General features: G+C 33.6%; 57 protein-coding genes (2 of these 57 cut by a window edge). 12 read left to right on the forward strand and 45 right to left on the reverse strand.

Annotated elements, in window-relative coordinates; genetic code table 11:
* From B0A68_RS15305 to B0A68_RS15330, 6 genes are all read left to right on the forward strand, one after another.
* Window positions 1-244: the 3' portion of a lipopolysaccharide biosynthesis protein gene (locus B0A68_RS15305; protein WP_035686999.1), read on the forward strand. The gene continues 1,220 nt to the left of window position 1, outside the view; the window shows 244 of its 1,464 coding nt (coding positions 1,221-1,464); the start codon falls outside the window, past its left edge; the stop codon is at window positions 242-244.
* Between the two features lie 28 nt (window positions 245-272).
* Window positions 273-707, forward strand: coding sequence for a dUTP diphosphatase (gene dut, locus B0A68_RS15310; RefSeq protein ID WP_035686995.1), 435 nt, complete (start codon window positions 273-275; stop codon window positions 705-707).
* Window positions 708-795: 88 nt separating this feature from the next.
* The gene (locus B0A68_RS15315; protein ID WP_035686992.1) at window positions 796-1,812 is read left to right on the forward strand and encodes a sugar phosphate nucleotidyltransferase; all 1,017 of its coding nucleotides are present in this window, start codon (window positions 796-798) and stop codon (window positions 1,810-1,812) included.
* A 47-nt stretch (window positions 1,813-1,859) separates the two neighbouring features.
* Window positions 1,860-3,212: a tetratricopeptide repeat protein gene (locus B0A68_RS15320; RefSeq protein ID WP_035688372.1), complete on the forward strand. Its 1,353-nt coding sequence runs from the start codon at window positions 1,860-1,862 to the stop codon at window positions 3,210-3,212.
* 12 nt (window positions 3,213-3,224) lie between these two features.
* Window positions 3,225-4,004, forward strand: coding sequence for a DUF4292 domain-containing protein (locus B0A68_RS15325; RefSeq protein ID WP_035686989.1), 780 nt, complete (start codon window positions 3,225-3,227; stop codon window positions 4,002-4,004).
* A 23-nt stretch (window positions 4,005-4,027) separates the two neighbouring features.
* Complete coding sequence (locus B0A68_RS15330) at window positions 4,028-5,281, forward strand: murein hydrolase activator EnvC family protein (RefSeq protein WP_035686986.1); 1,254 nt, start codon at window positions 4,028-4,030, stop codon at window positions 5,279-5,281.
* Window positions 5,282-5,323: 42 nt separating this feature from the next.
* Here B0A68_RS15330 and B0A68_RS15335 read toward each other — a convergent pair whose 3' ends face one another.
* A complete protein-coding gene (locus B0A68_RS15335; RefSeq protein ID WP_035686983.1) occupies window positions 5,324-5,743 on the reverse strand; it encodes a CBS domain-containing protein in 420 nt (139 codons plus the stop codon).
* Between the two features lie 218 nt (window positions 5,744-5,961).
* Here B0A68_RS15335 and rbfA point away from each other — a divergent pair, with 218 nt between their 5' ends.
* The 3 genes from rbfA (at window position 5,962) to B0A68_RS15350 (ending at window position 9,151) form a co-directional block, all read left to right on the forward strand.
* A complete protein-coding gene (rbfA, locus tag B0A68_RS15340) occupies window positions 5,962-6,354 on the forward strand; it encodes a 30S ribosome-binding factor RbfA (protein WP_035686980.1) in 393 nt (130 codons plus the stop codon).
* A 1-nt stretch (window position 6,355) separates the two neighbouring features.
* Window positions 6,356-7,555, forward strand: a complete 1,200-nt coding sequence (locus tag B0A68_RS15345; protein WP_035686976.1) for an ABC transporter permease — start codon at window positions 6,356-6,358, stop codon at window positions 7,553-7,555.
* Window positions 7,556-7,723: 168 nt separating this feature from the next.
* Window positions 7,724-9,151 carry an MATE family efflux transporter gene (locus tag B0A68_RS15350; protein WP_035686974.1) on the forward strand — a complete coding sequence of 476 codons (1,428 nt, stop codon included), beginning with the start codon at window positions 7,724-7,726 and terminating at the stop codon, window positions 9,149-9,151.
* 44 nt (window positions 9,152-9,195) lie between these two features.
* Here the strand turns inward: B0A68_RS15350 and dusB are convergent, their stop codons facing one another.
* The 34 genes from dusB to B0A68_RS15525 form a co-directional block, all read right to left on the reverse strand.
* Window positions 9,196-10,188 (reverse strand): tRNA dihydrouridine synthase DusB, encoded by a 993-nt coding sequence (gene dusB / locus B0A68_RS15355; protein ID WP_035686971.1) that lies wholly within the window; start codon window positions 10,186-10,188, stop codon window positions 9,196-9,198.
* A gap of 160 nt (window positions 10,189-10,348) precedes the next feature.
* A complete protein-coding gene (locus B0A68_RS15360) occupies window positions 10,349-11,641 on the reverse strand; it encodes a phenylacetate--CoA ligase family protein (protein WP_035686969.1) in 1,293 nt (430 codons plus the stop codon).
* Window positions 11,638-13,299 (reverse strand): acyl-CoA--6-aminopenicillanic acid acyl-transferase, encoded by a 1,662-nt coding sequence (locus B0A68_RS15365; protein ID WP_035686966.1) that lies wholly within the window; start codon window positions 13,297-13,299, stop codon window positions 11,638-11,640. Before B0A68_RS15365 ends, B0A68_RS15360 begins: the two co-directional genes overlap by 4 nt.
* Window positions 13,300-13,304: 5 nt before the next feature.
* Window positions 13,305-14,822, reverse strand: a complete 1,518-nt coding sequence (locus B0A68_RS15370) for a phytoene desaturase family protein (RefSeq protein ID WP_035686963.1) — start codon at window positions 14,820-14,822, stop codon at window positions 13,305-13,307.
* Window positions 14,819-18,505 carry a 1-acyl-sn-glycerol-3-phosphate acyltransferase gene (locus B0A68_RS15375; protein ID WP_035686961.1) on the reverse strand — a complete coding sequence of 1,229 codons (3,687 nt, stop codon included), beginning with the start codon at window positions 18,503-18,505 and terminating at the stop codon, window positions 14,819-14,821. Before B0A68_RS15375 ends, B0A68_RS15370 begins: the two co-directional genes overlap by 4 nt.
* An 84-nt stretch (window positions 18,506-18,589) precedes the next feature.
* Complete coding sequence (locus B0A68_RS15380; protein WP_035686959.1) at window positions 18,590-19,783, reverse strand: DUF2062 domain-containing protein; 1,194 nt, start codon at window positions 19,781-19,783, stop codon at window positions 18,590-18,592.
* Between the two features lie 18 nt (window positions 19,784-19,801).
* On the reverse strand, window positions 19,802-20,287 hold the full coding sequence (locus tag B0A68_RS15385) for a hypothetical protein (protein WP_035686957.1): 486 nt from the start codon (window positions 20,285-20,287) through the stop codon (window positions 19,802-19,804).
* A 2-nt stretch (window positions 20,288-20,289) separates the two neighbouring features.
* Entirely contained in the window at window positions 20,290-20,661 is a 372-nt protein-coding gene (locus B0A68_RS15390) for a 3-hydroxyacyl-ACP dehydratase (RefSeq protein ID WP_035686955.1), read from the reverse strand.
* Window positions 20,662-20,774: 113 nt separating this feature from the next.
* Window positions 20,775-21,377, reverse strand: a complete 603-nt coding sequence (locus B0A68_RS15395; RefSeq protein ID WP_035686954.1) for an outer membrane beta-barrel protein — start codon at window positions 21,375-21,377, stop codon at window positions 20,775-20,777.
* A 2-nt stretch (window positions 21,378-21,379) separates the two neighbouring features.
* The gene (locus B0A68_RS15400; protein WP_035686951.1) at window positions 21,380-21,997 is read right to left on the reverse strand and encodes an outer membrane beta-barrel protein; all 618 of its coding nucleotides are present in this window, start codon (window positions 21,995-21,997) and stop codon (window positions 21,380-21,382) included.
* 77 nt (window positions 21,998-22,074) lie between these two features.
* Window positions 22,075-22,710 (reverse strand): hypothetical protein, encoded by a 636-nt coding sequence (locus B0A68_RS15405; RefSeq protein WP_035686947.1) that lies wholly within the window; start codon window positions 22,708-22,710, stop codon window positions 22,075-22,077.
* Window positions 22,676-23,308: an outer membrane lipoprotein carrier protein LolA gene (locus B0A68_RS15410; protein ID WP_035686944.1), complete on the reverse strand. Its 633-nt coding sequence runs from the start codon at window positions 23,306-23,308 to the stop codon at window positions 22,676-22,678. Before B0A68_RS15410 ends, B0A68_RS15405 begins: the two co-directional genes overlap by 35 nt.
* Window positions 23,298-24,074, reverse strand: a complete 777-nt coding sequence (locus B0A68_RS15415) for a polysaccharide deacetylase family protein (protein WP_035686942.1) — start codon at window positions 24,072-24,074, stop codon at window positions 23,298-23,300. The genes B0A68_RS15410 and B0A68_RS15415 overlap by 11 nt, the downstream gene beginning before the upstream one ends.
* Complete coding sequence (locus B0A68_RS15420) at window positions 24,071-25,132, reverse strand: beta-ketoacyl synthase N-terminal-like domain-containing protein (RefSeq protein WP_035686940.1); 1,062 nt, start codon at window positions 25,130-25,132, stop codon at window positions 24,071-24,073. Before B0A68_RS15420 ends, B0A68_RS15415 begins: the two co-directional genes overlap by 4 nt.
* On the reverse strand, window positions 25,132-26,331 hold the full coding sequence (locus B0A68_RS15425) for a beta-ketoacyl-[acyl-carrier-protein] synthase family protein (RefSeq protein WP_035686937.1): 1,200 nt from the start codon (window positions 26,329-26,331) through the stop codon (window positions 25,132-25,134). The genes B0A68_RS15420 and B0A68_RS15425 overlap by 1 nt, the downstream gene beginning before the upstream one ends.
* 109 nt (window positions 26,332-26,440) lie before the next feature.
* Complete coding sequence (locus tag B0A68_RS15430; protein ID WP_035686934.1) at window positions 26,441-26,698, reverse strand: phosphopantetheine-binding protein; 258 nt, start codon at window positions 26,696-26,698, stop codon at window positions 26,441-26,443.
* A gap of 2 nt (window positions 26,699-26,700) precedes the next feature.
* Complete coding sequence (locus B0A68_RS15435) at window positions 26,701-27,318, reverse strand: beta-ketoacyl-[acyl-carrier-protein] synthase family protein (RefSeq protein ID WP_035686928.1); 618 nt, start codon at window positions 27,316-27,318, stop codon at window positions 26,701-26,703.
* Window positions 27,319-27,611: 293 nt separating this feature from the next.
* Entirely contained in the window at window positions 27,612-28,757 is a 1,146-nt protein-coding gene (locus tag B0A68_RS15445) for a beta-ketoacyl-[acyl-carrier-protein] synthase family protein (protein WP_035686922.1), read from the reverse strand.
* Window positions 28,758-28,870: 113 nt separating this feature from the next.
* Entirely contained in the window at window positions 28,871-29,320 is a 450-nt protein-coding gene (locus B0A68_RS15450) for an acyl-CoA thioesterase (RefSeq protein ID WP_035686920.1), read from the reverse strand.
* On the reverse strand, window positions 29,295-30,578 hold the full coding sequence (locus tag B0A68_RS15455) for an ABC transporter permease (protein WP_035686917.1): 1,284 nt from the start codon (window positions 30,576-30,578) through the stop codon (window positions 29,295-29,297). The genes B0A68_RS15450 and B0A68_RS15455 overlap by 26 nt, the downstream gene beginning before the upstream one ends.
* Window positions 30,568-31,266 (reverse strand): ABC transporter ATP-binding protein, encoded by a 699-nt coding sequence (locus tag B0A68_RS15460; RefSeq protein ID WP_035688369.1) that lies wholly within the window; start codon window positions 31,264-31,266, stop codon window positions 30,568-30,570. Before B0A68_RS15460 ends, B0A68_RS15455 begins: the two co-directional genes overlap by 11 nt.
* A gap of 64 nt (window positions 31,267-31,330) precedes the next feature.
* Complete coding sequence (locus tag B0A68_RS15465; protein ID WP_035686914.1) at window positions 31,331-32,329, reverse strand: BtrH N-terminal domain-containing protein; 999 nt, start codon at window positions 32,327-32,329, stop codon at window positions 31,331-31,333.
* The gene (locus tag B0A68_RS15470; RefSeq protein ID WP_035686912.1) at window positions 32,319-32,732 is read right to left on the reverse strand and encodes a hypothetical protein; all 414 of its coding nucleotides are present in this window, start codon (window positions 32,730-32,732) and stop codon (window positions 32,319-32,321) included. Before B0A68_RS15470 ends, B0A68_RS15465 begins: the two co-directional genes overlap by 11 nt.
* 181 nt (window positions 32,733-32,913) lie before the next feature.
* On the reverse strand, window positions 32,914-33,378 hold the full coding sequence (locus B0A68_RS15475; protein ID WP_035686909.1) for an ABC transporter permease: 465 nt from the start codon (window positions 33,376-33,378) through the stop codon (window positions 32,914-32,916).
* Between the two features lie 10 nt (window positions 33,379-33,388).
* Entirely contained in the window at window positions 33,389-33,820 is a 432-nt protein-coding gene (locus tag B0A68_RS15480) for a hypothetical protein (RefSeq protein ID WP_035686907.1), read from the reverse strand.
* Window positions 33,820-34,953 (reverse strand): beta-ketoacyl-ACP synthase III, encoded by a 1,134-nt coding sequence (locus B0A68_RS15485; RefSeq protein ID WP_035686906.1) that lies wholly within the window; start codon window positions 34,951-34,953, stop codon window positions 33,820-33,822. The genes B0A68_RS15480 and B0A68_RS15485 overlap by 1 nt, the downstream gene beginning before the upstream one ends.
* Before the next feature lie 3 nt (window positions 34,954-34,956).
* Entirely contained in the window at window positions 34,957-35,871 is a 915-nt protein-coding gene (locus tag B0A68_RS15490; protein WP_035688365.1) for an NADPH-dependent FMN reductase family protein, read from the reverse strand.
* A 32-nt stretch (window positions 35,872-35,903) separates the two neighbouring features.
* Window positions 35,904-37,553: a phytoene desaturase family protein gene (locus tag B0A68_RS15495; RefSeq protein WP_035686905.1), complete on the reverse strand. Its 1,650-nt coding sequence runs from the start codon at window positions 37,551-37,553 to the stop codon at window positions 35,904-35,906.
* 58 nt (window positions 37,554-37,611) lie between these two features.
* A complete protein-coding gene (locus B0A68_RS15500) occupies window positions 37,612-38,499 on the reverse strand; it encodes an LpxL/LpxP family acyltransferase (RefSeq protein WP_035686904.1) in 888 nt (295 codons plus the stop codon).
* Window positions 38,499-38,753, reverse strand: a complete 255-nt coding sequence (locus B0A68_RS15505; protein WP_035686903.1) for an acyl carrier protein — start codon at window positions 38,751-38,753, stop codon at window positions 38,499-38,501. The genes B0A68_RS15500 and B0A68_RS15505 overlap by 1 nt, the downstream gene beginning before the upstream one ends.
* Window positions 38,746-39,981: a beta-ketoacyl-[acyl-carrier-protein] synthase family protein gene (locus tag B0A68_RS15510; protein ID WP_035686901.1), complete on the reverse strand. Its 1,236-nt coding sequence runs from the start codon at window positions 39,979-39,981 to the stop codon at window positions 38,746-38,748. The genes B0A68_RS15505 and B0A68_RS15510 overlap by 8 nt, the downstream gene beginning before the upstream one ends.
* 19 nt (window positions 39,982-40,000) lie before the next feature.
* Window positions 40,001-40,732 carry a 3-oxoacyl-ACP reductase FabG gene (gene fabG / locus B0A68_RS15515; RefSeq protein WP_035686897.1) on the reverse strand — a complete coding sequence of 244 codons (732 nt, stop codon included), beginning with the start codon at window positions 40,730-40,732 and terminating at the stop codon, window positions 40,001-40,003.
* Window positions 40,733-40,794: 62 nt separating this feature from the next.
* On the reverse strand, window positions 40,795-41,910 hold the full coding sequence (locus tag B0A68_RS15520; RefSeq protein WP_035686894.1) for a WG repeat-containing protein: 1,116 nt from the start codon (window positions 41,908-41,910) through the stop codon (window positions 40,795-40,797).
* A 39-nt stretch (window positions 41,911-41,949) separates the two neighbouring features.
* A complete protein-coding gene (locus B0A68_RS15525; protein ID WP_035686891.1) occupies window positions 41,950-43,470 on the reverse strand; it encodes an HAL/PAL/TAL family ammonia-lyase in 1,521 nt (506 codons plus the stop codon).
* 101 nt (window positions 43,471-43,571) lie between these two features.
* Here B0A68_RS15525 and B0A68_RS15530 point away from each other — a divergent pair, with 101 nt between their 5' ends.
* On the forward strand, window positions 43,572-44,828 hold the full coding sequence (locus tag B0A68_RS15530) for an NAD(P)/FAD-dependent oxidoreductase (protein ID WP_035686888.1): 1,257 nt from the start codon (window positions 43,572-43,574) through the stop codon (window positions 44,826-44,828).
* 23 nt (window positions 44,829-44,851) lie between these two features.
* On the opposite strand, the gene B0A68_RS15535 is transcribed toward B0A68_RS15530, so the two are convergent.
* The 5 genes from B0A68_RS15535 to B0A68_RS15555 form a co-directional block, all read right to left on the reverse strand.
* Window positions 44,852-45,457: a hypothetical protein gene (locus tag B0A68_RS15535; RefSeq protein WP_035686886.1), complete on the reverse strand. Its 606-nt coding sequence runs from the start codon at window positions 45,455-45,457 to the stop codon at window positions 44,852-44,854.
* Window positions 45,458-45,624: 167 nt separating this feature from the next.
* The gene (locus tag B0A68_RS15540) at window positions 45,625-45,960 is read right to left on the reverse strand and encodes an L-rhamnose mutarotase (RefSeq protein WP_035686884.1); all 336 of its coding nucleotides are present in this window, start codon (window positions 45,958-45,960) and stop codon (window positions 45,625-45,627) included.
* A 4-nt stretch (window positions 45,961-45,964) separates the two neighbouring features.
* Window positions 45,965-46,822 (reverse strand): fumarylacetoacetate hydrolase family protein, encoded by an 858-nt coding sequence (locus B0A68_RS15545; RefSeq protein ID WP_035686882.1) that lies wholly within the window; start codon window positions 46,820-46,822, stop codon window positions 45,965-45,967.
* A 245-nt stretch (window positions 46,823-47,067) separates the two neighbouring features.
* Window positions 47,068-47,832, reverse strand: coding sequence for an SDR family NAD(P)-dependent oxidoreductase (locus B0A68_RS15550; protein ID WP_035686880.1), 765 nt, complete (start codon window positions 47,830-47,832; stop codon window positions 47,068-47,070).
* A gap of 40 nt (window positions 47,833-47,872) precedes the next feature.
* Window positions 47,873-49,528, reverse strand: coding sequence for a UxaA family hydrolase (locus B0A68_RS15555; RefSeq protein WP_035686877.1), 1,656 nt, complete (start codon window positions 49,526-49,528; stop codon window positions 47,873-47,875).
* 173 nt (window positions 49,529-49,701) lie between these two features.
* Between B0A68_RS15555 and B0A68_RS15560 the strand changes: the two genes are divergently transcribed.
* Complete coding sequence (locus tag B0A68_RS15560; protein WP_051892721.1) at window positions 49,702-50,571, forward strand: AraC family transcriptional regulator; 870 nt, start codon at window positions 49,702-49,704, stop codon at window positions 50,569-50,571.
* Window positions 50,572-50,839: 268 nt separating this feature from the next.
* On the opposite strand, the gene B0A68_RS15565 is transcribed toward B0A68_RS15560, so the two are convergent.
* The 5 genes from B0A68_RS15565 to B0A68_RS15585 form a co-directional block, all read right to left on the reverse strand.
* Window positions 50,840-51,619, reverse strand: coding sequence for an L-fucose dehydrogenase (locus B0A68_RS15565; RefSeq protein WP_035686874.1), 780 nt, complete (start codon window positions 51,617-51,619; stop codon window positions 50,840-50,842).
* Window positions 51,620-51,885: 266 nt separating this feature from the next.
* A complete protein-coding gene (locus tag B0A68_RS15570; RefSeq protein WP_035686872.1) occupies window positions 51,886-53,571 on the reverse strand; it encodes a sodium/sugar symporter in 1,686 nt (561 codons plus the stop codon).
* 230 nt (window positions 53,572-53,801) lie between these two features.
* The gene (locus tag B0A68_RS15575) at window positions 53,802-54,851 is read right to left on the reverse strand and encodes a UDP-glucose--hexose-1-phosphate uridylyltransferase (protein WP_035686870.1); all 1,050 of its coding nucleotides are present in this window, start codon (window positions 54,849-54,851) and stop codon (window positions 53,802-53,804) included.
* Between the two features lie 15 nt (window positions 54,852-54,866).
* On the reverse strand, window positions 54,867-56,027 hold the full coding sequence (gene galK / locus B0A68_RS15580) for a galactokinase (protein ID WP_035686868.1): 1,161 nt from the start codon (window positions 56,025-56,027) through the stop codon (window positions 54,867-54,869).
* 36 nt (window positions 56,028-56,063) lie between these two features.
* Window positions 56,064-57,116, reverse strand: a complete 1,053-nt coding sequence (locus B0A68_RS15585; RefSeq protein WP_051892719.1) for an aldose epimerase family protein — start codon at window positions 57,114-57,116, stop codon at window positions 56,064-56,066.
* 101 nt (window positions 57,117-57,217) lie between these two features.
* Between B0A68_RS15585 and B0A68_RS15590 the strand changes: the two genes are divergently transcribed.
* A protein-coding gene (locus tag B0A68_RS15590; RefSeq protein ID WP_035686866.1) for a GntR family transcriptional regulator crosses the window boundary here: on the forward strand, window positions 57,218-57,671 show its 5' end (the start). 545 nt of this gene lie beyond the right edge of the window; only the first 454 of its 999 coding nucleotides appear in the window; it begins with the start codon at window positions 57,218-57,220; its stop codon lies off the right edge, out of view.

Genomic DNA, 57,671 nt, shown 5'->3' on the forward strand with positions numbered 1-57,671 from the left:
AATATCCGCTTACGGAAGCATGATGTTGATCTCCTATATTTTAGGAAATAAATATTACCCAATACCTTACGATATGAAAAGAATTGGTGCCTATTTAGGCGTTTCAATTTTATTTTCTATAATCTCATTTTACGGATTTAGAGAAAAATATTATATCGGAATTCCACTGCTTATCGCATTTATGTATTTGGTATATCACTACGAACAAGACACAATAAAAGGAATACTGAAAAGAAAGCAATAGTACTTTTTGATCAATTTTAAATGTAAAAATGAAAATACAAATTATAAATAAATCACAGCACGATTTACCAAATTACGAAACAATTGCTTCTGCAGGAATGGACTTACGTGCAAATTTGACAGAATCAATAACCCTAAAACCATTAGAAAGAACCATTGTAAAAACGGGACTTTTTATAGAATTACCAATTGGTTACGAAGCACAGGTAAGACCTAGAAGTGGTCTTGCAGCAAAAAAAGGAGTGACAGTTCTTAATTCTCCAGGAACAGTAGATGCAGATTATAGAGGAGAAATAGGGGTAATTTTAGTAAATTTATCTAATGAGGATTTTGTAATCGAAAACGGAGAAAGAATTGCACAATTGATTATTGCCAAACACGAAAGAGCAGAATGGATTCAGGTAGAAGAACTTTCTGAAACTTCTAGAGGAGAAGGCGGCTTTGGAAGTACTGGAGTGAAATAATTTGCGTTAATACTTTCAGTAGTCGACTTAAAATAAAATGACCAAACCCAATGAAGGTTTTTTAAATCTTCGATAAAAATTAAAAATAATGAAAATAATTGTTCCAATGGCGGGTCGCGGATCGAGACTTAGACCACATACTTTAACTGTTCCCAAACCATTAATTCCAGTTGCTGGAAAATCAATCGTTCATCGTTTAGTAGAAGATATTGCAAAAATATTAAAAGAACCAATTGAAGAAGTTGCTTTTATTTTGGGAGATCCTGCATTTTTTGGTGATGATCTTGTAGCAAGTTTAGAAGAACTGGCAAAAGGTTTAGGAGCAAAAGCATCTATTTACCGTCAGGATTTACCATTAGGAACAGGTCATGCTATTATGTGTGCCAAAGATTCTTTGTCAGGACCGGCAGTAATTGCTTATGCAGATACTTTGATTAGAGCAGATTTTGAATTAGATCCAGAAGCAGATGCTGTAATTTGGGTAAAACAAGTAGAACAACCTGAAGCTTTTGGTGTTGTAAAATTGAATCAAAATAATGAAATCATAGAATTGGTAGAAAAACCAAAAGAGTTTGTAAGTGATTTGGCAGTTATTGGAATTTACTATTTTAAAGAAGTTGGAGTTTTAAGAAATGAACTTCAAACAGTCTTGGATAATAATATTCAGAACGGTGGAGAATATCAGATTAATGACGGAATTAAAGCCATGATGGCCAACGGAAAAGTTTTTAAAACCGGAAGCGTTGACGAATGGATGGATTGCGGCAATAAAGATGTTACCGTTGAAACCAATACCAGAATGTTGGGATTTTTGCACAATGACGGCGAACATTTAGTAGATTATGATGTGAAGCTGGAAAATTCAACAATTATTCCTCCTTGTTATATTGGAGAAAATGTAGTGTTGAAAAATGCAACTGTTGGACCAAATGTTTCTTTAGGAAAAGGAACTCATGTTTCAGACAGTACAATTAAAAATAGTTTAGTACAGACGTATTCTCAGATAAAAAATGCTAACTTAGATAATGCAATGATTGGAAACCACGTTAGTTATGACGGAAAGTTTACAAGCGTGAGTATTGGCGATTATTCTGTTTTAGAATAAGAAATAATTAAAAAGCTTCTTTTTTGTTTAAAGATGAAATTTTAAAAATGATAAAAAAAAGAGTTCTGATAATTTTGTTTTTCGTTTTGCTAGGCAATACTGCTTCGGTAATGGCTCAAACCGAACCGGAAGATATTGCTTTGGCTGCCGATGAATATCAAGACTCATTTTACGAATCATTAAAACAAAAAGGAATCGAAAATTACGATAAAGCGATCGTGTCCTTAGAGAAATGTATTAAACTGAAACCTAATGATGCGGTAGCTTATTTCGAGCTTGGAAAAAATTATTTAGCTTTAAAAGAATATAGAAATGCACAGGATGCATTTGAAAAAGCAACACAATTAGATCCTAAAAATAAATGGTATTGGCTGGGAATTTACGATGTAAGTTTTGAAACCAAAAACTTTCCTCTGGCAATAGAAACAATTCAGAAAATTATTGTTTTTGACGAAGAGTATAAAGACGACTTGATTTCGATATATATGATCACCAACCAATTCGATAAAGCACTTGTGGCTATTAACGAAATGGATGAAAAGTTTGGGAAATCGTCTGAACGTGAAGTTTATAAAAACCAGATTTTATCTCAGGGAAAATATCAAAGTGTAGGAATTGATAATTTGATTGATCAAATTAAAAAGAATCCGAAAGAAGAATCGAATTATGTAAATCTGATTTTTTTATATTCAAAATCAGATCAGACAGATAAAGCCTTAGAAGTTGCAAAACAATTGGCAAAAGAAATTCCGGCTTCAGAGTGGGCGCAGGTAAGTTTGTTCAAAGTTTATTTGGATGCAAACCAAGCAGATAAAGCCATTAAGTCGATGAATGTGATTTTATCCAGTTCAAAAATTGATTCAAAAATCAAACATCGCACCTTAAATGAATTCTTGATTTATGTGAATAAAAATCCGCAGTACGCTCCGGATTTAGAAAAAGCAATTACCTACTTTGATACTGATAAAGAAGTGGACGTTGCAAAAGAAATTGGCAAATTTTATCACAGCAAAAATCAATTTGAAAATGCCATTAAATATTACGAAAAAGATTTAAAAGCAAATTCTGACACAGACCGCGAAACCAATTTACTTTTGCTTGAAGCATATACACAGGCAAAACAATTTGAGCCGTTAACAAAAAGAGCGATGTATATGATAGAAGTTTATCCGAGCCAGCCACAGTTTTATTACTATGCCGGTCTTGGAAATAATCAGTTAAAGCAATTTAAAAATGCAAAAACTGTTCTGGAAATGGGACTTGATTATGTGGTCGATGATAAAAAACTTGAGGCAAATTTTAACATTCAATTAGGAGAAGCTTATGATGGTTTGGGAGACGCAAAGAAAAAAGAGGAATACTTTTTGAAGGCAAATGAGATAATAAAGAAAAAAAAGTAAAGACTAAAAAGAATGAAAAAATATATAGCAATAGTAGTAATGGCCATTTTTATGATTTCATGTAAATCTAAAGCTGTTGCAGTACAAAACAATAGCAATCAGGTTACTGAGGTAAAAGAAGATAAAAAAGTTATAGAAAAACACTATGACAATAAATTGGATTTTAAAACATTATACATTAAAGCGAATGCCAGATACGTTGACGAAAAACAGAGTCAAAATGTTACGGCAGAAATAAAAATAGAAAAAGACAAACAAATTTTAATCAGTGTTCGTTTCTTAGGAATTACAATGGCAAAAGCTTTGATTACGCCAAACGCAGTAAGTTATTACGAAAAAATAAACAGTACCTATTACGAGGGTGATTTTACAAGTTTAAGCACATGGCTTGGAACTGAATTAGATTACACTAAGGTTCAAAATTTATTGATAGGTGAAGCATTTGACGACTTAAGAAAAGGAAAATATACGCAGACCATTGTTGAAAATCTATTTCGTTTAGAAGATGAAAAAGATGCAAATATTAAGAAAGCATTTTATTTAGATTCAGAAAAATATTTAGTGCAAAGAGAAGAGATTTCGCAGCCGGCAGAAAATAGAAAACTGCAGATTTCATACGGCGATGCCAAAGTTTTTGATCAGGGAATAATGCCTGCAGCAATCGAAATAAATGCAGTGCAGCCAAAAGGGACTACCAATATTAATTTGAATTACAACAATATTTCATTTAATGAAGAACTTTCTTTTCCATATAGTGTACCAAGCGGCTATAAGAAAATTATAATTAAGTAAATTTGTAAAAAGAAAACAGAAAAATGCCAAAATTTCTCCTAAGCCTAATTTTTATATGCGCCACGACACTAATGTGGGCACAGGATTCGCAACAAGAAAAACTTGAACAGCGAAAAGCTCAAATTCAGCAGGAAATTAAAGACAACGAAAAAATGCTGCAATCTGTACGAAAAAAAGAAAAATCGGCAGTAAACGAATATTTAATTCAGGCTAATAAAATTAAGCTGAAGGAAAAATTAATTAATACAACAGCAAAACAAGAAAAGCTTCTTAGTAATGATATGTACATTAACCAGATTCAGGTTAATAAGCTAAAAAGAGAACTGAAAGTTCTCAAAGAAGATTATGCCAAGATGATTTTAAAATCATACAAAAGCCGTTCTGAGCAAAGTCGTGCAATGTTTATTTTGTCTTCAGAAAGTTTTTTGCAAGCTTATAAAAGAGCACAATATTTAAAACAATATACCAATTTCAGAAAAAACCAAGGATTAGAAATTCAAACTAAAACAGGTCAATTAGTCGATTTTAACGCAAAATTAGACGGTCAAAGACAGGTTAAGAAAAAGATCATTGTTGAAAACCAAAAAGAAAGAGTTGCTTTAGAAGAAGAAAAGAAAGAGCAGCAAAAATTGGTAAATGCCCTTAAAAAAGATAAAAACAAAATTGCTTCTGATATAAAATCAAAACAAAGCGAATCAAAAAGAATTGACAGACAAATTGATCGTTTGATTCGTGAAGCCATTGCCGAAGCAAATAGAAAAGCGGCACTTGAAAAAGCAAAAGAAAATCCAGGATCTACAGCTGTAAAAGCCCCAGTTTCTTCTTCTAAAATTGTATTAACTCCAGAAGATAAAGTTTTAGCTGCAGATTTTAAAGCCAACAGAGGAAGACTGCCTTGGCCGGTAGAAAAAGGATTTATTTCGTTAGGTTATGGAGACCAGCCTCACCCATTGTACCCTTCAATTTCTGTTCATAATTCTGGAGTTGAGATTACTACAGAAGACGGAGCAAATGCAAGATCAGTTTTTGCTGGAGAAGTTTTTAGTATAATGGTCTTATCGCCTGTAAATACAGTAGTTATGATTCAGCATGGAGATTATTTCAGCGTTTATCAAAACTTAAGTAAAGTGTATGTAAGCAAAGGGGAGAAAGTAACTATCAAACAAAATATTGGAAAAGTAAGAACAAGCGGTGATACCGGAAAAACAATTATTAAGTTTTTGATTCTTCAAAATACAACAAACAACAATCCGGAAGGATGGCTGCAAAATAGATAAAAAAAAGGGAGCTTAACGCTCCCTTTTTTATAGGTTAATATACTAATCATATTGCTCTAAAAAATACCTCAAAACATCTGTTGTTGTAACAATTCCTTTAAGCTGTGAGTTTTCAACAACTGGCAAAGCATGAAATTCTTCTTTCACAAAAACAGCCGCAACATCTCTTATAATAGCATCTGATGCAATTGTCTTAGGCTTCGATGTCATTACTTGAGAAATTGTCAGCATATCCAATATGGCTTCGTCAGCGCCTTCTTGTCCTTCAAACAAAGCACCAAAAGTCAGGCGGTTAATATCACTACGACTTATTATGCCCACAACTTCCTTCCCGTTAACAACAGGAATATGTCGAATTGAATTTAATTTAAGCATTTCGACAACTTTTTTTAAATCATCATTTTGATTTACTGTAACTACTGTTTTAGTCATAATATGACTAATTGGTTCTCTCTTTTTCATAATTGACGGGTTGTTATATTTATATCAAATATGTAAAATTATTCCGATAAAAATCATGATTTTTGTCATGTCAACGATTTAATTATTAAGGGATTATTATATGTAGTTTTCACGTCTTTAATCTAAAAACGGTTATAAAAACAGTACAAGAATGTAAAAATTATTCTTTGTTTAATTGAAATCGTATTGATTGAAATTTAAAATAGTATTTTTGCAGTATGGAAACAAATAGACAGAAAAAAATAGGCGGTGTCATCCAAAAAGATTTGGTCGATATTCTGCAAGGTGAAGTGAGAAAAAACGGAATTAGTAATTTGGTAATTTCAGTATCCAAAGTTAGTGTTACTACAGATCTGTCAGTAGCTACAGTATATTTAAGTATTTTTCCTCAAGAAAAAGCTCAGGAAACTTTAGACGGTATAAAATCAAATTCTACTTTAATTAAGCATGATTTATCGCAGCGTGTGCGTTTGCAATTGCGCCGTGTGCCAAACCTGGTATTTTTTATTGATGACTCATTAGATTACATCGAAAAAATCGACAACGCTTTATCGAACAGAGAGAACCCAATCGAGAACCGTGATCTTTTAGAAAAAAGAAGAAAATCATAAATTGAATTTTCCATTTTACATAGCCAAACGATATATTTTTAGCAGAAGTAAAAACAATGCTATTAATATCATCAATTATATTGCTGCCACAGGAATTATTGTTGGTACAATGGCTTTGTTTGTAGTATTGTCTGTCTTTAGCGGACTAAAAGTTTTCAGTCTTTCGTTTACAAACGAAATTGATCCTGATTTAAAAATGACCACTACATTAGGAAAATCATTTTTTATTACACCCGATCAGGATAACAAAATTAAAGAAATTGAAGGTGTAGCCTCGTACACCAAAATTATCGAAGAACGCGTTTTGTTTTTGTTTAAAGACAAGCAAAAGGTAACGTATCTAAAAGGTGTTGACAGTGTTTACCCAGTTGTAAATGATATCAAAAAAAAGCTATTTAATGGTCAGTGGTTAAAACCAGATACTTTTCAGGTCGTTATTGGATACGGAATCGCTCAGGATTTTTCAATGGGAATTTTAGATTTCGAAAATCCTTTACAAGTTTTTGCTCCAAAACCAGGCAAAGGAGCTTTGGATAATCCCGAAGATGCCTTTAATAAAACAGATGTTCTGCCTGTTGCAATTTATTCTATAAGTGAAGATTTAGATTCTAAATATGTGTTTGCCGATTTGGGCTTAACACAAGAATTACTCATGTATAAACCAAATCAGATTTCTGGAATCGAGTTTAAACTTAAACCTAATGCCGATGAAAATCTGATTAAATCTAAGCTGCAAACCATTTTTAAAAATAAGGTCACATTAAAGAATAGAGCACAGCTTAATGAGTCTTTGTATAAAATGCTTAATACAGAAAATATTGTGGTTTACCTGATTTTTACTTTGGTAATTATGGTAGCTCTTTTTAATTTGATTGGCGCTTTGATCATGATGATTTTAGAAAAAAAGGGAAATCTTAAAACCCTTTTTAATCTGGGAACTGATATAAAACATCTTCGAAAAATATTCTTGCTTCAAGGAACATTGTTAAGCGTTTTGGGAGGAATTGCAGGTATGATATTAGGAATAATACTAGTTGTATTACAACAGCACTATCAGCTGATTATGCTTACGCCAACTTTGGCTTATCCAGTCGTTTTCACATTAGAAAATGTCCTGATTGTCTTTGCTACAATTTTCTCACTTGGATTCATCGCTTCTTTAATTGCCAGCAGCCGTGTAAATAAAACGCTGATTGATTAAGATCTTCATAAAGAATAATTCCTATATTTGGCGTTTAAAAACCTTTAGCCATATGATTGTTTCTGCCTAATCCTATTTTATTTTTTTGAATAATTAGGATACTTACGACTTCTATTTAGTTCAGATTTTAAAATCTGGACTCATTTTTAATTTATTCTAATTAATATCATGACAGAAACAACTATAAAAAAAAGTTTATTTTCTCAAATTTTCAATACTTTAAAACAAGCCATAAAAGGCGACGAATCTTTTGATTATACTTCTGGAAGTATAAAAAAAGCAGTCATTCTATTGTCCATTCCTATGGTTTTAGAAATGATGATGGAGTCTGTTTTTGCTTTAGTCGACTTGTATTTTGTCGGGCATCTGGAACACAGCAGCTTTGCCATACAAACGGTTGGATTAACAGAATCCGTAATTACAATTGTATATTCAGTCGCTATCGGAATGAGTATGGCGGCGACGGCTGTAGTAGCACGTCGTGTAGGAGAAAAAGATCCCGTTGCTGCTGCAAAAGCTGGAATGCAGGCTATAAATATTGCATTTGTAATTAACAGCATAATGAGCATTTTTGGTTTTATTTATGCCAAAGATATTCTGCTTCTTATGGGAGCATCAGAAGATGCGGCGCAGCATGGTTTTAGATTTACGCAGATCATGATTGGCGGAAGTTTGTGTATCATGCTTTTATTTTTGATCAACGGAATTTTTCGCGGTGCCGGAAACGCTGCAATCGCCATGAAAAGTCTTTGGTTAGCAAACATCTGCAATATTATTTTATGTCCGGTTTTAATAAATGGTTTTGGACCAATTCCGGCTTTTGGATTAACAGGTGCAGCCATTGCAACAACATTAGGAAGAAGTATTGGAGTTTTATATCAGCTTTATCATTTGTTTTTTGGTAAAGGCGTTTTAAAAATTTTCGTATCTTATTTTAAACCCGATTTTAAACAGATAAAAGCATTGGTTAAAATTGCTTCGCCTGGTATATTACAGTTTGTAATTGCATCTTGCAGCTGGATTTTTCTGGCGCAATTAGTTGCAACAACGGGCGGAGATCACGGTTCTGCCGGATACCAGACAGCATTGCGTATCATGATGTTTTTTATCCTTCCTGCTTGGGGATTAAGTAATGCCGCAGCGACTTTGGTAGGACAGAATTTAGGTGCTAAACGAATTGACAGAGCCGAAAAATCGGTCCTGACAACAGCAAAATATAATGTTATTTTTATGGCATCTATCATGATAATTACATTGTGCTTTGGGCAGTATATTATTTCCTTTTTTACCAATGATGAAATGGTGAAGGTTATTGCAGTAGAAGCTTTGCAGATTATGAGTATTGGTTTTGTTTTCTACGGAATCGGAATGGTTTTGATTAATACATTTAATGGAGCAGGAGATACCTGGACTCCAACCGGAATTAACTTTTTCGGATTTTGGCTCTTTCAAATTCCATTAGCATATGTTTTGGCCAAACATTTTAATATGGGGCCGACAGGAGTATTTATTGCGATTCCGGTTGCAGAAACAGCTATAACACTGGCAGGAATATTCTTTTATAAAAAAGGAAAGTGGAAACGCATTCAAGTATAGTTCAAAAAAAAGACCTTCAATTTGTGAAGGTCTTTTTTTTGTCATTAAACAAACTCATATCCGGCATAAACTTTTTTAATTTCATCCATAATTGCGAATAAAATTTCAGGTTCATCTGTGGTAACGAGTTTTTGTTTGTATTCTTTAAAAGAATGAATTCCTTTGAAATAATTTGTATAATGGCGGCGCATTTCTACAATTCCCAAACGTTCACCTTTCCAGTCCATAGACCATTGTAAATGATTTCTGGCCGCTTCTACGCGATCACTAACAGTTGGTGCCTGTAAGTGTTCTCCAGTTTTAAAATAATGCTTGATTTCATTAAAAATCCACGGATAACCAATCGCAGCACGACCAATCATGATTCCGTCAATGCCATATTCATTTTTATATTTTAATGCTTTTTCTGGACTGTCAATATCGCCGTTTCCAAAAATAGGCATTGTAATTCTAGGGTTATTTTTTACACGTGCAATATGCGACCAATCAGCATGGCCTTTGTACATTTGTGCGCGGGTTCTGGCATGAATTGTCAAAGCCTGAACGCCAATATCCTGAAGTCTTTCGGCAACTTCATCAATATTAATCGAACTTTCATCCCAGCCTAAACGAGTTTTTACAGTAACTGGCAAGTCGGTACTTCTGATAACCGCTTTGGTCAAACGAACCATTAAATCGACATCTTTTAAAACGCCCGCTCCAGCTCCTTTGCAAACTACTTTTTTTACCGGACAGCCAAAATTAATATCAACCAAATCTGGCTTTACTGTAGAAACGATTTTAGACGAAAGTGCCATTGCTTCTTCATCACCGCCAAAAATTTGGATTCCAACCGGACGTTCGTAATCAAAAATATCCAGTTTCATGCGGCTTTTTATAGCATCACGAATCAATCCTTCCGACGAAATAAATTCAGAATACATCATGTCAGCACCGTGCGTTTTACATAATCTGCGAAACGGCGGATCGCTAACATCTTCCATCGGTGCGAGTAATAAAGGAAATTCGGGTAGTTCTATGTTGCCAATCTTGACCATCTTCAATATTTTTTGCAAAATTACAACATTTAGTTCAATTTGTGTCAAATTGAGGTTCAAAGGTTCAGAGAGGCAATCCCGAAGCCTCGGGACAAAGGTTTTGTAAAGCTTTTAAAAGCCTCTGTACCTCTGAACCTTTGAAGCTCTGTACCTAATAAATTTATCTGTAATCAAAAAATCGAATTGGTTTTCGGCTCATTGGGTTAAAAACCAAAGGATTTAAAACTTCTTTTGAGGCAAATTCAATCTTTGGAGTAACTCTTAATTTTGCTCTAAAGTGATCTTTTATTTCCTGCAAAAATTCTGGAGTTTGGTTTTTTGATGCGATTTTAATCACGATTTCATCGGTACCCAAATCGTTGGTCGAAATCTCAATAATATGATTTTCAATATGGTCAAAATCGGTCAAAACATCATTCATCGCTGGCGGATAAAGTGTTGTGCCTTTATATTTTATCATTTGTTTTTTACGGCCGATAACCGGACCGACCCTAAAAGTATTTCGGCCGCAGGCGCAAGGCTCATCGTGAAGCTGCACGATATCACCGGTTTTAAAACGAAGTAAAGGCATTGCTTCAATTCCTAGTGTAGTAAAAGTCAATTCTCCCGATTCGCCATTTTTTACCGGATTATTGTTTTCATCCAAAACTTCAGTAATAATCAATTCAGGATGATGATGACCTCCAATTCCATGTTCACATTCTGTAAAAGCAGTGCTCATTTCTGTAGATGCATAAGTAGAATATAATTTAATATTCCACTTTTCTGTAATTTTTTTAGATAAAGTATTCATCGATAAATCTTCATTTCTAAGTGATTCGCCAATACAAACTGCACCTTTTATACTCGAATTGTTATAGTCAATTCCATGAATTTCAGCATATTCAATCAACTTCAATAAAAATGAAGGAACCGTAATTAAATAAGAAGGCTTGTATTTTAAAATAGAATCCCATTGCAATTCTGGAATTCCTGCGCCTACGCGAATAACGCCTACTTTTAGTTTTCTTAAACCTAAAAAGTAAGCCAGACCAGCCATAAATTTTCGGTCTATTGTTGTCATTAACTGTACAACATCGCCCTCTGCAATTCCTGCACAGGCAAACGAAATGGCCTCGTTATAAGCCAGTCGGTCTAAATCTGAATCTGTTAGACCAAATGTTACAGGATCACCCAAAGTTCCTGAAGTAGAAGCATAGTCGATAATTTTGTGTTGTGGAACACACAAGAAATCATCATTATATTGTTGTAAATCCTCTTTTGTAGTTACAGGCAGCTGCTGTAAATCTTCGAGAGTTTTTATTTTAGAAATGTCAATATTCTGTCCTGCAAAAAGTCTTTTGTAAAAAGGAGAGTTTTGGCTGATATAAGATAAAAGCTCGCCTAATTTATGCTCTTGAAAATTTTTAATTTGTTCTAAAGAATCCTTTTCTATTAATGGAATCGTGTTCATTTTCTTTTGAGTTTTTTTAAATATTTTTCAATTGCTTCTTTATCAGGAACAGTTGTAATTTCTTTGGTTAATGCTTTTTCAAAATTTTCTTGAGCAAGCTGATATTGTTTAATTTGGTAAAAATACAATCCTGCTTTATAATACACAACCCAATAATCAGGGTTTAAGGATTGATAGTTTTGAATAAAATCAGTTGGGATTTCTGTTTTATTTTTCAAATATAAATCTATTTTGTGGTCTTCAATTCTAAATTTCTGATACTTTAAAAAAGCAGTTGTTTTTATAAAAGGATCTTTAGCAATATTCAGATTTTCTTCTTCTAATGAAATTGCAGGATTTACCTTTTTTTGCTTAAAAACAGTATCCAGATTATAGCAGACAAATTCACCCAGCTGGTACGGATTTGCAGAAACCCAGACTAGTTTTTCTTTTGGTTTAAAAATAACTCCATGATGCGCCATTAATTGATTTAATGCTTTTTCGTTGCCATAACCCAAAGCAATATTTTGTAAACCTTCCTTGTTTCTTAATATTTCTGAAGCAATTTTAGGATTAACTTTTGGATTTTCGCTCAAAAGTTCCTGCATTCTTTCGTAGCGATATTTAGAATGACTGTTGTCAATTTGAGCCTGATTGCGCTCGTCATTTTTAAAAGCTTCACCTTGAAAATGATTCGAACAAATTAATTGGCTCGTATTTGGCACATCATAAACGTCCATTTTTTCTGGAGAAACCTCAATTAAAATCGCTTTGTTATCATTGGCACTTCCTACCATAATCGATTCAGATACAAATACTTTTCTTTTCTTGGCAATAGAAACTGCTTCGTCCAGATTTTTTGCATATTGTAAAATTTCGCGGGTCAGAATCGAAATTGGCGTTTTGGCTGTCAGCGGAATTTCAGATTTAGAGGCGTTTATTGTTACGGTAATACCTTCAAGATTCATTCCCGAAACAGCACCGATCATTCCGGGCCATGTAACCATCATAAAGGGATGTCCTTCTTTTGGATTAATAAATGCTGCTATTTTATTTTCTGCGAAAGCATCATTTACATAAAAATCAAAATTACGACCGAGAATCAAATTTCCATCTTCAGATTTTTCGCCCCAAGCCGCAAAAGACGAACAGCCCACCAAAGCTAAATCCTGCAAAGCATGACCAAGATCGTGTGCTGCATGGAGGTACAAACTTCTTTGATATTGCGGTCCAATATTGTCAAATTCGTGAGAAGTATATTCAGAAAGACCATAAATTTCTGCTTGATATTCATTGGTAACATTTAGATATAATTTTCGGTTATACCATTTTAGAAACGAACGAAGTAATTTCTGCTGAAATTTGGACGGAACAATATCGGTAATTTTTGAAAAGAAAATTTGCTGCTGTTTCTTTAAAAGAGAATCTGTAAGTGCGCCCGTATTAAGCCCAATTTCTAACGGATCACCTTCTGCATATAATTCCCACAGACCTTGTTTGTTTTTTAAAAATGAATTTTTACCAGAAATAAAAGCAGAGTCAGATAATTTTGTAACAACCGGTACAGCATTATTATAAGTAGAAAGATCTGGTTTATGATGCGCTGATTTTGCTGTGCCGCAGGAAACCAGTATCAATAAAAAACCAATAAAGAAAAAGAGTACAATTCGGTTTCTCATATTTTTTATTCAGTCGCTTTATTAATTTTAGTTACTAAATATTCTTTACCAACAATTTCTGAGCAGGTTACAACGGCACCAATTGTAACACCCAAAACTCCGTGCATGCTGATGCTTTGTCCGGTAAGTAATAAATTATCTAATTTGGTTTTGGCCGGAATAAAAGTTTTCATCGGGTTGCTCGAATCTTTTATATACCCGTACATATTTCCTCCGTCGCCTCCAATATAATCGCGATAAGAAAGCGGTGTCGAAGTATGAATCGATTTTATGCAGTCTCTTATTCCAGGAAATTTTACCTCAATTGCGTCCAGAAATTTGGCAGCTTTTCTTGATTTAAATTCCTCATAACTTTCGCCGCGGTCATTTTCTTCGACCGTAGTATTAAACGTATCTACCCAAGGGAGTACATCGTCATATTTCATGTAGGTAATACAGGTCATTCCTTCTGCCCATGAATCTTCTTTTTTAGAAGCATTCATAGAAGCCATAAAAGCTTTTGGCCAGGAATTTTCATCGTATTCGTGTGCTTCCCAAACTTCATTACTATTTTTAAAATGATAATGATTATGATTGATATACTTAAATGTCTGAGGCTTAAAAACGATATAAAGACTAAATGCAGAAATAACACCTTCAAGACTTTGAATTCGTTTGTAAAAAGATTTTCTGAAATTCTCTTCACCAGCCATTTTCAGCGTAGTTTTCAGTTCTATATTCGAAATAAAATGAGATCCTGAAACGGTTGTTCCATCTTTCATTTCTGCCGAAACCACTTTATTATCTTCAATATTTAAACTGGTAACTTCTTTATATTTATAGAATTCGCCGCCGTAATTTTTAAGTTGTTTTAAAAGCTGTTTTGTAATCTGGCTTCCGCCATTTATACAGCGCCATGAACTCTGAATATAGGAGTTTACAGAAAGCGCATGAACATAAAAAGGCGATTTGTCAGCAATTCCTGCGTACAAAAAATTGGAACCTGCCAAGACTGCTTTTAGTTTCTCATTTTGAGTGAAGTTATCGATCATTTCTTTAGCGTTTAGCGCTAAAACTTCACTATCGTATTTTCCTTCCCATTGTAAATTGTAAAGCGGAAAAGAATTGCAGATCGATTTTACTTTTTCGCAATAATCCGCTAGATTTTGACGCTCTTCAGGGAAAAAAACAGCAAGCTGATCGATGAAATTTTCATAACCCTGCGCATGCGGATATTGTATTGCATCATCTTCAAAAGAAATCATATCAAAACCATTTTCATCCATTTTCTTTAGATTCAAATGTTCCATGATTCCTATATATTGAAAATACTTGTAGAGATTTTCGCCCTCGCTTAAACCTCCAATATAGTGAATGCCAGTATCAAAAATAGTTTTATCTCTAACAAAAGTCTGGAGATTACCCCCAAATTGATTGTTCTTTTCAAGTACACAAACACTGTAGCCTTCTTTCGCCAGAATAATAGACGAAACTAAGCCGCCTAAACCACTTCCAATTATCACAACATCGTATCTTTCTTTCATGCTGTTTTTTTCTTAAATAATTGCAATGAGTTTTCTTCCAGAGTACACTCAAAACCGTGTTGTACTATTATATTTTTTAAATCAGAGCTGCCAATCAAAATTATCTGAGAGGTATTTTCGGCTATTTTATCCAAATCGTTTTTATATTTTTCATCAGAAATTAAAACAACATCATATTTGTTTTGCGAAGCTGTTTGAAGATTTTCCAAATAAGAAATTTTTCTTTTAACGATCATATAATTGGTTTTGGCAACGGCCTGTTTTTCTTCGTCTGAATTGTAAGAATCTATTTTTCGCTGTGGTTCCTGCAATGCCAATAATACATCCAATTGTCCGTAGTCATCTCCCAAATGCAGTATTCTGGCTTTCGCCGAAAGATACTTATTTAAATGATGATAAATATTCAAATGTGTTTCTAAATTACTTTTAACACTATTTATAACTTCAATTTCTTTGTAATCATAACTATGAATAAGCATTTTTTTCCAATATTCGGGACCTTCTAATTTCTCGCGGACTTTACTAAATTCATCTTTAAAGAAGTTTCCAATTTGTTTGGTTCTTTCTGCGTAATTTTTTCCAAAAGAGAGATTGTCAGGCGTAATTCTTTCTAAAATAGAAAGAGTAAGATAACTGTGATGAATCACAAAATCTCCTTTTGGAATTGCTTCAGAAGCGCCGTGAATTAAAACCGGAACAATGTCTAAATTAAATTCTTCTGCAAGGAAAAAAGCACCTTTATGAAAACGTTTCACCTGATTGCTTTCTGAACGTGTTCCTTCTGGAAAAATCATCAGCGAATATCCTTCGTTTACTTTTTGGCGAAGATGTTCGACACCACCTTCGAGTCCTTCAGAAACTGGATAAAAACCTGCTTTTCTAACGGTTCCGCCAAAAATAGGAGAGTTGTACACCCAGTCGCTTACCAAAAATATAATTTTTGGACTCAGCATTCCCATTGCCAGAATATCGATAAACGAAGAGTGATTAGCAATTAGAATGGCTGGTTTCTCAAAATTTTCATTATGCGGATTAATTATTTTTTTATGAAGAAAAGGATTCGAATACAATACTGATTTCATGAATTTTGAAATCGTATATCGAAATGCTTTCATTTTAGTTTTTTCTTTTATCGGAATAATCGGCATGATCGTTATGCTGAAAAGAGACATTAATATACCGCCGAGTCCGTAATAAGTAAATGAAATGATTCCGTGAATCAGACTTCGTAATTCAAAAGGAGCATTTCCTTTTTTTGTTCGATTTGATAAAAACAATTTAAACAAAATCGGATAAAAAATAAACGTTATAATAAGTGCTGCAAAAACCCCGATCAAAGAAACAGATGAAATAGATCTCAGTGCAGGATGCTGCGCAAAAATCATGGCGCCAATTCCTAAAATGGTTGTAATTACGGCAAGAATTATAGAGGTTCTGTAAATAGCAATTTCGTTTTTTCCGTTGGTGAATTCTTTCTGAAGTGCACTGGTCATGAAAATACTAAAATCGACACCATGTCCAAAAATTAGAGTGCAGACAATCATGCTGAAAATATTCATCTGAATGCCAAATATGCCCATAATTCCTGCAGTTACAATTCCTGTTAAAGCAATTGGAATACAGCTTACAATAACCAATTCGATTCTTCTAAAAAAGAAAAATAAAATAAGAACTACAGCGACAAAAGAATAATTTACCAGAGAATTAAAATCGGTTTTTAATGTGCTGAAAAATGTTTCGTTCATCTGCTGGCGATCAATAGCAATGAGATTATCTTTTGACGCGGTTGATTTTACAAAAGCATCACGCTGTTCCGGAGCCACTTTTACTAATGTAGAAATAGTAAAAAAACCGTTTTTTTCGGTGACAAATTCGTGCAGCTGTAATGCTTGGACTTTTAGATAATCTGAAGCTGAAATGGGTTTGAAATTAAAATTCAAATGCTCAAAAAAAGCACTATATGTTGTAGGTTTAAATCCTAATGCTGCGCCTTCTGAAATTAATTGCGATTGTAAAAGCTGTTTTTTATTGTCGTCCCAAAATGATTTCCATTTTTGAATTTTCTTTTCCTGCTCTTGCTGCGAAAGCATAATTCCTCCAACAGAACTAAAATTTAATATTTTATGCTCTTGTTTTTCTTTGGATAAATCTGAAAAAAGACGGCTGTTGTTTTTCAAAACTTCCTCCATACTTTTTCCGTAAGAAGCAAGGTAAATTGTTTTTGAAGTTAAACTAGTGCTTTCTTCAAGATCTTTTTCTGCTGCTTTTATCTCTTTTGGAACAAAATTCAGCTGAGATAAGTCGTTGTTGAATCCGACATTATTATAGGTGAAAAAGCAGACAATAGTGATCAATACACAAAATCCGATCAGGATTTTATTATTGTGAAATGAAAAGTGAGCCAATTTATCAATTGCATTTTTTTTATGAAGCTCTGGATTTTCTAATGGTTTGTATAAATGAGGTACAATTAGCAGCGAGAAAAAAGCCGAAGCCATAACAATCACTGCGGCAAAAATACCTAAGTCATTCAACGCGTCAGATTTTACAAAAAGAAGACATAAAAAAGCAACAGCAGTGGTAGAACTGCTCATGATTACAGGCATTGTAATGTCTTTGTACAAAGTTTTTACATCACTGTTGTGTTTATAATGCGTAAGAATATGGATAGAATAATCGATCGTAATTCCTAATAAAATAGAACCAATTCCTAGTGAAATTGCCGAAATCTGTTCTTTTACAAGATATAAAAAGGCTACAGCAAATAAAGCACCAAATACGGTTGGCAGAAAAATGATAAACGGAATTAAGATTTTGCGATAGAATAAAATTAAAATCAGCATTAACGTAAACATCGCAATAGATGTTGTCAAAATAATATCGCTCTTAATTTGTTTGGCATTGGCAACTGCAATTAAAGCAGAACCAAAATAACTAACAGAAGCTTTGTTCTTAAATTTTGCGTTTAAATTATCTTGAATAGATTGAAGTTTAGCAGCAAAAATGGTGTTTTTTTCAGTTTCGCTAGACGGTAGATTTGATGTAATAAAGAGCAATAATTTTTTTTTGTCTTTGGTCATTACAAAACCATTGCTAAGCGTAAAATCATCACCAACATTGAGCTGCTGTAATTTTTTTAAAGCAATGAAAGAAATCCCGAAAGGATCCTGAAGTATAAAATCCTTTGTGATAAATCCGGAAGGAGAAATAATAGATTTGTAATTTCCCTGAACAGTTGCCGCAATACTGTCTTTTTGTAATTTATTCTGAATGGCAGCGTAATCTTTATCATTTAAAAAAAGAGGAAGATTATTGTAAACAAAATCTATAGTTTCCTGAATGTTTTCTTCGTCTATTTTTCCCTGAATTCCAGTTATAAACGGTTTGCAGGATTTTGCTGTGCTGTCAGAAAATGCAGCAGCCATTTCTTGTAAATCTTCTTCAGTACCATTTTTTTGGAGTTTGAAGATAACCGTAGTTTTGTCAGCAAAATTAAGCTGTTTAAGAACTTTAGCCGTTACATCAGACTTATCATTTGTCGGAATAAGCTTGGTAATGTCTTCTTCAAATTTTAACTGCGAAGCAAAAAAGCCAAAAACAAAAAGCAAGGCTAAGGCCAAAAAGACCGATAAAGATTTTCTTCGGTTTACAAATAAATGTATGGCGTAAAAATAGTGGTGCATGCTGCGTTTTTTTTAGCTGCAAATTAAACTGATTTTCTATAGATTACCGCTTAGATTGTTTAAAATCTTTTTTAGTCTATAAATTTAATTTGATGTTTCCTTTTGTTTCTTTACTCTCTTAAAAAGAGTTAAAAGCAAATAGGTCAAAAGACCAAATAGCAATGCAGAAACGGCTGCTAAAATAAGACTTCCTACGATATATTGTGTAGCATTTTTTTGAATATTATCGAGGGTAATAGAATTGTCTAAAACCAAAGGAGCATCTGTCTGTACAAAGTAACTTCCCATTTTTAGCGATCCATAAATAATAAAGGGAATAAACGGAGGGAAACTCACATTAGAAGACATAAAGGCAATCACTTTATTGAGTCTGAAAAGTGTTGCAAAAAATAGAAGTAAAATAGTTTGAAATCCCCAAAATGGAGAAATTCCGATAAATATTCCCAAAGCAATTGCAGCCGATTTTTTAAAATCAGAATCACTGCTTTCTAAAACATCTTCGAGAAAGAATTTTTTAAAGCCTTTTTTTTTTGCTCTCCGAAGAAAGTCACGTGGTTTGATGTATAAAAGAGCATTTAGTACCAAAACGGTATTTAAAATACTGATTCTGGTAAAATCTTTGAAGGGACGGAAATGAGAAACACGTTCTGAAGGATCGTACAAAACCTGAATTGGAATGTTTTTAACCACGACACCTTTCCAGGCAGCGCGTACAATAACTTCAATTTCAAATTCAAATTTATTAGTGTAAAATCTTTTTGGAAGAAATGATAAAGGATACGATCTGAAACCCGATTGTGTATCTTCAAGTCTGATTCCCGTTTCGAACCAAAACCAGAAGTTGGAAAATTTATTACCAAAACTGCTTTTTTTAGGTACATTTTCCTGAGTCATATTGCGGCTCCCGATCAATAAAGAGTTTGGCTCTTTTTGAATTTCGGTAAGAAAAGACGGAATGTCAGAAGCAAAATGCTGGCCGTCAGAATCGATCGTTACAGCATATTCAAAATTCATTTCGATTGCTTTTTTGAATCCATTTCTTAAAGCGATTCCTTTTCCGGAATTTTTGGCGTGATGAATTTGTGCAAGCTCTGAGTATTGTTTTAAGATTTCACTAGTTTGATCAGTAGATCCATCATTAACAATAATGATGTTTTGGGTGTAATCTAAAATAGAATCTAGTACTTTTTTTAAGGTTTTGTGATTATTGTACGTGGGTACAATAACACAAAACCTTATAGAATTTAGTAGCTCTTGGTCTAACAAAGTAGCTTTCATTGAGGGGGATTTCTTGCCCTACTTCACAAATTGCTTCTCTTTGGTAGAGAAACTTTTAGATTGTAAAACAAAGTTTTTTAGATATTCTTTTAATGTAGCATTTTGCTCAGCATAGTGAGCGGCAATAAATTTTTTATCCTCTTTAATGTTCTTTTTGTAACCCGTAATTCCAGGAACATTTTCCTGTATACTTAATCGGATCATTCTAATTTCGACATTATTAGGATCGCTTGCAACAGTCGATTCAAGGAGTTTGGCACCTTCTTTAAAGCGCTCAATTTTTTCTCCTAATTTTGACTCAAATTTTGAATCTAATAAAATAGAAGCAGCTTTGTAAGCTACTAGAATTTTTTCGTCGCTGCTAGAAACGCCTGAAAGTTTTTCTAAAAAATCTTTAGCAGCAGTTTCTGATTTTGCAACATCAGTGTACATTTTTCTAATGCTGGCCAAATCTGGTGTGGCAGCAAAATTAATCCATAAAAGTAGTGACAATAATAATTTCATAATTATATCTTTTTATAAGTGTTGCTTAATTTTAGCGCAACAGTATCGTTAAAATATGTGGTGTTTTTCACCTTTACGAAATCATCTTCAGTATTTGTAATGTCAAGCTCCAATCTCAATTCCGGAGTAACATCAGGATTAATAAGTGCCATAAATTTTACATTTGCAAGTGTCTGTATCACCAAATTCTGCTGAGTGATCTTCTCAGTCAATTCTTTAATGATTTGTATCATGCAAACTCCCGGCATAATTGGGTTTCCTGGAAAGTGACCTTTAAACACCTCATGTTTCGCATTAACTAAAATACGAATATTATATTTAAAATCGCCAGTTTTTTCTTCCGAAAGTATTTTGTAAAAATCTTTTAAAACCATATATTATATTATTTTCCCAATGTATAAGCTGTACCAAATACAAGTACTAAATTGACATCAATATTCGCACTTCTTGTATGTGAAACGATTAATTGTTAATTAGTTCTCTTTTTTTATTTTTTCCCAAATGTATAAGAAACTCCGATCTGAAAAGCTAAACTCGGACTATAATTATTTTCTTCGTAATAATACCCATCATTATAGCTTCCATAATTATCTAATACGTTTGCTTTAAAACGTGCCTCAATGATCAAACCTGAAGGTAATTTGTAGCCAACACCAGTAACAAAACCAAAATCCACATCAGAGTCAGAATAACGTAAATTGGAGTTTACAATAAAATCAACAGTTGGACCAAATTGAATTTGAACCCCAGATTTAAAAGAAAATTTATTGATCATAGAAACAGATAAGTAATCAATATTTACATCATAATACCCGACACGCTCAATATAACCGCCATTATCATAATCAATGCTAAATTGTTCTAAATTATTTGCACCCTGTCTGCTGTAATTGATTTCCGGCTGAAGTGAGTAACGTTTTGTCAGTTTAATTTCGCCTAAAGCACCGACATAAAAATCGGGCTTAAAATCTCCATTAAATCCAAGGGTAGAAAGACTTAACCCCGCTCTTATTCCAGGTCTGAAAGTAACTTGTGCGCTGGATGTAAAAAATCCAATTAAAAGAAATCCGATTGTAATTATTTTTTTCATCCTTATTTTACTTTAAATGTATAACTAATTCCTATCTGAAAATTATTATTGGTATTATAATCTCCAAATAAATAATAATCATTTCTGTCGTTGTAATAGTAATCGCTGTCGAGTACGTCAAAAAGACCTTTTTTAAATCTCGCTTCAATTGTTATGCCCGAAGGAAAAGCATAAGCGATTCCGGCCACAACAGCAAGGTCATTTGCAGTTTTTCTCACGACCAAATTGTCGTTTAATAAAATATCTAACGATGGGCCAACCTGCAGCTGTAATCCTGGTCCAAAAGTAAACTTATTCATTATACCCAGAGACAAATATTCCATCTTTAGATCTCTATATTCTACCCGGTCTGTTTGAGCAGCTTCATCAAAATAATTTCTGCCTACATTATTAGAACCTTGTCTGCTGTAGTTGATTTCTGGCTGCAGCGAATAGTACTTCGTTAGATTAATTTGAGCAAAAGCACCTGCATAAAAATCTGCTTTGTAAGATGCGTGCATTTCAGAAATTGTAGAAAGTCCCAACCCCGCTCTTATACCAGGTTTAACGATATCTTGCGCGTGAATTTTTATTAACGATAAAAATACAGTTGTAAAAATCAATATTTTTTTTGAACTCATTTATAATTAGATTTTAAAAGTGTAGCTGATAAAAATAATCTGAAAACCTGATTTAAAGGTTACTAAATGTTTTAATCTTATTCTGCTTTAAAATAATTCAATTCAATTTTTAGCTTAATATTTTGATGAATTATCTGAATTCTTTCGGCAAAAATATTGTTTTCTGAGTTAAAAAGAACAGTTATTTTTTCTTTTGTTTGAGAAGCGCGAATGAGTTTTTCTAATTTCTGATCTTTTTTAGAAATAAAAATATAATTATCTCTCTTTCCATCTTTTGATCTGTAAATATTAAATGAGTCATTTTCATACGCTGACTGAAACAAATAATCTTTTTTAAGTATAAGTCGAAAATCTTCTTTTAAGGTGTTAACTAAAATCTTTCGGTCTAATTCTGATACAATGGAATTGACTTTAAAAGTGGTTTCAGAAATCTCAAAATCCATTAATTTATTTCCGAATTCAGTAGTAAAAACAACTCTGTGTGTAGTGTCATTGATTTTTTTGGCTATAAAAATACCACTGATTTCGTTTCCGTAAACCGTGATATTTGCTTTATAAACATAATCGGTTTTGGAATCGGAGAAATAAGGAGCCTGATAAGATGTTTTGTCTAGTTTTTTTGGTGTATAATCTTTTGTGACAGAGCCGCAAGAAGATAAAATAAGAACCAAAAAACAGTTAATTAGAAAAAACTGAATCGTCGATTTTTGCATTGATTACTTTGTTTTTAAGAACAATTCGGGTATAATCTTCAGAGGATTCTAATAATTTTACCTGCACCACAGTTGCTTCTTCTTTGTCAAAAGTCAGCTCAATTTGTTTTATGTATTTTTTCAGCGTTGCATCTTTCGGAATAAATTTAGCGAGATTTTGTCCTTTTACTTTAAAATAAGAAATTGTAAATTCCTTATCATCAAACATATTCCCGCTTACACTGCCAACAATTAATTTATTGATACGCGCAAAGATTTTACTGTTTCCAATATCAACGGCACTTTTCTTTCCTTCGTCGTTAATCAGGATCTTCCCGTTTTTAAAAACAATACTGTAATTGTATGGTTTCTTGTACTGCCATTGAAGTAAGTCAGGTTCCTTAAAAATCATTTTACCAGAGGTTTCAATATCTTTTGATAAAAAATCCAAATGTTTGTACTGAACAAAATCGGTGCTCAGGGTCTTGATTTTCTTTGCCACAACATTTACATCTTGTTTAAAAGAAGTAATTTCGGCATCGGTCATTTTTTGTTCCTGTGCAAATGCAGTATTGCAGCTGTTTAGTATGAGAAGGAATAAAAATATTTTAGTTTTCATAAGCTTTAAGATTCAAAAGTTTTTCGATAGAAATTACTTCGTATTTATTTTGCTGTAAAAATTGCAAAAACTGTTCCAATACCAAAACGGAGTGAGGCGCAGTATCATGCAAAAGTACAATTCCGCCGGGAGAAATACGTTTTATAATTCGATTGAAAATTAAATTCTGATCTTTTGTACCGCCGTCAAGCGATCTAATATTCCATCCGATAACTTTATGTCCCGTAATTTTTAATGCTCTGCGTATAGATGGAGTTGTGACACCATAAGGAGGCCTGAAAAAATTTAGTTTTTTAGAAATTAGTTTAACAAATAATTCATCTGTTTTCTGAATTTCTTTGGCTATATTTTTTGCATTATAAAGATCAAAAAATGGAGAGTGATTATAAGAATGATTCCCAACAAGATGACCTTCATCAATAATCTGTTTTACAATTTCAGGATAAGCTTCAGCATTTTTTCCAATGCAGAAAAAAGCAGCTTTGACGTTGTATTTTCTCAAAAGATCTAAAACTTCCAAAGTGTATTTGCTTGGTCCGTCATCAAAAGTAATCGCAATTTTTTTTTCTTTCTCAGATGGATTACTGCAAAATGCTTTTACGTGATAGTTAGAAGTTATCCGGGCAGAAAAGACTGCGTTTATTCCTAACCAAATTAAAATTACAGCAAAGAAATACCATAAACTAATTGCTGTATAAAAATTCAGAAGAACCAGTAAGAGCAATAGAAAAATAAAAAACAACGAAATGTTTTTATGCGTTATCATTTTGACAGTAACGTAAAACTATGGTTTTTTCCACTTAATTGGTTGTACAATAAAATAGTATTATAAGCTGGTCTTATAACCGAATTTGCTTTTAGAATTTCTGGAACCTCTTGTGTTTTTATAATTTTTGATGCTGTCCAAAGTGCAAATGCAGAAGCAGTATCATATTCGCCGCACAAGTGTTTGTAATACAATTGAGGTGTTTGTGCAAAAATATTTTCAGCTGTGTTTTTATAATAAGAATCAAATTTAGCATCGCTGTTATAACCCAAAATTACGGCATCCAGATCAGAAACTTGTAAATTGTTAGTTTTTAGAAATGCAGTTATTTCACCTTCAATTTCATTTTCCTCTAAATTATTTTTGATTTCAACATCAACAATTTGAGCATAAGTAGTGTCTTTCTTTTCATTTTCTAACACAAAAAAAACAGCGCCTTCACCGTGAACGGCTCCAGTTGTAGTTGAAGTTAAAAAATTGAAAGGCTGTTCAAGTTCATTTTTAACACGTCCGGCAAGTTTAAAAAGAGAAATCGTATAATCTCCATTTTCATCTATACCTCCAGCCAAAACTGAATTTACTTCATCATTTTCAATCTGCATTTTAGCATCTAAAAGGGCAGACTCAAAAGAAACCGCTCCATTTACATAAGTAAAATTATACCCTTTGCATTTTAGATTTAAAGCAATTTGTGCTCCAACCGTATTATGAGTAGATTGAATAAAAGAAGTAGGCGTTAAGAATTCTTCATTGTTATCCAGAATATTTTTCAGGAATTTTTCAGAATCTTCAATACATCCTAAACCAGTGCCGGTAATAATAGCATCTACATTTTCTGAATTAGCATCTTTTAATGCCAATGCCGAAGCTACAATTCCGTTTTTTATTCCTTTTGCCATTCTTCTTGCAGCTGCAGGAGCAATATAATCTTTGTATACAGGAGCATTGACAGAAAGAACCGTTTCAGTATTATTTTCTACGGCTTCTTCTAAAAAAATAGTATCAAATGTTTTTTGAGCAGAGATGCAGCCAACGCCATTTATATAAGTCTTTTTCATTAGCTTTTTGAAAATATAAGGGTAGAACAATTTCCTCCAAAACCAAAAGAATTGGATAAAACATGTTCGATATTTTTATTTTTTAAGGAAGTATGCGGCTTTAAATCAAATTCTTCCATTGGAGTTTCAAAATTCAAATTTGGATAAACAACACCATTCTGAATGGCCAAAACGCTGTAAACAGCTTCAATAGCAGCAGCAGCGGCCAAAGTATGTCCTGTAAAAGGTTTTGTAGAACTAAAATCCGGAACCTTTTCGTCTTCATAAATTCGGAGTATCGCTCTTCCTTCAGACAAATCATTATTTGGAGTTGCAGTTCCGTGTACATTGATGTAGTCAATGTCTGAAGGTTTTAAACCAGAAACTTCAAAAGCTTTTTTCATTGCCAGATAAGCGCCGTCTCCATTTTCTGAAGATGCAGTCTGGTGAAAAGCATCATTTGCATTTCCGTAACCAGAAACACGCGCCAGTACCTTTTTGTTTTGTTTCTCTACAACTTCATCAGATTCTAAAACCAAATATGCTGCAGCTTCACCAAGATTTAATCCTTTACGATTATTGTCAAAAGGTTTATTGTAATCGTCAGATAAAATCATCAGAGTTTTAAACCCATTAATTGTAAATTTTGCCAAAGCATCTGTTCCGCCCACAATAACGCGATCCAGTTTACCGCTTTTTATCAATCTCGCACCAAGCATAATAGAATTTGCAGCAGAGGAACAAGCTGTACTAATTGTAGTTACAAGCCCTTTTATTCCTAATTCTTCTGCAATTTTATCTGCAACGTCGCCGCCATCATGACAGCTGATGTATTTTACCAATTCAGGATTTGTAAAATAATCATAATAATGTTTTTCGGTCATGTCCATGCCGCCAACGCTTGTAGCAGAGATAAGTCCGGTTCTATATTCGTTTATCGACGTGATTCCTGCATTTTTTACAGCTTGTTTTGCTGCATATGCACCAATCATGGCGGTTCTCGAAAAGTTGTTTTCGGCAGTAAGTTTTAGGTCGTCAACCAATTCTGAATTGGTTTTTTTGATTTCTCCTACCTTGATAATGTCTGCGTGAACTGTTGTAATATGCTCTATACGAGTAATAGCAAGTTTTTCATTTAATAGTGAATCGAAATTTTCTTCGACTGAATTCCCAATCGAAGAGATGATTCCCATTCCCGTTATTGCAACGCCTTTTTTCATTTTAGACTTCTTGGATTTAGATTTTTAGACTTCTTAGATTTTGGGCTTGTTAGAATTTAGATATAACTCCTCTAAGAAGTCTAAAAAATCTAAGCAAGTCTAAGTAGTCTTACTTCGTTCTGTTTGCGCTAATGTAAGCTGCCATTGTTTCGATAGATTGAAAAATAGTTTTTCCTTCTTTCGGGTCAACCAGTTTGATACCGTAATCTTTGTCTAAAATCACAATTAATTCAAGTGCATCAATTGAGTCAAGACCTAAACCATCTCCAAATAAAGGATCGTTATCTGCGATATCTTCTACAGCGATATCTTCAAGGTTTAAAGTTGCGATAATTTTGTTCTTTAATTCTGCTTTTAATGCTTCCATGATTATTTATTGTATAATGTATTGATAGTTTCGTTTTTATGTTTTAAGTTTTCTTCTGAACTTATCGTGCAAAGAAAAGCTTTATAATTGTCATTAAAAAATTCAACCCATCCACAAAGAACCACATCGGCTTTGTTTGAATTAAGAAGAATGTTTGAATAATTCGACATAAATTCAGGATTAAAGGCGTCAAATATAAAAAAAGAATTTTCACTTTTCAGCTGATGACGTATACTTATTTCGCCTAAACATATATTTGGCAGTGTATATACGAAAACTGCAGGGCTCGGAAAGTAGTCTTCTTTGTTAGAAAGAGATTCCTGATATTTTACATCGGTGTCTAAACTTGACGATTTATTGGCCAGGATCAAAGCAATATTGTTTTCTTTATCGGCCACAGTTATTGGGCTCAGCAGTAATTCTGATCCTAAAAAAGCGAGTTTGCTCAAAGCATCCATTTTAAAAAACTTTGGATACTGAATTTCAAAATTGCGATAAGCTTGTTTCGAGAAATCTGCAAAATCGGTCGGATCAATTTTGAACACAGAAGTTCCGTTCAAAACAATTTCGTTGTTTTGGATGGTGATGTAATCGTGTATGTAGGTTTTATTTTGAGTCATTTTATTAATGTTCTCGATAGTATTTTACAATTCTAAAAAAAATTAAAATAATAGTTATAGGGATTAAAAGCAGAGCCATAAAAAAACCTCCGCCAGGATTACAAATGTCTCCAGGAATCAATTTATTTACCAGTATTACACCGAAAAAGTATATTATAAAAAATATAATTGTTGTTTTTATTTTATTGAAAGGGTTTTCCATTTTTCCAATTTTTTGATTTGTTCGGAATTTTCAAATGATTAAAAACCCTATATTTTAAAATTAATCCGTGAAAAATTAGTGCAATTCGTGTTTAATTACTTTTCACTTTCTCAAAAACCACAGCCGTATTACAACCTCCAAATCCAGAAGCTGTTTTCAGGAAAAACTCAATGTTCTTAACTTCGTTTTTTTGAATAATATTTATTTCTTCACTTACGCCGATTTCATCAAAACCTATAGATTCAAAAAGCATATTTTGATTTGTCGATTCAATTGCAATTACGGTTTCTAATAATCCCGAAGCGCCTAATGTATGTCCGTAAAAACCTTTTAAACTATTGACAGGAACAGTCTGCAAACCTAAACGGCTTAGCGCAATGGCTTCCATTTCGTCGTTAAAAGGAGTCGCGGTTCCGTGTGCCGAAATATAATCAAGTTTGTCCGTATCAATTTGAGCTTCTTTCAAAGCATTTTGGATACTTCTAAACAAACCTTCCCCAGTTCTTGAAGGACCAGAAATATGATTTGCATCGTTTATAGAACTGTCTCCAATTACTTTTATTTTAGCATTTTTGGCTTCTGCTGAAACTAAAACCGCTGCTGCAGCTTCGCCTAAACTAACACCAGTTCTATTTTTAGAATAGGGTTTACAAGGCAGATCGCTCATTGCCTGAAAAGAATTAAATCCTGATAAAACAAATTCAGAAACTTCGTCTCCGGCAATAATAAAAACATTGTCGTACAATTCAGACTGAATCATTCTTTTGGCAATTGAAACAGCTAAAATCCCAGAAACACAAGCATTCGAAATTACAATAGGCTGTGTTATGAATCCGAAGAAATCTGAAACGTTTTTGGCTAAAACATCTAAATGTGCATTTTGAAAACTTTCTTCAGAATCATTTTGTAATGCCGTAACATTTCCTTTTGTAGTCGAAAGGATAAAGGCAGTTTTTGAATTTAATTCAATTCCTGAATTTTTGATGATCGGCTCTAATGCCAAAATCATCATTTTCTCTAAACGAGAATATTTTTTAGAGGTGCTTATTTTTTCAAAGGCACTGTTCAATTCTTCATTATTAATAATAGAAGCATAAAACGGCATGGGCATCAAAGAGGAATCTTCGTGTTGCTGAATTCCAGTTTTACCATTCACAACAGCCTCAATGTTCGATTTGACATTAAACCCTAACGGTGTGATGCAATTGGTTTCTGTAATGTATACTTCTCTCATCATTTTATTCTTTCTTATTCCTGCAAGGTTTTCAAAACCTTGTAAGTATAGTTTAAATAGTACTTTAAAATTTTACACCTGCAAGGTTTTGAAAACCTTGCAGTAAGTGAATCAGATTATTTTAACAATCCCACTTTTCTCTTCCATTCTTCGTAAAACGGAGGATTTGTAAGCATTAAATTTCCATCTTTATCTAAAAATACCTGAACAGTTTCTCCGGTGCAGGCTACTTCTCCGCTGGCATCTAGTATTTTAAAACGGTAAATCATTTTTGCAGCAGGAGTATCTACAACAGTCGTTTCAATCGTTACCACATCGCCGTAACGAAGTGATAATTTGTGTTCGCAATTTGATTTTACGATTGGGGTTGTAAATCCAGTTTTAGCAATATCCAAATAGGTAAGTCCGTGCTGGCGCCCGAAAGCTTCTCGTCCGTCTTCAAAATAGGTGATATAATTTCCGTGCCAAACGATTCCAAGCGGATCAGTTTCGTTAAAGCGAATTCTAATTTCGTGAGAAACGATTAAGTCAGCGGCTTCGCTAAACTGTTCTTTTCTTTTTATCATAAAATAATGCGATCGAGGTTGTAATAATGAAAAATAAAAATAACAAACTTATTTTTGGTATGATTTCTAAGAAAGATACGTTGCGTAATAAAACATCATAAAAGCCTTCTAAAGCCCAATTCATTGGAGAAGATTTGGCTACAATCTGCATTATTTTGGGCATTGCAAAAACAGGAACCCAAACACCGCCAATTGCGGCTAAAATGATGACACTTGTCGCACCAAAAGGAGCGGACTGTTCTTGAGTGCTTGCGACAGTTCCCAATAAAATTCCGAAACCAATAGCAGCAAATCCCGAAAATAAAGCAACAACACTCATTAAAAATAAATGTCCTTCGATGTTTAATGAAGGTAAACCAATGTGTGGAAATATAAATACAGCCACGGCAACCATCATATAAAACTGAATCATACAAATGGCCGAATACGTAATCGTTTTTCCTATAATGACAATAAGATTAGATGACGGATTGGTTCTTAAACGAACAAATGTACCTTGTGTTTTTTCTTTTACAATGTTAATAGACAACGGAATTACAATAAAAAATATTGCAAAAAGGGTCCAGGCCGGAACATTATGCTGTACCGAATTTGGTCGAACTTCTTTGTTGTTTATAGTTGGGATTATTTCTTTGAACGAAATGAAACTTTTTTGTTCGAAATCGGCATTGCCTTCTCCCAATTGATTTTGAAAAGTCTTGTAAATTGATTTTGATTCGATTTGAGAAATCATTTTATCAATCGAACTCATTACCGCATTTTTAAAACTTAACTGAACCGCAGGATCAAAATAAAGTTTTACTTCTTTTTCTTTTATGATTTTTGGAGCAACAGTTTTGGCAACGCTGTCGGTTAAGCCCATATTGCTCAAAATTTTGTCAACATTCTGATCAATTTTTGCTTGTAAATCGACACTTAATTTTGATGGAATTACAATTGCCAGTTTATATTTTCCTTTGTAAACCGCTTCTTTAGCAATTTCTTCAGTAATTGGCTGATTGTCGATTTTAGTCACGACGGTAAACAAACTGCTTTTTTCGAGATTTTCAAAAACGGTTTTAGAGACATCGCCTTTATCATTATCGATTAATAAAATCTCAATTTTAGAATCGCTTACGGTTTTAAAAGTACTGTCTTGTATTAAGGTAACAGTGATAACAAGTACCAATGGCATGACAAATAAAATGATCAAACCGCCTAAATCTCGTCTTAACAACAAGAATTCTTTTACTACAGACATCCAAATTTTATAGCTCATCTCTAAAGTCTTTACCGGTTAATGAAATAAAAACATCTTCAAGATTTCTTGCTTTTTCTGTAGAAGAAATTAAGCTCGAAGGTGTACCTTGAGCATAAATTTTACCTCGGTCTAAAATGGCAATGTTGGTACAAAAATCTTCGGCTTCAGCCAAATGATGCGACGTATAAATAATGATTGTTCCGTTTTGGTTTAATAATTTTAAATAATCTATAATAGCATTTTTAGATTGAACGTCTACACCAACGGTTGGTTCATCTAAAAATAACACTTTTGGATTATGCAGAATTCCAGCAATCAGGTTAACTCTTCGTTTCATTCCGCCCGAAAATGTTTCGATACGTTTGTCGGCAAATTTTAATAATCCTAAAAGGTCTAAAGTTTCGATTACTTTATCTTTTAACTCAGAACCTTTTAAGCCGTACATACTTCCAAAATAATGCAAATTTTCTCGGGCCGTCAAAGTAGGATATAAAGCATATTCCTGAGGAACAACTCCGATTATTTTTTTTATTTGTGAAGAATTGTCTGTGTAGTTTAAACCATCAATCAAAAAATGTCCTGAGGTTGGTTTTACCAATCCGCAAAGCATAGAGATTAAAGTAGTTTTTCCGGCGCCGTTTGGTCCTAATAAACCAAAAATGCTGCCTTCATTTATGTGCAGAGAAACTTCGTTCAAAGAATACATTTCTGCATTTTTGTACTTTTTAGAAAGGGATTCTATTTTAATAATGGGATTCAAAATATTTTTTTTAGCTAATCGCTTTTTTTAGTTTTTTGAAAAAGATTTCTTCTCTATTGGCAATGTCCAAAAGTTCATCGGCAATAGTGTTGTAAGCATCTTCTTTGGCACTTCTGTTTTTGTAAATTCGAGAGGCTTCTACAGCAAAATCTCTCCAGGAATCTCCAATTTTCGTCATTTCTTTAGAAAGTGTTTTTAATTCCTCGTTGTTTAAAATAACCGATGCCTCTTGTAAAAAAGCTGCATAAATAAAACGGAAACCACCGCCGCCAGTTCCAATTTCTTCCTGCATTCTAACCATTTGTGCCAGATAGTGATTGGCTTTTTTAGTACCGTGTTTTACAGGCCATTTTCTAATTTTTCTGGATACAAACTTAATTCCCTGTACACCAACAATCGGCATAGGAGCAAGCATGTCGCGGCAAGTGTTTTTGATTCCTTTGATGATAGCACTTTTCAGATCTACATCTTTAGGAATCTGAATCGGATAATACATTTGTCCGCGTGGGGCAAAAGCGCCTTTAGCAAAACGTACTTTATCTAATTCTTCATGAGTTAAAGTTGTAACGGTTTCCATAACAGGATCACTTACCAAATAATCTGTTTCTGTTTTACCGTAAACTACTAAATTATGTGCATTAAAGTGAAAACGATATTCATCAGGAAAATAACTTAAATGATAAACACCAACTTGTAATCCTGTGGGAATATTATTTTTTAAATTAGCATCTAGTGCCGCATTTGCATTGGCAGGCGATGAGAATTTTTGTCTTTTTATTTTTAGATTTAAACGACTTGCCAGCTTATTAAAAATTTGTCCGGGAAGCGTTCTGTAACTTATTGCAGGTGCATGATTTACTTTTATAAAAGGAAGATATACAAAGAAAAGTCCAGAACCAATACCGAAAACCATTGGCTCGCTGATATTCAGTCCGTTGTTTTTTAACAAATTCGAAGCTACTCCATTCTCGCAGTGAGCAGATTGATGATGTGTAAAATTAGTTTGCATTAGTCGGTTTGATATTTTTTAATTCGGCTATTGAAACTTCAAAAGCGTCTGCATATTTTTGTAAAATTTTGTCGTTGAGTTTGGCAAAAACAGCTGGTTTAAAATGTCTTTTTACGCGCCATTTCCACAACCCAACATAGCTTGAGAGAATCGTAAGATCCATTTTGTTGAGTTCCATATAATAACAAATCGGACTCGCTTCTCCAGTTTCTACCTGCATTTTTGCCTCGGCTATTCTTTCATTAATATCATCAATAGAATTAGAAAGCGCAATAGTTTTAGGCTCCCATCCGGTGCTTAATGTTGTAGTATATTCTCCGTTTTCATCGGTAGCATACAGCAATTCTTTCAAATTATTTTTGGTTAAATTGCCTCTGTCTTGTGGTACTTTTTCCTTTTCCATTTTCTAAACTACAATGTAAAAATTACTATTATAAACAAAAGAGTATTAAAAAACCTAAATTTCTGAAAGCTGATTTGTTTCTTTTTTATAAATAGATGCAGTGTGCATATGATCAATTGATTATACAAAATAAGAAAAACAGTTCATATAAAAAACAATTAACTGTAATATTCACAAAATCTTATTCTAATACTGGTATACTTTTTTGAATAAACAAATTAATTTCGCATTCAGAAAGCATTTGTTCTCCAAGTGAACTTTGGCAGCTCATTGTACATAATGTATAATCACCACCGTCAAATTTTGTAACCAGATTAGCTCTTGTTTTTATAGTGTCGCCAACTTTTGGAAGCAAATATATTTGTAGATTTTTTATTGCACTGATAAAACCTATTACATTTACGTTATCATTTTCTGTTCCGTTCTCGTTAAAAAAATATTTTTTTCCAACGATAGAAGAACAGGTTTGTGCTGTGTTTTCGATTAAACCTGCTTCTATAAAAGTGTCTTTGTCTACAAAAACATTATCTTCTTTTATAAGAAAAGTGGTTTCTACAAAGTTCGCATCTATATTCAAAATTAAATCAACCATAAGCAATGGTGCTCTATGTGGTAAGTAATTCTGTATATCAATTTCTGCGTCCATTCTATACTATTTATTTAGCCAAAACGGTTTTCATCTGACCGTTTGCAATTTCTTCATTATTTAAAGTTGTTACGATATCTACTAAAGTTATTCCTGCAAATTCCTGCAAAATGGTTACGGTAGACTGAATCGTATCATTTACCTGAGGCAGTTTTTTGATTGCAATTTCTTTGATAGAACCAATATACCCCGTTGGAGCTTCTTCGTTTTTCAAAAAAAACTGATAACCAGTGTGTAAAGCCACAGACTGTGCCATATGTTCTATTAAACCAGCTTCTAAGAAGGTATTATTGTCAGAAAAAATGTTGTCGTTCTGAATTTTTAAACCAGAAACTAATGAAGTTTCGGTATAAGAATACATTTTATCTACCATTACAAAAGGAAACTTTTGAGGCAGTAAATTCTCGACAGCATTTTTTTCTAAAAGTAAAGTTCCTTCCATTAGCAAACGGTTAAATAAGCATAGGCAAAAGAGAATCTTCCGCTTTCTGGAACAGATAATAAAATATGATCTCCTTTTTTTAATTTTCCTGAATTCATCAATTCTTCTAAAGCTAAGTAAATAGAAGCAGATCCCACATTTCCTACTCTGGAAAGGTTCATAAACCATTTTTCATCTGTCATTCCGATTCCTTTTTCATGTAATCCTTTTTTCAATCCTTCAACAAAAAAGTTAGAAGAAACGTGAGGAATGAAATAGTCAACATCAGCAGATGTAATTTTGTTTTTATCCATGGCATCTTTCATACTATCTGCACCTTTAGAAAGTATAAATTCATCCAATAATTTTACGTCTTGTTTAATTGCAAAAACAGATTCATTTAGCAATTGTTCTGGTTCGTATTCGCTCCAAGGTTTGATTGAACCATCTTCTAATTTATCTCCACCGGCATACATGCAAGTCTCTAATTCATAAGCATATGAAAAAGCTTCCATCCATTCGATTTTTAGAGAAATTTCGCCTTTAGGTTTGTTTTCTAATAAAAAAGCTCCAGCACCGTCAGACAGCATCCATCGTAAAAAATCTTTTTTGAAAGCGATAATCGGCTGTTCTTCCAGATTTTTTAGATTGGTAATTTCTTTATTATATTTCTGAGCTATAAGCCAGGTAGAAACTTTTTCTGAACCTGTGCAAACCGCATTTTTAGAATTTCCGGATTTTACAGAAAGATAACCAAACTTTAACGAATTCATTCCGGCGCAGCAAACGCCTGTTGACGAATTTAATTCAACAGATTTATTTTTCAATAATCCATGAACCATTGCGGCATGCGAAGGAAGGAAAATATCTGGAGTTGAGGTACCACAAGAAAGCACCTCTAAATCTTGAGATGTAAAATTTTCATCAAACAACTGCTCGATTGCATTTTGAGTCAATTCGGCATTGTTGTGTGTGCTTTTTCCTGTTTTGTCTACAGCGTAATAACGTGTCGTAATTTTATTGTTACGTAAAATAATACGTCTTGCTTTTGATGCCGTATCATTTATAAGACCTAAATAACTTTCCATTTCATCATTTGAAACAGCTTCATTTGGCAAAAATTTTGCAGCTTTGGTAATGTATACTTCAAACATAATCTAATTCGTCTTCTGAACTCCTTGATAATATAGAGTTTCTTTTTTTATGGTTTTTATCTTAAACGGGTAAGTAATAAGGTGCAATATATACACTATTGGTGAGATTAACCAAATAGCGAGGAATAAATAAACATTAAATAGTTTAAGCAGCTTTTTTCGGCTTTTTTGATTTTTAAAAATCAAGTTTGACCACTTATTGAAAATTTTATTGGCAGTTTTGTCAACAGTTACTAGGTAAGAGCTGATATAAACGCCTCCGATTCCAACCAATTTTGGCTGTAAATCTTCTAATTTGTTCTGATTAAATTCTGAAAGTATCACTTCGCCGAACTTATTTGATTCCTGAATATCTTTTTCAGAAACTCCCGGAAGTGGGAAAATTCCCAAATATGTTTTCTTAACTCCAGAAAACATCCATTCGACAATCGTAATAACACTTATTAAATTTCCTACACGATCTACTAAGGCAACATTTCCAACTAATTGAGCATTTGCTTCTTGCAAAAGAACTTTAATTTTTTCCTGTGCCATTATCCACATATTTCGCGAACCGCTTATGGTAACAACAGGAGTGTTATTTAGGATTTTTTTTCCTTCATCACTTTTCAGAAATGAATTTATCGGAATAGAAGGTGATAGGTACCAAACTTGATAATGAAAAAGGATTAAGTCAAATTTTGTGTTTAAAACTTCTTCTGGAACAGGTTTTAAATTTCTCGGAATTTGTAAAAAAGATTCTGGGAAAGCATCAAAAAAAGAAGCCTTATCCCACGGAAAAGGAAATGGTGTTTCCAATTGAATTTCGTGGAAAATTAAATTTATCTCCTCTGAATGCAGAAACGGCTTTGCAATATTTTTTGCAATCGATTCCAACTGTCCAGATTGGGAGTAATAAATTACAAGTACATTTTTCATTTTTAGATTTGGTAAGATTGTCGCAAAAGTAGTTATTTTTTTGGAATGAATTTTCGTATTTTGTCTGATCGTTTTGTATGCACCCATTCCGGCCATGTTAAAGGATCTTCAGCATCGTAAATTCGGATCTTTTGGTCTGCATCTTCAATTAATAAATCATCAGATGTGCAGTCTAAAATCAACGCAGCAGCAGCAATGCCAGAATACGTAGCCCCGGTAACACCATGCGATAAAGTACAAGCGCCGCAAAGAAATAAATTTTCTATCTCAGTTTTATTTTTGTAAGCAAAAGGCCCAACCTGATTCAGCGTTTTCTCAGTTCCGTATACATTTCCTTTTGTCGAATTAATATAAAATTCATTCGTTTTTGGAGTACCCAATTCGGCCTGAATAATATGTTGTTTAGCATTAGGAATTATCTTCTCTACATTGTTCATCAGTTTATTAATGACTTTTTCTTTGAAGATTTTATATTCTTCGTTATGATAATCGTCTAAACCGTTAAAGTCATTTAAATGTTCGTAATTGATATAAGTTACAATTTCAAAATTATGATATTGTCCATTAAAACTTGCCGGATCTTTTAGTGTTGTACAGCTCATGAAAACAGCAGGGAATAAATCGCCGTCTTCAATATTGTTACTCATTAAATCTTCAAAATTGGCATCATCATTTTCATCTTTCATCATCCAGATGTTTCCTGAGTCAATATTAAATTGAGTAACATCAAGATCTAATGTCAGGAATAAAATTAATGAAGTTACAGAGTACTTGGTTTTTTGAAGTTTTTTGATGAGCGAATTACTCAAATGTTCCTTATCTATTAAATTTAAATACGTAATAGAAGGATCTGCATTTGAGACAATATTTTTGGCTAGTATTTTTTCGCCGTTTTCAAATTCAACACCAATTGCTTTTTTATTTTCGACAATAATCTTGCTGACGCTTTGTTTTACGCGAACTTCTCCGCCATGTCTTTTTATGCCGTTTGTCATTGCCTTTACAATCCCGCCGCCACCGCCCATAGGGTAATAGCCGCCTTCAAAATAATGACTCATTACGGAACAGTGTACCGGAAAGCAGGCTTTATTTGGAGGCAGACCGTGATCACCGCATTGAATGTTAAGAACCGCCTTTAAAATAGGGTCTTTAACATGCCAGCCGACAACTTTTTTTAATGGGAACAATGCGAATTTTCCAAAATGTTTCGTTCGAAAAGGCACTGTTATTTTTTGCCACCAGCCTTTTAATTTCGGAATTAGCTGCAGCTCGTAACTTACTCGTTGTACTAAAGAAAGATATTCTTTAATGTTTTTTTCTTCAGCAGGAAAATGTGCAGAAAGAGTGTTTTTTAGATTGTCAATTCCAGCAGGGAGATCAAAAGTTTTATCGCCGATTAAGCAATGCTCATATGCCTTTTTGTTCATTCTAAAAAAAACCAGATCATTGGCAATTCCAAGACCTCTATATAGTAAATTAGTAGCCATTCCTTCTTCAAGAAGTCCTACATAATGTACGCCGGGGCTAAAACGCTGACCGTTTAAAGTAAAGCTGTGACTCCAGCCTCCAGGCACGTAGTGCTGTTCTAGAATTAGAACTTTTTGTCCGGCTCTTGCAAGGCATAAACCTGTTGCTAAACCTCCAACCCCTGAACCAATAATAATCGTGTCGTATTCCTGCATGCTTATTTAAAATTTTCTACATGTATAAAGAATACTTACAAAAGGTAGAATTGTTTACTTATTTTTTATTTTTAAAATGATTCCAAAAATCAAAGTAGTTGAACCACTGTAATGGGTATTTTTGTAAAATGTTTTCTACACTGCTTATATATTCTTTTAAAAGTGCTTTTTCGTCACGATGTTTTACTGTCGCTTCTCTCGCATATAAATGATAGTGCAGATTAGCCTCCTTCATTACATATACAAAAACAACAGGAACTTTTAATCGCGAAGCAATTAAAAATGGACCTGCAGGAAAATTTGCTTCTTCTCCGAGAATTTTTTCTGAAAGAGATTTTGTGCCTTCAAAATATCGGTCTCCGGTAAAGCATACCAGTTCATTATTAGCAAGTGCAGCATTGATCTCAAAAATATGAGACAAATCTTCTTTGATTATAATAAACTTAACGGTTGGTTTATTGGTAACAGTTTCCAGATAGGTTTTGATATCAGAATGCTCTAAGTCTGTCGTTACCAAATTAATTTGAAAATTAATGTCGATATCTCCCAGAAAGTGTTCTGCAATTTCAAAATTACCAACATGGGCACTGATCAGTACGCCTCCTTTTTTTTCTGCCAAAAGATTTTTCAGGATTTCTATTCCATCAAATTCATAAGAAAAGCTGTTTCGCATTCCTGCAGAAATTGCAATTTTATCAATAATAGTCTGTCCAAAAGTATAGTAACTTTTGAAAACCATTTTTTTTGATTTGAAATAGGAAAACTTAAGTCTCTCTTTAAAATAATAAAAACTAGCTCTATTATTTTTTCTTAAAAACAAAAAGTAATAAGAAGCAACAAAGTAAAGTAGACCGTAAGCAGCTTTAACGCCCGCTTTTTTTATTAAAAAAACGAATATTCTGTAACCTAAAACTGTTCCTTTAGATTTTCCGTCCCATTGGCTCATTAAGCAGTCTTAGCTTTTAGTTTAGCTTCTATAAGATCATAGAAACTCTGAAAAGAAGCAATTCCAACAAAATCGGCCTCAACTAGTTTGACCCCAAAATTAGCTTCGATAGAAACTACAAGGTCTACATAGTCCAGGCTGTCTAGTCCTAGTGTGTCTTTCAAATTAGCATCTGGTTCAATTTCATCATGGTCTACTTCAAATTCATCAACCAAAAAACCATTAATTCGTTCTATTATTTCTTCTTTATTCATCGTTCAATTTAAACTTTTTAACCACCAAAGCAGAGTTGGTTCCTCCGAACCCGAAGGAGTTGGACAAAAATATATTAAATTTTTTATTTAACGTAGTTTTAACTAAATTTAATTTTGCTGCATCTTCGTCCGGATTTTCCAAATTGATGTTTGGAGCGATAAAATCGTTCTGCATCATAAGGATAGAATATATTACTTCGCTGGCTCCAGCCATCCAGCATTCGTGTCCTGTCATTGATTTTGTAGAACTTACGTACGGATTTTTTTCGCCAAAAACCTCAAAAATTGCTTTAGCCTCATTTCCGTCTCCAACAGGAGTTGAAGTGGCATGTGCATTTATATAATCAATGTCTGAAGCTTTCAAATTGGCATCATCCAGCGCTCGCTGCATTGCGGTTGCCGGTCCTTCTACATTTGGAGTCGAAATATGTCCTCCATTTGATGAGAATCCGTAACCAGAAACCTCGGCAATAATAGTAGCGCCTCTTGCAATTGCAGATTCGTAACTCTCCAAAACTAACGTTGCACCGCCACCACTAGGAATTAATCCGTCGCGATCTGCATCAAAAGGTCTTGAGGCTTTTTCTGGTTCATTTTCTCTAGAAGAGAAAACTCCCAAGCCATCAAAACTGCACATTGCATATTTATTAATTTCCTGAGCACCGCCGCAAATAATAATATCCTGAAAACCGCTTTTTATTAAAAAATAAGCCAATCCAATAGAGTGAGAGCCACTTGCGCAGGCCGCACTTACAGTAAGATTGATTCCTCTAAGTTTAAAAATTGTCGACAGATTCATCGTGACAGTAGAATTCATCGATTTAAAAATCGCGCCAGAACCAATTAATGCAGTATCTTTTTTCTCTCTAACAATATCAGTAGCATCAATAATTGCTTTAGAAACGCTGTCGTTTCCGTACATGATTCCTACTTCACGCTGATCAAAAAAAGCATCATCAATATTGGCATTCTTCAATGCTTCGATCGTTGCCATATAAGCATATTCGGTCTCTTCGCCCACACTCATACGCTGTCTGCGGGTCAATAAATTTTTCAAATCAGCTTTAGGAACCATTCCTGTTAATGCCGATTGAAATCCAAATTCTTTTCTTTCTGCATCAAACTGAATACCAGACTTTCCGTTGTATAAAGATTCTTTCACTTCATCTAACGAAGTTCCAATACAGGAATAAATTCCCATTCCAGTAATTACAACTCTCTTATTCATTGTTTATAAAAGTAATTTTTTAAGAATATATTCCTCCGTTTATATTGATAATTTCACCTGTAATATAGCTTGCTTTTTTTGACACCAAAAAGCTTACCAAATCTGCTACTTCCTCGGCTTCGCCAAAACGATTTACAGGAATCATTTTTAATAATTCTTTTTCGTCTAGCTGGCTTGTCATGTCTGTTCTAATGAATCCGGGAGCGACAGCATTAACAGTAATATTTCGCTTTGCTACTTCATGCGCCAGAGCTTTTGTCGCTGCAACAATCGCACCTTTTGCAGCAGAGTAATTGGTTTGTCCTGCTGTTCCTTTTACACCAGATACAGATACGATATTTACGATTCTGCCGTATTTGTTGCGTAACATTTTCTGAATAAAAAACTGCGTAACATTAAAAAAACCGTTTACACTTGTATTTACAACACCGTTCCAGTCTTCTGGAGTCATCCACATAAATAAACCGTCTTTTGTAATTCCGGCATTATTTACTATGGCTTCTACTATGGCTTCTGGATTTGATTCCTGCCATTTTGTTAAAGTATTTTGTACTTCTTCAAAATTAGAAACATCAAAACCTAAAATTTCTCCGGTAGCTCCTAATTTCTGAATTTCCTGGAGGGTTGTTTCTGCAGCAGTTTTGTTTGAATGATAATTAATCAGAATATGATAATCAGATTCAACCGCCAATTTTTTACAAATAGCACTTCCAATTCCTCTTGAACCGCCCGTTACTAATACACATTTCATATGTAAATATTTTTTTTCTAATTCTGATTTATCAAAAAACCAGAATTAGAATTTATGTTTTGTTATTTTTGAAATAATTCTGCGTTTTCAAACCATTGGTTTCCTAATACAGTACCATCTGGTTTAAGAAAACCCCATTTATTTTCGTTTTTTACTCTTGCAACACCATCGATAAAACCTTTGTCTTGTTGAACAAACATTGCCAAAAGACCATTGCTCGTAATTCCGTATTGAGTCGGGATAACTAATTTTCCTTTTTCATCTATAAATCCCCAATTACTTTCTTTTATTGGTGCAAGTCCGTTTTTACTAAAAACTTCTGCATCTTTATAAGTTGGCGGAACTGCAAATTCTCCTTTAAGATTGATGTAACCCCATTTTGATCCTACACAAACAGGAGCCAGGTTTTTTGAAAAAGCTTTTGCCTTATCATATATAGGTAGAATAGTCCAGTTTCCTTTTAAATCTATGAAACCAACTTTACCGTCTTTTCTGGCGTATGTTATGTCTTGTGTCTCAAAATCCCAGATTTTATCTGCTCCTTCTACAGGAATAAATTTTCCGGCGCTTATCAATCCAAAAGTTTTATCTTTTCTTGCCCAGGTAATAGTTTTGTAATAGTTTCCTATTTCGTCATAAGCAGGCTCAATAATTTCTTTTCCGGCAGCATTAATTATACCCCATTTTTTATTGTTTTCAACTCTGGCAAAACCATTTTCAAAAGATTTAATCTGATCGTATTTTGGTTCTAAAATAACCGCCATTTTTGAATTGATTAAACCAATTTTAGCTCCTTGTTTAATAAAAGCTACGCCTCCATTAAAATCAAATACTTTTTCTGAAGGCGGTGCTTTCTGCACGTCTCCTTTTGTATTGATGTAAACCCACTCTTTGTCTTTTGATACAACACAAATTCCGTTGCTGAAATATTTAACATTATCAAAAGATGCTGGAATTACCCAAGTTCCTTTTACGTCTATAAACCCCCATTTTCCGTCTTTTTCTACTGCAGCTAAACCTTCAGAGAAACTTTTTGCGACTTTATATTGTGGTTCAATACGCATGGTTCCGTCTTTAGCAAGATATCCAAATTTTGAATTTTTCTTAACTAAAGCCAATTCTTGACTATTAACAAATTGAATAAATAATAGAGATAAAAAAATAACTGCTTTTTTCATGATTTTAGGATTCAATATTAATAAGGTAAAAAAGAAATCTTAACTGTTGATCAAATAATCTTTTACATTTTGAACAAAAGGATACATAACCTGATCTTCTTTAAATGTTGGAATTATATTTCTCACATCGTCGTACCATTTTTTAGTAACAGACGAAATTTTATCTTTTTGTTCCAAATAATCAATTGCCTGAACGATTGTGATCATTTCGATGCTCAATACTTCAAAAGCATTTTCAATAACCTTTGATGCAATAACCGCAGAGTTTGTTCCCATACTTACAATATCTTGATTGTCATTGTTATTCGGGATACTGTGTACGTACATTGGATTTGATAACATCTGGCTTTCTGCAGTTGTAGAAGTTGCAGTAAACTGAACTCCCTGCATACCGAAATTAAATCCTAAAGTTCCTAAATTAACAAAAGGAGGAAGTAGTTCGTTTATTTTTGAATTCAATAAATAATTCAATTGACGTTCTGCAAGCATTGTTAGTTTTGTAATAACAATTTTTAATTTATCCATTTCAAGAGAGATGTAATCTCCATGAAAATTACCACCATGATAAACGTGTTTGTTTTTTACGTCGATAATTGGATTATCATTTGCAGAGTTAAATTCGTCTTCTAAAATAGAAGCTACATTATTTATTGTTTCTAAAACCGGACCTAAAATTTGAGGTACACATCTAATGGAATAATATTCCTGAACTTTTTCTTTGAATATTTCTTCTGTATTTTCACCAGAATATAAATGGTCTTCTCTTTTACGAATTAAAGTACTATCAGAAAGATTTTTTCTCATTCTTGCAGCTACCTCTTGTTGTCCTTTATGACGTTTTGCTTCGTTTAATTCTGCAGAAAGATGATCATCATAAGCCTGAACAAGTTCGTTAATTGCACAAGAGCATTTTAAAGACCAGTCTAATAATTTATTTGCATGGTGAACATTTACAACACCAATACCTGTCATTACAGATGTTCCGTTTATAAGAGCCAAACCTTCTCTGATTTCTACCTGAATTGGTTTTAAACCTTCGATTTCGAAAACTTCTTGAGTTGGTCTTCTGTCTCCTTTGTAGAAAACTTCACCTTCACCAATTAACACTAATGCCAAATGTGATAGCTGTACTAAGTCACCGCTTGCTCCAACGCCGCCGTGCTCAAAAATTAATGGCGTAATATCTCTATTGATAAGTTCTGCCATTAAGTGAATTACAGAAGGATGAACTCCTGAGTTTCCTAAAGAAAGTGTATTCAACCTAGCTAAGATCGCCGCCTTTGCACAAACAGGGCTTAATGGTTTTCCTGTTCCAGAAGAGTGGCTTCTGATTAAGTTGTATTGCAGCTGAATCTGGTCTGATTCCTTAATTCTGTATTGAGCCATTGGCCCAAAACCGGTATTTACACCATAAATAACTTTATTTCCAGAAAATTCTTTTAGGAAATTAAAACTTTCGTTTACTCTATTTAGGACTAGATCGCTGATTTCTACTTTGTTATTTCCGAATATGATTGATTCGAATTCTCCTAAACTTAAATATTCATTAATTGTGTTCATTAAATCGTTTTTGATTGTGCAAATTTAATTTTATTTATCAAAATAAATGTAGTTATTTTGATGATGGCAAATGTAAGTTAATTAATGATAACATTTCTATTATGATAAAGGAGTTTGTTGATGTTTTAGTAATTGGTGCAGGACCATCAGGATGTGTGTCTGCGTCGTATCTCTATAAGAATAACATCAAGGTTAAAGTTGTTGAAAAAACAACATTTCCGAGACTAGTAGTTGGCGAAAGCCTTATTCCTCGGGTTATGGATCATTTTGCAGAAGCAGAACTTTTTGAGAGTCTCGATGCAATGAATTTCGAAAAAAAGCTGGGAGCCCGTTTTATTAGGGGTGAAGAAATCTGCGTTTTTGATTTTAGCAAAAAATTTGGTGAAGGATGGGATTGGACCTGGCAGGTGCCTCGTGCCGATTTTGACAACACCATGGCGCAGGAAGTCATCAGAAAAGGAATCGATCTGGAGTTTGGAACAGAAGTTTTGGAAGTTTCTTTTGAAGGGAAAAATTCTAAAACGGTCGTTAAAGACAAAGATGGAAACTTAAAAGAAATCCATGCAAAGTTTATTATTGATTCCAGCGGTTACGGACGTGTCTTACCAAGACTTTTAGATCTTGACACTCCATCTTCTTTAGATCCGCATTCTTCAATCTTTACACACGTAAAAGATATCAACAGACCAGAAGGCGAAGAAGGAACATTAATTTCTTTTGATATTCTTGAAACTCAGGTTTGGTTATGGGTAATTCCGTTTTCTAACGGAAATACAAGTTTAGGAGTTGTGGGGCCGACAGACTTCATAAATTCTTTAGCAGAAAGTAAAGATACTGCCGAAGCGCTGAAAAATGCCATTCAGCTTTCTGATTATTATATTAAAAGATTCCAGGGAACTGAATTTTTGTTCCAGCCTGTTAAATTAGAAAATTATTCAAGAGCCGTTAAAAGAATGTATGGTGATGGTTTTGCATTAACCGGAAATAGTTCTGAGTTCTTAGATCCTGTTTTCTCATCTGGAGTTGCTTTTGCTACAGAATCTGGAATGCTTGCGGCGAAACTATATATTAAGGAGTCGCAGGGCATAGAAGTAGATTGGGAAACTGAATTTACTGCTTACATGAAAAGAGGAATCGGAGTTTTTACCACTTACGTGAAAGAATGGTACACTGGAAATCTTCAAACATTATTTTTTCATCAGCCTGAAAATCCAGATGTAAAAGAAAAGATTTGTGCGGTTTTAGCAGGGTACGTTTGGAACGAAGAAAATCCTTTTGTCAAAAAACACGACAACGTAATTAAAAATATGGCTTACCTTATAGATATGGAAAAAGCTAAAATAGAAAAACCCGAATAATTTTATTCGGGTTTTTTTTAATCTTATTTGTAAGCTTTTTTCAAAAGAAGCTTAGCTAGAGATTTACCTGTTTTAGCATATCCTTCACCAACTCTTGATTCGTTGCTGAAGTTGCTTCCGTATTGATCTCCTGGAGCATCTTCACTTGTAATTTCTAACAATACATTTGATTTGTTTGCAGTTTCAACAAATTTCAAAACTGTAGTAACTTTTGCTGCTTGTTTCATCATTGCAACATCCCATCCTGGATAAATCCAAACTGTTTGTACAATTAATGTGTAAGGAGTAGAAAGTCCTTCCTGAAAAGTAACATCTTTCTTGTCTTTACTCAAAACAACATTTACAAGTTCTAAAAACTTAGGATTCCAGATTGCATCTTTGGCACCGCTCCATTTTTTACTCCATGCTGTTCCATTTCCTTTTGCTTTTTTTTCTAGATCAGCAGTTCTTTCCTCAACATACTGAGCTTCTGTTTTTTTGTCTTTCAAAACAGTAAAATTGCTGTAATCAAACTCTACATTGATTTCTTTTTGATCTTTTAAGAAAGCAAAATCTCCAGATTTTACGTCCATATCCTGCGCTGTCATAGCTGCAGAAACAAATAATAATGCAAGTACTAATTTTTTCATGTAATTGGTTATAATGGTTTAAAATTTTGGATAAATATATCTAAAATATTTTTACCGATTCATTTTTAATAATACTATTTTTCTTGTTTCTTTTTTTTATGGATTTAAAACAAAACGAGGATACCATATTAGCATCCTCGTTTTTGAATTTAAATTTTAATTATGAATTATAATTGAAATATCTGATCCATCAAAATCCATTTTTGACCAGGCTTCGCCCATGGTAAAGCTTGTTGGAATTTCCACATTAAAGTTTCCCATTCCTGAACTTTTTCATTGGCAGCATCGGCTTTGTCTTTTTTCTCAAAAGAGAAATTTTCATCACCTTCTATAATCATAAACAATCTGTTTCCTGTACAATAAATATCTAATACTGTAATTCCAGAATCTTGAATGCTTTTTTTTATTTCCGGCCAGATATTTTGGTGCAGTTCTTTGTATTCTGCAATTAAATCTGCGTCATCTTTTAAATCTAACGCCAGACAGAATTTTTGAGTTGCCATAAATTTATTTTTGCTGGTAAGCTACAGCAGTTTGCTTGCTTGTGCCTAAACCTTCAATTCCTAATTCGATTACGTCACCCGCTTTAATATAAATTGGATCTGGTTTGATTCCTAATCCAACTCCCGGAGGCGTTCCTGTACTGATCACATCGCCAGGAAGAAGTGTCATAAACTGACTTAAATAATGTACTAAAAACGGAATCTTGAAAATTAAATTTGATGTATTACTGTTTTGGAAAGTTTTTCCGTTTACAGTAAGCCACATCTTTAGATTATTTACATCTCCAGCTTCGTCCGGAGTAACCAAAGTGGGTCCAAGAGGTGCAAAAGTATCGCTTCCTTTTCCTTTAGCCCATTGTCCGCCGCGCTCGATTTGAAATGCTCTTTCGCTGTAATCATTCAATAAACAATATCCGGCGATATAATTTGGAGCATCTTCTTCAGAAACGTAGCTTGCTTTTTTACCAACAACAAAGGCAAGTTCTACTTCCCAATCTGTTTTTTCACTATTTTTTGGAATAATCAAATTATCGTTTGGTCCGCACAAAGAAGTGGTCGATTTAAAAAATATAATAGGTTCAGCAGGAATTGGTGCGCCTGTCTCTTCACAGTGATCTACATAGTTAAGACCAATACAGATAATTTTTGAAGGTCTTGCTACCGGAGAACCCAATCTTACTTCATTGCTCACTTCAGGAAACAGAGCATTGTTTTTTAATGCTTGTTCTAATTTTGCTAATCCGTCATTTTCAAAAAAAGCTTCATTATAATCTGTTACGATAGACGAAACATCATATCTTTTTTCATTTAATAAAATACCTGGTTTTTCCTTTCCTTCTTCTCCGAATCTTATTAGTTTCATATTTTAATTTTTTTAGTAATGTTTTGTTTTTCCCACTCCCGATAGCTATCGGGATAAAGGATTATGATGATTTTTTAAACCTGTACTTAATTTTTTTTGCCACGAATTCCACGAATTTTCTCGAATTAAAATTTGTGGAAATTGGTGTAATTCGTGGCTTATTTTTTTTGCACACAGATTTTACAGATCGAGCAGATTTTTTTTAAATCCTTTTAATTCTTTGAATCTGTGGCCTATATAAATTTTTAGTTGTTCAATTTAATAAAACCTCCATCAATTGGATAATCTGAACCAGTAATGAAAGAAGATTCATCGCTGCATAAGAACAAAGCTAAAGTAGCAATTTCTTCAGGTTTTCCCATACGGCCGATTGGCTGCGATTGTGATAGTTTTTCGAAAATTTCTTCTTCTTTTCCAGGATAATTTTTAGCAATAAATCCGTCTACAAATGGCGTGTGAACTCTTGCAGGAGAAATAGAATTACATCTAATTTTGTCATTCAAATAATCTTTTGCTACCGATAAAGTCATCGCCATAACTGCACCTTTTGCAGTAGAATAAGCAAAACGATCCGGAATACCAACCCAGCATGCAATCGAAGCTAAGTTTAAAATTACACCGCCTCCAGAACTTTTAAGCGCTGGAACAGCAGCATGAAGACAGTTGTAAACACCTTTTACGTTTACATTCATAATACGGTCAAAATCAGATTCAGAAGTCGTGTCTACTTTTCCAACGTGAGCAATTCCGGCATTGTTTACCAGAATATGAATATTTCCGATTTTTTCAAAAGTTGATTTAACATGTTCGTGATTTGAAACGTCGCAGGCATGCGCAAAAACAGTTCCTCCGTTTGATTTTATTTCTTCAATAGTTTCTTTTGCGCTTTCTTCAGTCAATTCTAAAACGTGAACTTCAGCTCCTTGTTTTGCAAATAAAACCGAAATCGCTCTTCCGATTCCGCTTCCTCCGCCAGTGATAACGGCTTTTTTATTTTGTAATGAAAACATTTGGTATATATTTAATAAGTTATTTTTAATTTAAAATTTGCTATAAAGATACGCCGCGTTTCCACGGAATAAAATCATCTTGGTTTAATTGTACAGCTTTTGGAATAATTTCGCCGCTTGCAGCTTTGATACAATATTCTAAAATTTCTTCGCCCATTTCTTCAATAGACTTTTCACCGCTGATAATTGGTCCGCAGTCAATATCGATAATATCTTTCATTCTTGTTGCCAAAACCGAGTTTGTCGCTACTTTAATTACAGGACAAACTGGGTTTCCTGTCGGAGTTCCCAATCCAGTTGTAAATAAAATTAAAGTTGCTCCAGAAGCTGCTTTTCCAGTTGTTGCTTCTACATCATTTCCTGGCGTACAAACTAAACTTAAACCTGGTTTTGTAACCAATTCGGTATAATCTAAAACATCGACAACAGGAGAAGTACCGCCTTTTTTAGCCGCTCCGGCACTTTTGATTGCGTCTGTAATTAAACCGTCTTTGATATTTCCCGGTGACGGATTCATATGAAAACCAGAACCTACTTTATGTGCCAATTCATCGTAAGATTCCATTAAATCTATAAACTTTTTAGCTTTCTCTTCTGTAATACATCTGTCGATTAAGTTTTGCTCTGCGCCGCACAATTCCGGGAATTCTGCCAAAAGAATTTTTCCGCCCAAAGCTACCACTAAATCAGACGTATAACCCACAGCGGGATTTGCAGAAACACCGCTGAAACCATCGCTTCCGCCACATTTTACGCCAATACATAAATCGCTTAAAGGTGCGTCGGTTCTTTCATATTTGTTGATTTCGATCAAACCTTCAAAAGTTTTTTTGATGGCATTGGTAATCAGAACTTCTTCGCTTTCTGTCTGCTGTTGTTCAAAAATAAACAACGGTTTGTCAAACTCAGGGTTTTGTCTTTTTACATCATTCACAAAATCCTGAACTTGTAAATGCTGACAGCCTAAACTCAAAAGTGTGATGCCACCAACGTTCGGGTGATTCGCGTAAGAAGCCAATAATGCGCTCAAAGTAGAAGCGTCCTGACGTGTTCCGCCGCAACCGCCTTGGTGATTTAAGAATTTAATTCCGTCTACATTTTCAAAAACACGTTTGTTTTTTGGAGTCGGATTTAATTCAATATTGATATCGTTAATGTCATTTCCTTTCAAATAACCCTCCAGTAATTCGTGCGTAAATTGGTTGTATTTGTCTGTTACGGCATAACCCAATTGTTTGTGCAATGCTTCTTTTATGACATCCAAATTTCTGTTTTCACAAAAAACAGTCGGAACAAAAAGCCAGTAATTAGCCGTTCCAACACGACCGTCTTTTCTTTTGTAACCTTTAAAAGTTCGGTTTTCAAATTTAGAAACGTCAGGCGCATTCCATTCGTAAGATGCATTTCTGTAGGCGTAAGGATCTGCAGCGTGTTTTAAATTTTCGGTCGTCATTAAACTTCCTTTTACAAGGTCGTTTTGTACTTTCCCCACTAGAACACCATACATATTTACTTCTTCTCCCTGCTTCATGTCCTGCATGTAGAATTTATGTTTGGCCTTGATGAGGTCTTGTAAAATGTAAGTCTCGTTTTCAAAAAGAATAGTTTCTCCTTTTTGTAAGTCGGTTAAAGCAACCAGGACATTATCATCCGGATGCAGTTTTACGACTAATTTTTTAGTTGTATTGTCCAGCATTGTTTTGTTGTTTTTTTTCTTTTTTGTTCCGTCACTTTCTTATTTTGGAAAACGAGCTAATCACTTTATTTTCACTAAAATTTGGGCAGTAAACGAAAAATAAAATTAGTTTTTTTTGTCTTTTGTTATTAGTCTAATATTATCCGTGTCTAATCTTTAATTATCTTTACAGAATGAAATTGGAACAAACTAAAATTACGTCTTATCTCAACTCAAAAGTTTCGGTGCTAAATCGTGTCGAGCCCTTTTTTCAGGCGCCGTTTCATTCGCATCCCGAATTGGAGTTGGTGTATGTTAAAGAGAGTTTTGGCAAGAGAATTATCGGAAATTCGGTAATGCCTTTTGAACCCGGCGACATGGTTTTTTTAGGTTCAGATATTCCGCACGTTTGGTTAAATGATGAAAAGTATTATCAGGGAATTGAAGAGTTAAAAGCCAATTCGATTGTCGTATATTTTCATAAAGATATTTTCGGACCGACTTTTTACGAATTAAAAGAAACCCAAAAAATAAACGAACTCTTTTTTCAGGCCGGAAAAGGAATTTCGATTATCGGAAAAACAAATAAGCAAATCGCAAAAAAACTGGAGAAGTTAGTTGCAAAGAAAGATTTCGAAGTCATTGTCGGACTTTTTGAAATTTTGTCCATTCTTACGGATAGTCAGGACAAGATTTACATCAACGACGAAATTTATTCTTTGATGCAAAAGGATTCAAAAGAAGATCGGGTTTCTGAGGTTTTTCAATATGTAAATAAAAATTATAAGAAGAATATTTCACTCGAAGAAATTGCCGCTGTCGCGAATATGACGCCGACTTCTTTCTGCAGGATGTTTAAAGCAAAAACCAAGAAAAATTTTGTCGATTATCTACACGAAATCAGGATTTCTAATGCCTGTAAATTGTTATTAGAAACCGATAAAAGCATGTCTGAAATTGCATACGATTGCGGTTATAAGACAGCATCGAATTTTAATAAACTCTTTAAAAAATTTAAAGGAATTACGCCAAGTGATTTTAAGAATCAGGCGAAAGTGAATTAAGGTTTAAAAGTTGCCACGAATTACACGAATTACCACTAATTAATTTTGTAAATAAATTGATGGAAAAAAATTAAACACATAGAAACATAGAATTTTTCATCCATAAAAAGGGTAATAAACAAATCTAGATTTGAACACATAGAGCTATGTGAATTTAAATAAATGAAATGCCTTTTTGTGACCTAGCAAAACTATGATTCTATGTGTTTAAATTTAATGCCACAGATTGAAAAATCCCTTTAATCTTCATAATCTGTGTCAAATTTTTTTAAATAGAGCGATCTAAATGAGTATAACCTCCATCAACATAAATAATCTGTCCGGTGGTATGGCTTGATTTTTCCGAAAGAAGAAAAACAACCATATTGGCAATTTCTTCTGCTGTGGTCATTCTGTTTTCTAAGGGAATATTTTTTGTAATTGCGGCTAGTTTTTCTTCTTTGTTTTCAAAAGTATTGATCCAGGTTTCGTAAAGCGGCGTATAACATTCTGCCACAATTACGGCGTTTACACGGATGCTGTATTTTAATAATTCAACTGCCCATTCTCTTGTTAGAGCATTTCTTCCTCCGTTTGAAGCTGCGTAAGCAGAGGTTCCGCCTTGTCCGGTTTCGGCAGTTTTAGAACCAATGTTTACAATCGCTCCTTTAGATTCTTTTAAATACGGAAGTGCGTGCTGTGCCATTAAATAATAATGCACTAAATTTTTGTGAAGCGAGGCTGCGAAATCTTCATAATTTCCGTTTTCCAATCCAACACCATCATTAACGCCGGCATTATTTACAAGTCCGTCAATTCTGCCAAATTTTGCGATTACGGCTTCAACAGCTTTTTTGCAGTCTTCTGGTTTTGTTAAATCGGCGGCAACTTGATACGCTTCTTTTCCAAGGGCTTTTAATTCTTCTACGGCTTTGATATTATCATTTTCGTTACGTCCAACGATAAACGGAATTGCATTTTCTTCGGCTAAAACCTTAACGATTCCTAAACCGATTCCTTTTGCGCCTCCCGTAACTATAATGATTTTTTGGGTTAATGATAACTGCATGATTTTTATTTTAATTTAAGTACTGTTTAATTTTTTTTGCCACAGATAAAGGATTAAAATGATTTAAAAAAATCTGTGAGAGTAAATATGATGCCACGAATTACACTAATTTCCACAAATTTTGCAATTATTATAAAAAATAATTAGGGAAAATTAGTGTAATTCGTGGCAAAAAAATCTTAATAGATATTCTTTAAAAAATTTACAGCTGTTGTTCATGACAAACAACAGCTGTAAAAATAGAGAGAATAGAACTGATAATTTAATTACCAGAACTTAACATAAAGCGCTACAATAATCAATAACGTAATTACGATTAAGACTGTTGTCTGCGGTTTAACTTTAAACATTTCAGAATCAATTTCGAATGCTTTAGGGTTTACTTTTGGTCCTGCAAAACTAATTCCGATCATTGCTAACATTGTAAAGAAGAATGATAATCCCATACAAATATGGAAAGGAATTTCGAATCCGCCTTTACCGTTAGGGTAAGCTGTGTATAAAAGCGTATCGTTTCCGAATAAAGCAGGAGCATATTCGTTGAACAAAACAGATAATAAGAATCCTAAAAGTACACCTACGATTGCTGCTGTGCCAGTAGTTCTTTTCCAGAACATACCAAGGAAGAACATGGCAAAAACTCCAGGGCTTATAAATCCTGTATATTTTTGAATGTATGTAAATCCTCCAACACCGCCAATTCCTAAGACGTCGTTCCAAGTAAATAAAACAGCTAAAAGCATTGCAGCAAAAACGGCAATTCTACCAATGTTTACCTGTTGTTTTTCGCCAGCTTCTTTCTGAATGTATTTTTTATGAATGTCTAAGGTATAAATTGTAGAAATACTGTTTACTTTTCCGGCTAAAGAAGCTACAATTGCAGCAGTTAAAGCAGCAACAGAAAGTCCTTTTAATCCAGTTGGAAGGAATGTTAAAACAGCAGAATAAGCACCGTCTTTTCCTCCAACCAATTGAGGTAAATGTCCGTTTTGGTATAGTACATAAGCTGCAATACCAGGAAGCATTACGATAAGCGGCATTAATAATTTTAGCATACCGGCAAACAAGATTCCTGTACGAGCGGTTTGTAAATCTGCACCAAGTGCTCTTTGTGTAATGTATTGGTTACATCCCCAGTAGTTTAGGTTGATGATCCAGATACCAGCAAGGTAAGACATCAAACCTGGGAAAGTCAAATATTTATCAATTTCCAGCTGAGATGAAGTCGCAGTTGGTTTTGGAATAATCATTTTGAAATGCTCCGGTGCTTCTCTCATTAAAACTTTAAAACCTTCAATAGCATTTTCGCCAACGCCAAAATACTGTCCAACTGTAGTTAAAGCAATATAAGAAGTTACTAAACCTCCAATAATTAATACCGCAACCTGAATAACGTCTGTGTAAGCTACAACTTTCATTCCTCCTAACGAAATGAATAATGCAAACACTGCTAAACCTACCATAATAACATGAAGATATTGTCCTCCGGCAAGTCCATTAATAGCAACTGCTCCTAAGTATAAAATAGAAGTTAAGTTTACAAATACATATAAAAACAACCAGAAAACTGCCATAATCAAGGCAGTAGATTCATTATAACGTGTTTTTAAGAATTGAGGCATGGTATAAATCTTATTTTTAAGATATACCGGAATAAACCAAACCGCAACAATAATAAGTGCAACTGCAGCAAGCCATTCGTAAGCCGCAACAGCAATTCCTAAAAAGAAACCTTCACCACTCATTCCGATGAACTGTTCTGCAGAAATATTAGAAGCAATTAAAGAAGCTCCAATTGCCCACCAGGTTAAATTTCCTTCGGCCAAAAAGTAAGCTTTAGCATCTTGTTCGTCTTGTTTTCTTTTACGATAAACTGTATAACCGTAGACCGAAACTACGATAAAATAAATAATAAAAACCGCATAATCTGCGAAAGCGAGGTTCTGGTTCATTGTTAGTAATATTTTAGAAAATTAGTATATAAGAATGTTTGTTTAGGGTAAAATTTGAAATCTATATTTGTGTTGTTTAATCCTGTTAAAAATGTGATATGTGTTTTTATTTTGTTATTTTTTTACGAAAATAACTGCAAAAGTCAAATGTAAAATAAAAATTTATAAATTGACACAAGGTAAATGTGTTTTTTACATTTATAAATTAATTATTCTGTTAAATTTTACTCTTATAAACTTTTATAATGCACGTCTGACTGCTGTCTCAATATTTCTGCGCTTTTTTCCGGCGTAATATCACGCTGCGATTCTCCTAACATTTCATAGCCAACCATAAATTTTTTCACTGTTGCAGATCTTAATAACGGCGGATAAAAATGCATGTGAAAATGCCATTCTGAATGATCAAAACCATCTGTTGGCGACTGGTGAATTCCTGAAGAATATGGGAAAGAAGTACTAAATAAATTGTCGTACTTTATGGTTAACTGTTTTAAAATTACAGCAAAAGAAGTGCTTTCTTCGGCCGTAAAATCGGTAATTTTATTTACTGCTCTTTTGCTGACAATCATAGTTTCGTAAGGCCAGATTGCCCAAAACGGCACCAATGCTATAAAATGATCGTTTTCTATTACGATACGGTCTCCTACTTTTAATTCGGCTAAAACATAGTCTTCCAAAAGTGTTCTGTTGTTTTTATCGTAATATGATTTTAGGCATTTTTGCGTTTTTTCTACCTGTGTTGGCAATGAAGACTGCGCCCAAATCTGGCCGTGAGGATGCGGATTGCTGCAACCCATTACACTTCCTTTATTTTCAAAAATCTGAACGTGATTAATATACTTGATATTTCCTAAATCTGTATATTCTTTCTGCCAGGTTTTAATGATGTTTTCAATCGCACTCACTTCCATTTCCGGAAGTGTTAAATCGTGTCTTGGAGAAAAACAAACTACTCTTGAAATTCCTTGTTCTGGTTTTGCTTTAAAAAAGGTATGTTTGATATCTTCTTCAAAAATAATTTCATCCTGCTTCATTGCAGCAAAATCATTTTCAAAAACAAAACTGTTTTCGTATGCTGGATTATTCACTCCATTAGCACGAACATTTCCCGGACATAAATAACAAGTTGGATCGTAATTTGGAAGTGTTTCTGTTGAAATAGTTTCGTTTTGTCCCTGCCAAGGACGTTTTGATCGATGAGGTGATACCAAAACCCATTCGTTAATTAATGGGTTATAACGTCTGTGAGGATCTTCGTTAATGTCAAAATTTTTCATGTAGTAGTTATGGTATTAAAGTAATGTTGTTCCGTTTGAGATTTTTACATCGTAAAATTTTAATTCGATCCCAAATGTATCTAAATAAAGATTTGAAAACTTACTTTTTATATCATTTTCATGACCTTTTTTAATTAAATTAATTGTGCATCCGCCAAAACCTCCGCCCATTAAGCGAGAACCAATTATTGCATCATCATCTTTTGCAGTATTTACCAGCATATCCAATTCTTCGCAGCTTACTTCATATTCTTGCGACAAACCGTAATGAGTCTCAAAAAGCAATTGACCCAAAACTTCAATATTTCCTTGGTCTAAAGCTTCGCATGCTTTTACAACTCGGTTAATTTCTTTGACAACAAAATGAACACGGCTAAATACTTTTTCGCTCATTTTATTCTTTAGATTCAAAACCTGCTCTTCTGAACAATCTCTAAAACTTTTTATTTCCGGAAATTCAGCTTTTATGATCGCTAATCCTTCTTCACATTCAATTCTGCGCGTATTATATTCAGAGGTAAAAAGAGAATGTTTTACATTACTGTCCATCAAAATCAAAGAATAATCTTTGAAATCTGCATTGTGATATTCATATTCTAGAGTATTGCAGTCTAACTTTATTACTTTGTTTTCAAGCCCATGAACGCTCGAAAACTGATCCATAATACCGCAGTTGATACCAACCCAATGTTCTGCTTTCTGTCCTAAAAGAGAAATGTCTAATTTTTGAATATCCAGGTTAAAGAGCTCTTTTATACCGTAAATCATACCGCATTCTAAAGCTGCAGAAGAGGATAAACCTGAACCAACCGGAATGTTACTGCTGAAAACACAATTGAAACCTTCAAAAGAAAAACCATTATCCTGCAGCTGTTTGATCACGCCGCGAATGTAATTTGTCCAGACAACTTTACTTAGTTTTACTTCTTGAGTTAAATCAATTTCAAACTCTTCATTCAAATCGATTGCAATAATTTTGGATTTTTTCGAATCGTTTTTTTCAAAAGCAAAACAAATTATTTTATCTATTGCAGCCGGCAGCACATAACCATCATTATAATCAATATGTTCTCCTATAATATTAATTCTTCCTGGAGACAGCACTACTTTTTGAGGAACAGATCCAAAAGATTTCTCAAAAAAAGCAGTAGTATTTTGTATTAAAATATCATTCATTGTAGTGTGGTTATGATAAAGTATTTGAGTTGTTTTTTAAACTAAATTTTCAAATTTATAAACTGTGTTTTGAGAATATTGATCTCCTTTTTTTAAAACAGCATTTGGAAAATGACTGTGATTTGGAGCATCAGGAAAATTTTGAGTTTCAAAACAAATACCGCTTTGAGCATTATAATCGGTATTTTCTTTTCCTTTTAAAGTATTAAAACAATTTCCTCCTACATAAATATGAACACTTGGCTGATCAGTATAAACATTCATTTGTAAATTGTTTATTGAACTGATTAACCTTGCAGCCTCATTTTTAGAATTAACTACAAATGAATTATCAATCGGGAACGGACATTTTTTAGGTGTTCTAAAGTCGAATTCATGATTGTTTAAATCGATAAAATTTCCGGTTGGAATATTATTTTGGTCAGTTTCCAGCATTTTATCCGATTCGATAAACATTTCCTGATTAGAAACTGTAGAATCGTGACCGTTTAAATTAAAGTAGCTGTGATGCGTTAAATTGATCACGGTATCTTCTGTAGAAGTAGCTTTATATTCTAATTTTAATTCGTTTTGCTCGGTTAAAGTATAGGTAAGATAAACGTGCATTTCTCCGGGAAAGTTCTGGTCTAAATCTTCACTTAATAATCCAAAAGTTATCGACGGATTTTCTCCAGCCGTTAGATCAGTAACATTCCACACTTTTCTTCCAAAACCAAAATCACCGCCATGCAAAGTGTTTCCATTATTGTTTCCTAAAAGCTGAAAAGTTTTATCGTTAAGAGTAAAAGCAGCATTATGAATTCTTCCTGCATAACGCCCGACAGTGGTTCCAAAATAAGGAGCACTCGGAAGGCTGTACGAATCTAAATAAGCCTGAAGATTATCAAAACCTAAAACAACATCAACAAATTTTCCATTATCTAATGGAACTTGCAAAGAAGTTACAGTTGCTCCATAATTAATAACCTGAACTTTCATTCCGTTTTTATTAGTTAACTCAAAAGAATAAATTTCTTCTTTATCGGGCATTAAACCAAATAATTTCGAATTAGAACTGTTTTGAAAATGCGATATATGTTTTATTTCCATGCTATTATTGCCAAAAATGAAATCCAAAAATAGAAACATTTCTAATATTTGCATACCAGTACCTACCAGTTTTTGTATCTTGCCATAAAAATGAAATTTTTATGAACGTAATTTCTGTACAAAACAATATTGGGCTTCCAAAATATAAGCAGATAATTCTTTCAATTGAGAAAGCAATCGAAGAAGAAAAATTAATAAAAGGCGATCAGCTTCCGTCGGTTAATAAAGTCTGTCTGGCATTTGATTTGTCGCGTGATACAGTGCTGCTTGCTTATGACGAACTAAAGAAAAGAGGTATAATTTATGCCATTCCTGGAAAAGGTTATTACGTTAAAAGCATTGAAATCAGTATAAAACAGAAGATTTTTTTACTTTTTGATGAGCTGAATATTTTTAAAGAGGACATTTATAATTCCTTTCTAAAAAACATCGGAAAAAATGTTCAGGTCGATATTTTCTTTCATCATTTTAATGTTGAGGTTTTTAAAAAACTGGTAAATGACAGTAACGGAAATTATACAAAATATATAATTATGCCGACGAACTTAATCGATA

The organism is Flavobacterium reichenbachii (genome assembly GCF_002217435.1).
Classification (GTDB): Bacteria; Bacteroidota; Bacteroidia; order Flavobacteriales; family Flavobacteriaceae; genus Flavobacterium; species Flavobacterium reichenbachii.

What these genes read in the sequence shown, in the direction of transcription:
- dut (WP_035686995.1), top strand. Translation starts at nt 273, where the DNA reads ATGAAAATACAAATTATAAATAAATCACAGCACGATTTACCAAATTAC.
- B0A68_RS15315 (WP_035686992.1), top strand. Translation starts at nt 796, where the DNA reads ATGAAAATAATTGTTCCAATGGCGGGTCGCGGATCGAGACTTAGACCA.
- B0A68_RS15320 (WP_035688372.1), top strand. Translation starts at nt 1,860, where the DNA reads ATGATAAAAAAAAGAGTTCTGATAATTTTGTTTTTCGTTTTGCTAGGC.
- B0A68_RS15325 (WP_035686989.1), top strand. Translation starts at nt 3,225, where the DNA reads ATGAAAAAATATATAGCAATAGTAGTAATGGCCATTTTTATGATTTCA.
- B0A68_RS15330 (WP_035686986.1), top strand. Translation starts at nt 4,028, where the DNA reads ATGCCAAAATTTCTCCTAAGCCTAATTTTTATATGCGCCACGACACTA.
- B0A68_RS15335 (WP_035686983.1), bottom strand. Translation starts at nt 5,743, where the DNA reads ATGAAAAAGAGAGAACCAATTAGTCATATTATGACTAAAACAGTAGTT.
- rbfA (WP_035686980.1), top strand. Translation starts at nt 5,962, where the DNA reads ATGGAAACAAATAGACAGAAAAAAATAGGCGGTGTCATCCAAAAAGAT.
- B0A68_RS15350 (WP_035686974.1), top strand. Translation starts at nt 7,724, where the DNA reads ATGACAGAAACAACTATAAAAAAAAGTTTATTTTCTCAAATTTTCAAT.
- dusB (WP_035686971.1), bottom strand. Translation starts at nt 10,188, where the DNA reads ATGGTCAAGATTGGCAACATAGAACTACCCGAATTTCCTTTATTACTC.
- B0A68_RS15360 (WP_035686969.1), bottom strand. Translation starts at nt 11,641, where the DNA reads ATGAACACGATTCCATTAATAGAAAAGGATTCTTTAGAACAAATTAAA.
- B0A68_RS15365 (WP_035686966.1), bottom strand. Translation starts at nt 13,299, where the DNA reads ATGAGAAACCGAATTGTACTCTTTTTCTTTATTGGTTTTTTATTGATA.
- B0A68_RS15370 (WP_035686963.1), bottom strand. Translation starts at nt 14,822, where the DNA reads ATGAAAGAAAGATACGATGTTGTGATAATTGGAAGTGGTTTAGGCGGC.
- B0A68_RS15375 (WP_035686961.1), bottom strand. Translation starts at nt 18,505, where the DNA reads ATGCACCACTATTTTTACGCCATACATTTATTTGTAAACCGAAGAAAA.
- B0A68_RS15380 (WP_035686959.1), bottom strand. Translation starts at nt 19,783, where the DNA reads ATGAAAGCTACTTTGTTAGACCAAGAGCTACTAAATTCTATAAGGTTT.
- B0A68_RS15385 (WP_035686957.1), bottom strand. Translation starts at nt 20,287, where the DNA reads ATGAAATTATTATTGTCACTACTTTTATGGATTAATTTTGCTGCCACA.
- B0A68_RS15390 (WP_035686955.1), bottom strand. Translation starts at nt 20,661, where the DNA reads ATGGTTTTAAAAGATTTTTACAAAATACTTTCGGAAGAAAAAACTGGC.
- B0A68_RS15395 (WP_035686954.1), bottom strand. Translation starts at nt 21,377, where the DNA reads ATGAAAAAAATAATTACAATCGGATTTCTTTTAATTGGATTTTTTACA.
- B0A68_RS15400 (WP_035686951.1), bottom strand. Translation starts at nt 21,997, where the DNA reads ATGAGTTCAAAAAAAATATTGATTTTTACAACTGTATTTTTATCGTTA.
- B0A68_RS15405 (WP_035686947.1), bottom strand. Translation starts at nt 22,710, where the DNA reads ATGCAAAAATCGACGATTCAGTTTTTTCTAATTAACTGTTTTTTGGTT.
- B0A68_RS15410 (WP_035686944.1), bottom strand. Translation starts at nt 23,308, where the DNA reads ATGAAAACTAAAATATTTTTATTCCTTCTCATACTAAACAGCTGCAAT.
- B0A68_RS15415 (WP_035686942.1), bottom strand. Translation starts at nt 24,074, where the DNA reads ATGATAACGCATAAAAACATTTCGTTGTTTTTTATTTTTCTATTGCTC.
- B0A68_RS15420 (WP_035686940.1), bottom strand. Translation starts at nt 25,132, where the DNA reads ATGAAAAAGACTTATATAAATGGCGTTGGCTGCATCTCTGCTCAAAAA.
- B0A68_RS15425 (WP_035686937.1), bottom strand. Translation starts at nt 26,331, where the DNA reads ATGAAAAAAGGCGTTGCAATAACGGGAATGGGAATCATCTCTTCGATT.
- B0A68_RS15430 (WP_035686934.1), bottom strand. Translation starts at nt 26,698, where the DNA reads ATGGAAGCATTAAAAGCAGAATTAAAGAACAAAATTATCGCAACTTTA.
- B0A68_RS15435 (WP_035686928.1), bottom strand. Translation starts at nt 27,318, where the DNA reads ATGACTCAAAATAAAACCTACATACACGATTACATCACCATCCAAAAC.
- B0A68_RS15445 (WP_035686922.1), bottom strand. Translation starts at nt 28,757, where the DNA reads ATGATGAGAGAAGTATACATTACAGAAACCAATTGCATCACACCGTTA.
- B0A68_RS15450 (WP_035686920.1), bottom strand. Translation starts at nt 29,320, where the DNA reads ATGATAAAAAGAAAAGAACAGTTTAGCGAAGCCGCTGACTTAATCGTT.
- B0A68_RS15455 (WP_035686917.1), bottom strand. Translation starts at nt 30,578, where the DNA reads ATGAGCTATAAAATTTGGATGTCTGTAGTAAAAGAATTCTTGTTGTTA.
- B0A68_RS15460 (WP_035688369.1), bottom strand. Translation starts at nt 31,266, where the DNA reads ATGTATTCTTTGAACGAAGTTTCTCTGCACATAAATGAAGGCAGCATT.
- B0A68_RS15465 (WP_035686914.1), bottom strand. Translation starts at nt 32,329, where the DNA reads ATGCAAACTAATTTTACACATCATCAATCTGCTCACTGCGAGAATGGA.
- B0A68_RS15470 (WP_035686912.1), bottom strand. Translation starts at nt 32,732, where the DNA reads ATGGAAAAGGAAAAAGTACCACAAGACAGAGGCAATTTAACCAAAAAT.
- B0A68_RS15475 (WP_035686909.1), bottom strand. Translation starts at nt 33,378, where the DNA reads ATGGACGCAGAAATTGATATACAGAATTACTTACCACATAGAGCACCA.
- B0A68_RS15480 (WP_035686907.1), bottom strand. Translation starts at nt 33,820, where the DNA reads ATGGAAGGAACTTTACTTTTAGAAAAAAATGCTGTCGAGAATTTACTG.
- B0A68_RS15485 (WP_035686906.1), bottom strand. Translation starts at nt 34,953, where the DNA reads ATGTTTGAAGTATACATTACCAAAGCTGCAAAATTTTTGCCAAATGAA.
- B0A68_RS15490 (WP_035688365.1), bottom strand. Translation starts at nt 35,871, where the DNA reads ATGAAAAATGTACTTGTAATTTATTACTCCCAATCTGGACAGTTGGAA.
- B0A68_RS15495 (WP_035686905.1), bottom strand. Translation starts at nt 37,553, where the DNA reads ATGCAGGAATACGACACGATTATTATTGGTTCAGGGGTTGGAGGTTTA.
- B0A68_RS15500 (WP_035686904.1), bottom strand. Translation starts at nt 38,499, where the DNA reads ATGAGCCAATGGGACGGAAAATCTAAAGGAACAGTTTTAGGTTACAGA.
- B0A68_RS15505 (WP_035686903.1), bottom strand. Translation starts at nt 38,753, where the DNA reads ATGAATAAAGAAGAAATAATAGAACGAATTAATGGTTTTTTGGTTGAT.
- B0A68_RS15510 (WP_035686901.1), bottom strand. Translation starts at nt 39,981, where the DNA reads ATGAATAAGAGAGTTGTAATTACTGGAATGGGAATTTATTCCTGTATT.
- fabG (WP_035686897.1), bottom strand. Translation starts at nt 40,732, where the DNA reads ATGAAATGTGTATTAGTAACGGGCGGTTCAAGAGGAATTGGAAGTGCT.
- B0A68_RS15520 (WP_035686894.1), bottom strand. Translation starts at nt 41,910, where the DNA reads ATGAAAAAAGCAGTTATTTTTTTATCTCTATTATTTATTCAATTTGTT.
- B0A68_RS15525 (WP_035686891.1), bottom strand. Translation starts at nt 43,470, where the DNA reads ATGAACACAATTAATGAATATTTAAGTTTAGGAGAATTCGAATCAATC.
- B0A68_RS15530 (WP_035686888.1), top strand. Translation starts at nt 43,572, where the DNA reads ATGATAAAGGAGTTTGTTGATGTTTTAGTAATTGGTGCAGGACCATCA.
- B0A68_RS15535 (WP_035686886.1), bottom strand. Translation starts at nt 45,457, where the DNA reads ATGAAAAAATTAGTACTTGCATTATTATTTGTTTCTGCAGCTATGACA.
- B0A68_RS15540 (WP_035686884.1), bottom strand. Translation starts at nt 45,960, where the DNA reads ATGGCAACTCAAAAATTCTGTCTGGCGTTAGATTTAAAAGATGACGCA.
- B0A68_RS15545 (WP_035686882.1), bottom strand. Translation starts at nt 46,822, where the DNA reads ATGAAACTAATAAGATTCGGAGAAGAAGGAAAGGAAAAACCAGGTATT.
- B0A68_RS15550 (WP_035686880.1), bottom strand. Translation starts at nt 47,832, where the DNA reads ATGTTTTCATTACAAAATAAAAAAGCCGTTATCACTGGCGGAGGAAGC.
- B0A68_RS15555 (WP_035686877.1), bottom strand. Translation starts at nt 49,528, where the DNA reads ATGCTGGACAATACAACTAAAAAATTAGTCGTAAAACTGCATCCGGAT.
- B0A68_RS15560 (WP_051892721.1), top strand. Translation starts at nt 49,702, where the DNA reads ATGAAATTGGAACAAACTAAAATTACGTCTTATCTCAACTCAAAAGTT.
- B0A68_RS15565 (WP_035686874.1), bottom strand. Translation starts at nt 51,619, where the DNA reads ATGCAGTTATCATTAACCCAAAAAATCATTATAGTTACGGGAGGCGCA.
- B0A68_RS15570 (WP_035686872.1), bottom strand. Translation starts at nt 53,571, where the DNA reads ATGAACCAGAACCTCGCTTTCGCAGATTATGCGGTTTTTATTATTTAT.
- B0A68_RS15575 (WP_035686870.1), bottom strand. Translation starts at nt 54,851, where the DNA reads ATGAAAAATTTTGACATTAACGAAGATCCTCACAGACGTTATAACCCA.
- galK (WP_035686868.1), bottom strand. Translation starts at nt 56,027, where the DNA reads ATGAATGATATTTTAATACAAAATACTACTGCTTTTTTTGAGAAATCT.
- B0A68_RS15585 (WP_051892719.1), bottom strand. Translation starts at nt 57,116, where the DNA reads ATGGAAATAAAACATATATCGCATTTTCAAAACAGTTCTAATTCGAAA.